The 56013-nt window shown below is 67.6% G+C and carries 54 protein-coding genes and 1 pseudogene (2 of these 55 running past the window's edge); 19 read left to right on the top strand and 36 right to left on the bottom strand.

All coding sequences use genetic code 11. The annotated features are described in order from the left end of the window. Positions 1-205: the final stretch of a formate dehydrogenase accessory sulfurtransferase FdhD gene (gene fdhD, locus ACXI0D_RS17825; RefSeq protein WP_049444984.1), read on the top strand. Its footprint begins 644 nt before the window's first position; the window shows 205 of its 849 coding nt (coding positions 645-849); its start codon lies beyond the left edge, outside the window; it ends in the stop codon at positions 203-205. Positions 206-243: 38 nt separating this feature from the next. Here the strand turns inward: fdhD and ACXI0D_RS17820 are convergent, their stop codons facing one another. Then, complete coding sequence (locus ACXI0D_RS17820; RefSeq protein WP_049444982.1) at positions 244-780, bottom strand: carboxymuconolactone decarboxylase family protein; 537 nt, start codon at positions 778-780, stop codon at positions 244-246. A 106-nt stretch (positions 781-886) separates the two neighbouring features. On the opposite strand from ACXI0D_RS17820, the gene ACXI0D_RS17815 reads away from it, so the two are divergent. After that, positions 887-1768, top strand: coding sequence for an AraC family transcriptional regulator (locus ACXI0D_RS17815; RefSeq protein WP_119006335.1), 882 nt, complete (start codon positions 887-889; stop codon positions 1766-1768). A gap of 141 nt (positions 1769-1909) precedes the next feature. Here ACXI0D_RS17815 and ACXI0D_RS17810 read toward each other — a convergent pair whose 3' ends face one another. From ACXI0D_RS17810 to ACXI0D_RS17775, 8 genes are all read right to left on the bottom strand, one after another. Beyond that, positions 1910-2467, bottom strand: a complete 558-nt coding sequence (locus ACXI0D_RS17810) for a TetR/AcrR family transcriptional regulator (protein WP_119006336.1) — start codon at positions 2465-2467, stop codon at positions 1910-1912. Between the two features lie 4 nt (positions 2468-2471). Continuing rightward, positions 2472-4004 carry an MFS transporter gene (locus tag ACXI0D_RS17805; RefSeq protein ID WP_101765560.1) on the bottom strand — a complete coding sequence of 511 codons (1533 nt, stop codon included), beginning with the start codon at positions 4002-4004 and terminating at the stop codon, positions 2472-2474. Between the two features lie 151 nt (positions 4005-4155). Then, positions 4156-4902, bottom strand: coding sequence for a hypothetical protein (locus tag ACXI0D_RS17800; protein WP_049444973.1), 747 nt, complete (start codon positions 4900-4902; stop codon positions 4156-4158). After that, positions 4902-5543, bottom strand: coding sequence for a DUF3299 domain-containing protein (locus ACXI0D_RS17795; RefSeq protein ID WP_049444971.1), 642 nt, complete (start codon positions 5541-5543; stop codon positions 4902-4904). Before ACXI0D_RS17795 ends, ACXI0D_RS17800 begins: the two co-directional genes overlap by 1 nt. Further along, entirely contained in the window at positions 5533-6084 is a 552-nt protein-coding gene (locus ACXI0D_RS17790; protein WP_049444969.1) for a DUF3299 domain-containing protein, read from the bottom strand. The genes ACXI0D_RS17795 and ACXI0D_RS17790 overlap by 11 nt, the downstream gene beginning before the upstream one ends. A 2-nt stretch (positions 6085-6086) precedes the next feature. Then, positions 6087-7340: an ABC transporter permease gene (locus tag ACXI0D_RS17785; protein ID WP_119006338.1), complete on the bottom strand. Its 1254-nt coding sequence runs from the start codon at positions 7338-7340 to the stop codon at positions 6087-6089. Further along, positions 7333-8028: an ATP-binding cassette domain-containing protein gene (locus ACXI0D_RS17780; protein WP_479642878.1), complete on the bottom strand. Its 696-nt coding sequence runs from the start codon at positions 8026-8028 to the stop codon at positions 7333-7335. The genes ACXI0D_RS17785 and ACXI0D_RS17780 overlap by 8 nt, the downstream gene beginning before the upstream one ends. Then, entirely contained in the window at positions 8025-8558 is a 534-nt protein-coding gene (locus ACXI0D_RS17775) for a ZrgA family zinc uptake protein (RefSeq protein ID WP_479642877.1), read from the bottom strand. Before ACXI0D_RS17775 ends, ACXI0D_RS17780 begins: the two co-directional genes overlap by 4 nt. 32 nt (positions 8559-8590) lie before the next feature. Between ACXI0D_RS17775 and ACXI0D_RS17770 the strand changes: the two genes are divergently transcribed. Further along, positions 8591-9067 (top strand): MerC domain-containing protein, encoded by a 477-nt coding sequence (locus ACXI0D_RS17770; RefSeq protein WP_014037359.1) that lies wholly within the window; start codon positions 8591-8593, stop codon positions 9065-9067. Positions 9068-9336: 269 nt separating this feature from the next. On the opposite strand, the gene ACXI0D_RS17765 is transcribed toward ACXI0D_RS17770, so the two are convergent. After that, positions 9337-10239: a LysR substrate-binding domain-containing protein gene (locus ACXI0D_RS17765; protein ID WP_479642876.1), complete on the bottom strand. Its 903-nt coding sequence runs from the start codon at positions 10237-10239 to the stop codon at positions 9337-9339. Between the two features lie 118 nt (positions 10240-10357). Between ACXI0D_RS17765 and dkgB the strand changes: the two genes are divergently transcribed. The 5 genes from dkgB (at position 10358) to ACXI0D_RS17740 (ending at position 14668) form a co-directional block, all read left to right on the top strand. Continuing rightward, positions 10358-11161: a 2,5-didehydrogluconate reductase DkgB gene (gene dkgB, locus ACXI0D_RS17760; RefSeq protein ID WP_049444956.1), complete on the top strand. Its 804-nt coding sequence runs from the start codon at positions 10358-10360 to the stop codon at positions 11159-11161. Between the two features lie 126 nt (positions 11162-11287). After that, positions 11288-11665, top strand: a complete 378-nt coding sequence (gene copC / locus ACXI0D_RS17755) for a copper homeostasis periplasmic binding protein CopC (RefSeq protein ID WP_049444953.1) — start codon at positions 11288-11290, stop codon at positions 11663-11665. Positions 11666-11675: 10 nt separating this feature from the next. Then, positions 11676-12560, top strand: a complete 885-nt coding sequence (gene copD / locus ACXI0D_RS17750; RefSeq protein ID WP_049444952.1) for a copper homeostasis membrane protein CopD — start codon at positions 11676-11678, stop codon at positions 12558-12560. 45 nt (positions 12561-12605) lie between these two features. After that, positions 12606-13304 (top strand): heavy metal response regulator transcription factor, encoded by a 699-nt coding sequence (locus ACXI0D_RS17745; protein WP_049444950.1) that lies wholly within the window; start codon positions 12606-12608, stop codon positions 13302-13304. After that, complete coding sequence (locus ACXI0D_RS17740; RefSeq protein WP_479642875.1) at positions 13301-14668, top strand: heavy metal sensor histidine kinase; 1368 nt, start codon at positions 13301-13303, stop codon at positions 14666-14668. The genes ACXI0D_RS17745 and ACXI0D_RS17740 overlap by 4 nt, the downstream gene beginning before the upstream one ends. Before the next feature lie 19 nt (positions 14669-14687). Here the strand turns inward: ACXI0D_RS17740 and ACXI0D_RS17735 are convergent, their stop codons facing one another. Then, positions 14688-15629: a LysR family transcriptional regulator gene (locus tag ACXI0D_RS17735; RefSeq protein WP_101765563.1), complete on the bottom strand. Its 942-nt coding sequence runs from the start codon at positions 15627-15629 to the stop codon at positions 14688-14690. Between the two features lie 105 nt (positions 15630-15734). Between ACXI0D_RS17735 and ACXI0D_RS17730 the strand changes: the two genes are divergently transcribed. Then, entirely contained in the window at positions 15735-16478 is a 744-nt protein-coding gene (locus ACXI0D_RS17730; RefSeq protein ID WP_101765564.1) for an SDR family oxidoreductase, read from the top strand. A 114-nt stretch (positions 16479-16592) separates the two neighbouring features. Here the strand turns inward: ACXI0D_RS17730 and ACXI0D_RS17725 are convergent, their stop codons facing one another. Genes ACXI0D_RS17725 through ACXI0D_RS17715 form a run of 3 tightly spaced genes read right to left on the bottom strand, consistent with a single transcriptional unit; the run spans position 16593 to position 22083 of the window. Next, complete coding sequence (locus ACXI0D_RS17725) at positions 16593-19670, bottom strand: efflux RND transporter permease subunit (protein ID WP_049447305.1); 3078 nt, start codon at positions 19668-19670, stop codon at positions 16593-16595. Beyond that, entirely contained in the window at positions 19667-20839 is a 1173-nt protein-coding gene (locus ACXI0D_RS17720; protein ID WP_049447307.1) for an efflux RND transporter periplasmic adaptor subunit, read from the bottom strand. Before ACXI0D_RS17720 ends, ACXI0D_RS17725 begins: the two co-directional genes overlap by 4 nt. Beyond that, positions 20836-22083, bottom strand: coding sequence for a TolC family protein (locus ACXI0D_RS17715; protein ID WP_049447309.1), 1248 nt, complete (start codon positions 22081-22083; stop codon positions 20836-20838). Before ACXI0D_RS17715 ends, ACXI0D_RS17720 begins: the two co-directional genes overlap by 4 nt. A 62-nt stretch (positions 22084-22145) precedes the next feature. On the opposite strand from ACXI0D_RS17715, the gene ACXI0D_RS17710 reads away from it, so the two are divergent. Together ACXI0D_RS17710 and ACXI0D_RS17705 are read left to right on the top strand one after the other, a co-directional pair. Further along, positions 22146-22820 (top strand): response regulator, encoded by a 675-nt coding sequence (locus ACXI0D_RS17710; RefSeq protein ID WP_049447311.1) that lies wholly within the window; start codon positions 22146-22148, stop codon positions 22818-22820. Next, positions 22813-24195 (top strand): sensor histidine kinase, encoded by a 1383-nt coding sequence (locus ACXI0D_RS17705; RefSeq protein ID WP_049447313.1) that lies wholly within the window; start codon positions 22813-22815, stop codon positions 24193-24195. The genes ACXI0D_RS17710 and ACXI0D_RS17705 overlap by 8 nt, the downstream gene beginning before the upstream one ends. A gap of 163 nt (positions 24196-24358) precedes the next feature. On the opposite strand, the pseudogene ACXI0D_RS17700 reads toward ACXI0D_RS17705, so the two are convergent. Together ACXI0D_RS17700 and ACXI0D_RS17695 are read right to left on the bottom strand one after the other, a co-directional pair. Then, a pseudogene (locus tag ACXI0D_RS17700) lies at positions 24359-26711 on the bottom strand (GH92 family glycosyl hydrolase). 154 nt (positions 26712-26865) lie between these two features. Then, positions 26866-27048, bottom strand: a complete 183-nt coding sequence (locus tag ACXI0D_RS17695) for a hypothetical protein (protein ID WP_101765567.1) — start codon at positions 27046-27048, stop codon at positions 26866-26868. A 12-nt stretch (positions 27049-27060) separates the two neighbouring features. Between ACXI0D_RS17695 and ACXI0D_RS17690 the strand changes: the two genes are divergently transcribed. Then, positions 27061-29382: an autotransporter family protein gene (locus tag ACXI0D_RS17690; protein ID WP_479642874.1), complete on the top strand. Its 2322-nt coding sequence runs from the start codon at positions 27061-27063 to the stop codon at positions 29380-29382. A gap of 415 nt (positions 29383-29797) precedes the next feature. Continuing rightward, positions 29798-30040 carry a hypothetical protein gene (locus ACXI0D_RS17685; RefSeq protein WP_049447317.1) on the top strand — a complete coding sequence of 81 codons (243 nt, stop codon included), beginning with the start codon at positions 29798-29800 and terminating at the stop codon, positions 30038-30040. Positions 30041-30097: 57 nt separating this feature from the next. Here ACXI0D_RS17685 and ACXI0D_RS17680 read toward each other — a convergent pair whose 3' ends face one another. Both ACXI0D_RS17680 and ACXI0D_RS17675 read right to left on the bottom strand, forming a co-directional pair. Next, on the bottom strand, positions 30098-30421 hold the full coding sequence (locus ACXI0D_RS17680) for a thioredoxin family protein (RefSeq protein ID WP_049447319.1): 324 nt from the start codon (positions 30419-30421) through the stop codon (positions 30098-30100). Between the two features lie 5 nt (positions 30422-30426). Then, the gene (locus ACXI0D_RS17675) at positions 30427-30843 is read right to left on the bottom strand and encodes a host attachment family protein (protein ID WP_014037377.1); all 417 of its coding nucleotides are present in this window, start codon (positions 30841-30843) and stop codon (positions 30427-30429) included. A gap of 571 nt (positions 30844-31414) precedes the next feature. Between ACXI0D_RS17675 and proP the strand changes: the two genes are divergently transcribed. After that, on the top strand, positions 31415-32902 hold the full coding sequence (gene proP, locus ACXI0D_RS17670) for a glycine betaine/L-proline transporter ProP (protein ID WP_049447321.1): 1488 nt from the start codon (positions 31415-31417) through the stop codon (positions 32900-32902). 84 nt (positions 32903-32986) lie between these two features. Here the strand turns inward: proP and ACXI0D_RS17665 are convergent, their stop codons facing one another. From ACXI0D_RS17665 to ACXI0D_RS17615, 11 genes are all read right to left on the bottom strand, one after another. After that, positions 32987-33604 carry a hypothetical protein gene (locus ACXI0D_RS17665; RefSeq protein ID WP_049447324.1) on the bottom strand — a complete coding sequence of 206 codons (618 nt, stop codon included), beginning with the start codon at positions 33602-33604 and terminating at the stop codon, positions 32987-32989. A 109-nt stretch (positions 33605-33713) separates the two neighbouring features. Next, the gene (locus tag ACXI0D_RS17660) at positions 33714-34340 is read right to left on the bottom strand and encodes an ATPase (protein WP_049447326.1); all 627 of its coding nucleotides are present in this window, start codon (positions 34338-34340) and stop codon (positions 33714-33716) included. A gap of 3 nt (positions 34341-34343) precedes the next feature. Continuing rightward, complete coding sequence (locus tag ACXI0D_RS17655; RefSeq protein WP_049447329.1) at positions 34344-34685, bottom strand: type II toxin-antitoxin system prevent-host-death family antitoxin; 342 nt, start codon at positions 34683-34685, stop codon at positions 34344-34346. A 70-nt stretch (positions 34686-34755) separates the two neighbouring features. After that, entirely contained in the window at positions 34756-36339 is a 1584-nt protein-coding gene (locus tag ACXI0D_RS17650; protein WP_049447344.1) for a sensor histidine kinase, read from the bottom strand. Between the two features lie 9 nt (positions 36340-36348). Continuing rightward, positions 36349-36753 carry a response regulator gene (locus tag ACXI0D_RS17645; RefSeq protein ID WP_049447331.1) on the bottom strand — a complete coding sequence of 135 codons (405 nt, stop codon included), beginning with the start codon at positions 36751-36753 and terminating at the stop codon, positions 36349-36351. 136 nt (positions 36754-36889) lie between these two features. After that, entirely contained in the window at positions 36890-38344 is a 1455-nt protein-coding gene (locus ACXI0D_RS17640) for a porin family protein (RefSeq protein ID WP_479642873.1), read from the bottom strand. A 90-nt stretch (positions 38345-38434) separates the two neighbouring features. Beyond that, the gene (locus ACXI0D_RS17635) at positions 38435-39199 is read right to left on the bottom strand and encodes a Slam-dependent surface lipoprotein (protein WP_014037385.1); all 765 of its coding nucleotides are present in this window, start codon (positions 39197-39199) and stop codon (positions 38435-38437) included. A 54-nt stretch (positions 39200-39253) separates the two neighbouring features. Continuing rightward, positions 39254-42376, bottom strand: a complete 3123-nt coding sequence (locus ACXI0D_RS17630; RefSeq protein WP_479642872.1) for a TonB-dependent receptor — start codon at positions 42374-42376, stop codon at positions 39254-39256. Positions 42377-42558: 182 nt separating this feature from the next. Further along, on the bottom strand, positions 42559-43515 hold the full coding sequence (locus ACXI0D_RS17625; protein ID WP_479642871.1) for a FecR family protein: 957 nt from the start codon (positions 43513-43515) through the stop codon (positions 42559-42561). A gap of 82 nt (positions 43516-43597) precedes the next feature. After that, positions 43598-44101, bottom strand: coding sequence for an RNA polymerase sigma factor (locus ACXI0D_RS17620; RefSeq protein WP_479642870.1), 504 nt, complete (start codon positions 44099-44101; stop codon positions 43598-43600). A gap of 185 nt (positions 44102-44286) precedes the next feature. Beyond that, positions 44287-45213: a LysR family transcriptional regulator gene (locus ACXI0D_RS17615; protein WP_479642869.1), complete on the bottom strand. Its 927-nt coding sequence runs from the start codon at positions 45211-45213 to the stop codon at positions 44287-44289. Positions 45214-45364: 151 nt separating this feature from the next. On the opposite strand from ACXI0D_RS17615, the gene ACXI0D_RS17610 reads away from it, so the two are divergent. The 4 genes from ACXI0D_RS17610 to ACXI0D_RS17595 all read left to right on the top strand — a co-directional run bounded on the left by ACXI0D_RS17610 (position 45365) and on the right by ACXI0D_RS17595 (position 48195). Next, a complete protein-coding gene (locus tag ACXI0D_RS17610; protein ID WP_049444720.1) occupies positions 45365-46231 on the top strand; it encodes a pirin family protein in 867 nt (288 codons plus the stop codon). A 71-nt stretch (positions 46232-46302) separates the two neighbouring features. Further along, positions 46303-46983, top strand: coding sequence for a hydrolase (locus ACXI0D_RS17605; RefSeq protein ID WP_049444722.1), 681 nt, complete (start codon positions 46303-46305; stop codon positions 46981-46983). 54 nt (positions 46984-47037) lie between these two features. Then, the gene (locus ACXI0D_RS17600; protein ID WP_119006357.1) at positions 47038-47679 is read left to right on the top strand and encodes a hydrolase; all 642 of its coding nucleotides are present in this window, start codon (positions 47038-47040) and stop codon (positions 47677-47679) included. Positions 47680-47796: 117 nt separating this feature from the next. Next, positions 47797-48195, top strand: a complete 399-nt coding sequence (locus tag ACXI0D_RS17595; RefSeq protein WP_479642868.1) for an OsmC family protein — start codon at positions 47797-47799, stop codon at positions 48193-48195. 94 nt (positions 48196-48289) lie between these two features. Here ACXI0D_RS17595 and ACXI0D_RS17590 read toward each other — a convergent pair whose 3' ends face one another. From ACXI0D_RS17590 to ACXI0D_RS17565, 6 genes are all read right to left on the bottom strand, one after another. After that, positions 48290-48619 carry a hypothetical protein gene (locus tag ACXI0D_RS17590; protein ID WP_005409871.1) on the bottom strand — a complete coding sequence of 110 codons (330 nt, stop codon included), beginning with the start codon at positions 48617-48619 and terminating at the stop codon, positions 48290-48292. Between the two features lie 98 nt (positions 48620-48717). Beyond that, the gene (locus ACXI0D_RS17585) at positions 48718-50463 is read right to left on the bottom strand and encodes a putative porin (protein WP_049444729.1); all 1746 of its coding nucleotides are present in this window, start codon (positions 50461-50463) and stop codon (positions 48718-48720) included. Between the two features lie 42 nt (positions 50464-50505). Further along, on the bottom strand, positions 50506-51171 hold the full coding sequence (tolA, locus tag ACXI0D_RS17580; protein ID WP_458220059.1) for a cell envelope integrity protein TolA: 666 nt from the start codon (positions 51169-51171) through the stop codon (positions 50506-50508). 39 nt (positions 51172-51210) lie between these two features. Then, on the bottom strand, positions 51211-51624 hold the full coding sequence (locus tag ACXI0D_RS17575) for an ExbD/TolR family protein (protein ID WP_005409874.1): 414 nt from the start codon (positions 51622-51624) through the stop codon (positions 51211-51213). Positions 51625-51634: 10 nt separating this feature from the next. Beyond that, entirely contained in the window at positions 51635-53419 is a 1785-nt protein-coding gene (locus ACXI0D_RS17570) for a DUF2341 domain-containing protein (protein WP_101765574.1), read from the bottom strand. A gap of 38 nt (positions 53420-53457) precedes the next feature. Beyond that, positions 53458-55074 carry a ShlB/FhaC/HecB family hemolysin secretion/activation protein gene (locus ACXI0D_RS17565; protein WP_479642867.1) on the bottom strand — a complete coding sequence of 539 codons (1617 nt, stop codon included), beginning with the start codon at positions 55072-55074 and terminating at the stop codon, positions 53458-53460. 201 nt (positions 55075-55275) lie between these two features. On the opposite strand from ACXI0D_RS17565, the gene ACXI0D_RS17560 reads away from it, so the two are divergent. Beyond that, positions 55276-55611, top strand: a complete 336-nt coding sequence (locus ACXI0D_RS17560; protein WP_049444737.1) for a hypothetical protein — start codon at positions 55276-55278, stop codon at positions 55609-55611. 100 nt (positions 55612-55711) lie between these two features. Here the strand turns inward: ACXI0D_RS17560 and ACXI0D_RS17555 are convergent, their stop codons facing one another. Further along, on the bottom strand, positions 55712-56013 hold the 3' portion of the coding sequence (locus ACXI0D_RS17555) for a hypothetical protein (protein WP_458220060.1). Its footprint extends 175 nt past the window's final position; the window shows 302 of its 477 coding nt (coding positions 176-477); its start codon lies beyond the right edge, outside the window; its stop codon occupies positions 55712-55714.

Raw genomic sequence — 56013 nt, 5'->3', positions numbered from 1 at the left:
CTCCAGCCGCGCCAGCTACGAAATGGTCAGCAAGGCGGTGCGCGCCGGCGCCAGCGTGCTGGCTGCGGTGTCGGCGCCGACCGCGCTGGCGATCGACCTGGCCCGCAGCGCCGGCCTGTGCCTGGTCGGGTTCGCGCGGGAGAGCGGGTTCAATGTGTATACCCATCCCGAACGGCTTCGGCCGGACGACAGCCACGACAGCTGAGAACGGCCGGGAGCAAGGCGCCCCCGGCCTGATACACCTCAGCGCAGGGCCACCTTCGGGAAGTCCACCGGAACGTCGAACGCGACGTTGACGTAGTTGGTGAACAGGTTGAGCGCCACATGCGCGAGGATCTCCACGATCTGCTCATCATCGAAGCCCGCCGCACGCAGCGCCTGCACGTCGCCGTCGGCGATCTGCGCACGCTCCTCGACCACCTTCAGCGCAAAGTCGAGCGCCGCCGACGTGGCCGGATCGCTGGACTGGCCGATCTGCGCGGCGGCCATCTGCTCGCTGCTGGCGCCGGCCTTGCGGCCCAATGCCGTGTGCGCGGCGAGGCAGTACTCGCAGGCATTGCGGTTGGCGATGGCCACGGCGATCTGCTCGCCCAGCAGCGGCGACAGGCGACCGCCGCCCAGCGCGCCGAACGAACCCCACATGCTCTGCAGGGCGGCCGGCGAGTTGGCCACGGCGCGGAACATGGCCGGGGTGGCGCCGAACGCGGCGTGGACCTGGCCCAGCAGGGCCTGGCGGTCGGCGGTGGTGTTGGCGGCATCGATCAGGGGGACACGGGACATGGTGGATCTCCTTGGGAAAGCGCCCGGGATTGGACGACCCGCTCATCCTAGGTAGACTCGCCGGACGCATCAGGCTCAATACGCCTCATATGTTGTCCAACCATCCATGAGCATGCCCGCCGACACCTCTCCACCCGACCGCCTCTCCTCCCTGCTGGAACGTTTCCGGGTGCAGGCCGCGCTGTTCCACAGCGGTCCGCTGTGCGGGCGCCATGTCTTCGAGCCGCAGCCCGGTCGTGCGTTCCTGCACATCCTGCGCCGGGGTGAGATGGAGGTCCGCCATCCCGATGGCGATATCGCGCTGCCGCGGTTGAAGATCGACGCACCCAGCCTGCTGCTGTACCCACAACCGCTGCACCATGTGTTCTTCAATGCGCCGCTGGATGGCCCGGATTTCACCTGCGCAACGCTGGACTTCGACGGCGGCGCGCGCAATCCGATCGTGCAGTCGCTGCCGCCGGTGATGGTGGTGCCGCTGGCCGCGATCACCGAACTGGACGACACCCTGCACCTGCTGTTCACCGAGGCCGACCGCCAGCGCTGCGGGTCACGGCTGCTGACCAACCGCCTGTTCGAGGTGGCGCTGATCCAGATCCTGCGCTGGGTGGTGGACCATCCGGATGCGGCAGGCGTCAGCCATGGGCTGATGCGCGGGCTGTCCGACGCGCGGCTGGCACGCACGCTGGTGGCGATGCACCAGGCGCCGCAGGACGAATGGACGCTGCCACGGATGGCCGCGACCGCCGGCATGTCACGCAGCGCGTTCGCGGCCGTGTTCAAGGACGTGATGCAGGCAACGCCGGCCAGCTATCTGCTCGACTGGCGGCTCAGCCTGGCCTGCGCGCAACTGCGGGCGGGCGTGGCGGTCAAGCAGGTGGCGATCGAGGTCGGGTTTGCCGATACCGCGTCGTTGTCGAAGGCATTCCGGAAGCGATTGGGGGCTTCGCCACGGGCGTGGTTGGCAGCGACCGCAGCACAGGTCGGGTAGAGTCGACCGCTGGTCGACTATCGCGCGGAGCGCGGGATTCTGTGGCGTGACCGGAAGGCAGTCGAGCAAGGCTCGACGCTACAAGACAGCCGACCAGCGGTCGGCGCTACCAAGAGCGATGTCCGCGCGTCGGTCGACGGCTCAGCTGGACGTTCCATCGGGCTTCGCCAGCAGCCCGGCGATGCGTTCGGCCACCTGGGCGCGCACGCTTTCATCCAGCTGGCCTTCGTACATCGCCTCGTAGATCCAGAGGCCATCGGCGGCCAGGCGTGCCACGAAATTGTCGAGCGCGGCCGGGTCATTCTGCCCGGCCGACGGCGGCAACGGCGCCCAACGCCGTACCGCCGGGCCCCAAGGACGCTCATCAGCGTCAGGGTCGGCCGATTCGAGCATGAACATCAGTTCGGCACGGGTAGCGCTCTGTGCCGAGACGCGCACGAAGGTCTGGTAGCGCTCCAGCGCCGATGCTTCTTCCGCACCCTTGCCCAGCAGCGATTCCATCGACGTCTCCCAGGCCTGCACCAGGTGCTCGTCGATGCCGCGCAGCAGTGCCTCGCGCGACGGGAAGTGGTACAGCAGGCCGCCACGGGTCAGCTGGGCCTCGGCCGCCACCGACTCGAAGGTCACCGCACGCACACCGTCACGATTGATCACGTTGACGGCGGCGTCGAGGATGCGGTCGCGCTTGCTGGTTCTCATCGCCTTATTTTACGCGATCGGCCGCGCCCTCGCGGCTGCCGACGCGGCCACGCAGCAGGCGCGCGATGATCGTCGCGCCGAGCACCAGCATCACCGTGATCACCAGCAGCACGATCTGGTAGCCGCGGTCATACGCGGCCGCAGCCAGTGCGAACCACTCGCCCTGCCCGCTTTCGCGCGCCACGTGCAGCGCCTGGGTGAAGCCTTCGCGGGCAAGCTCGGGCATGTCGGCCGAGGCCGGCAGGAAGGCGCCATACATCGCCGCGCTCAGGCTGCCCAGCATCGCCACCGCCAGCAGGCCACCGAATTCATACGACACCTCTTCGACCGACGAGGCCATGCCCGCACGGTGCGCCGGTACGTTGTTGAGGATGGCAGTGGACGCCACCGAGATGGCCGAGCCCATGCCGAACCCGGTGATCGCCATGCCAGCCACCACCCAACCCAGGCCATGCGGGAAACCGAACGCCACCACGCCGACACCCAGCGCACCTGCGGCCAGGCCGCCGCAGATCAGCGGGCGCAGGCCGACACGGTGCAGGATGCTACCGCCCAGCAGCGCACTCGGCAGGCTGCCCAGCGCCGCCACCGACACCAGCAGACCCGCCTGCAGCGGGGTGAAGCCCGCCACCAGCTGGAAGCGCTGGGTGGTGACCAGCTGCAGGCCAGCCATGGCAAACAGGGTGAACACCGCCGACAGCGTGCCGGCCAGGAACGCCGGATTGCGGAAGATCGCGAAGTCCAGCAGCGGGTACGGCAGCTGCTGCTGGCGGCGCGCGAACGCCGCACCCGCAATAACCGCCAACAGCAGCGCGCCCGCACCCAGGGCATACGACGGCGGCGTAGCGATCAGCGACTTGATCGCCAGCACCAGGCCGGACAGTGCGGCCAGCGCCAGCAGCGAGGACACCATGTCCCAGGGGCGCGACGTGTCGCGCTGGCCTTCCGGCGCCAATAGCAGCGTAGCGACGAAGGCCACCACCACCACCGGTACGTTGATCAGGAACACCGAACCCCACCAGAAGTGCTGCAGCAGCCAGCCACCGATGATCGGGCCGAGACCCGCACCGACGATCGCCACCGAACCCCAGATCGCGATGGCGATGTTGCGCTCGCGCTCTTCGTGGAAGCTCAGGCCGATCAGGGCCAGCGTGGCCGGCATCATCGCCGCCGCACCAACTGCCAGTAACGCACGGGCAGCGATCAGCTGCGCGGCGCTGTCGGCGAATGCCGCTGCCAGCGAGGCGAGGCCGAACACCACCAGGCCGATCAGGAAAATGCGGCGGTGGCCGATGCGGTCGCCCAGCGTGCCGGCACCGAGCAGCAGGCCGGCCATCACCAGCGGGTAGGCGTTGATGATCCACAACGCCTGCCCGGCACTGGCCGAGAGTTCCTCGGTCAGGGTGGGCAGTGCGGTGTAGAGCACGGAGTTGTCGAGCGTGACCAGCAACAGACCAGCGGCGACGGTGAACAACAGCGCCCAGCGACGGGCACGCGACAGGGCCGGAGCACCGGCCAGGGGCTGGGACAAAGCCATGGGAGAACCTGATGGGGTGGAGTACGGCCATAACTATACAGGATGTCCTGTATAGTTATGACCTTCAGGATCCACCGGTTCAGCGTTTGTAGAGCCGGACCTGCTTGGCTGAACCGCCAGCCAGGCATGGCCTGGCTCTACTGGTAAACGCTTATCGGCAGTCGTCCGGCAGCGCGGCAATCGCCGACACCACCGCGCCCTGCATGCCCTGCCCCACGGCCATGTCCAGTTCCCCGCCCGTTCCCCCATGCTGGCGCCGCAGTTCGTCCTCGCACAGCCCACGCACCCGTGCGCGGGCATTGGCGCGCAGGCTGCTGCACCGCCAATCGCTGCCGCCCAGCGGCAACACCGAATACACCACGCTGTTGCAGGCATTCCCTGCGCGTTGCTGCAGCGACAGTCCGCCGAAATCCCGCGGCTCGCTGCTGCGCTGCGGGTCGAAATAGCTGTCCGGGAAAGTGCGCGCGTACTGCTCGATGTCCACGGCCATGCTGCGCCCACCGGCCAACGGCATCTGCAGCGGCTGGCCACACGGCGTCGCGTCCGCCCGATGCTGGATGTACTGGTAGATCGGCCGGTCCAGTGATGGATCCTGCTGGGTCACCGCACTGACCGCCGCCAGCACCGGCAGCGATGCACGATTGGCCATGCGCGCCAGCAGTCCCGCCTGCGCCGGCTGGCAGCGGTCGCGCAGGGTCGCCGCAAGCAGGAACAGCACGTCGTTGCGAAAGGCATGGTCATCGGCCATGCGCTGTTCGATGCGCTGGCGGGCACCGGACGAAGGCGGCGGAAATGCGATGGCGGGTGGCGCGATGGGTGCAGCCTGCCGCTGCCACCACACCAGCAGCGCAACCGCCACCAGCAAGGCTGCTGCAACGATGGTCCAGCGCGCACGCATCAGTTGTGGATCGCCGTCAGCGTTGCCGCTGCGGCATCGTAGGACGCGCTGGCAATGTCCGCATCGAAGCGCTTCACTTGCAGGCGACCGGCCAACCGGTACGGATCCCACAGGTCACCCAGTGCGATCGGCGTGGCCAGGGTCACGTGGATGATCTGGTTCGGTGGCGGCGGCGGCACGTGGATGCACGCACCGTAGAACGGCACGAACAGCAGTTCATCGACCAGGCCTGCATCGTTGGTGCCAAGCGGTACCACGTAGCCATCCAGATCCACCGCGCGACCGTCGACGGCGTCGACGACGCGCGAGGAGCCGAACTGCTTGGCGCGGTCCGGGCTGGAATGGTCGATCTCCTGACCCGGCGGCGTGCCGGAGCCGGTGTCGTCGATCAGCCCGCCCACCCCCTCCATGCCATTGCGTGACAGGCCGATCTGCGGTGGCGGGCGCTGATAGGTCACCTCATCGGGCCGCAGCGCGTCCCAACGGTCGATGGGTGCTTCAGCCGCGACGGGCCCAGCCGCGACGGGCTGTGCCGGCGCGGGGGCCGGTGCAGCAGTGACGGTCGTCGCGTTCCCGCCTGCCTGCGTGCACCCCAGCAAGCCCAGGCAGCACGCCACTCCCATCAGGACATTACGGTTCATACGGCCTCAGCTCCGCATCGCGCATGGTGTAGGCCGAGCCGGCCAGCTCGTCATCCAGCCGTTCGGCGCGCAGGGTGCCGGCCAGGAAGAACGGCGAGTACATGTCCGGCATCGCGATCGGGCGCGGCAGCACCACGTGCACGATCTGGTTCGGCGGCGGTGGCGGCACGTGGATGCAGGCGCCGTAGTACGGCACGAACAGGAATTCGGTCAGGCGCCCGTCCTGCGCGTTGGCCAGTGGTACCACGTAGCCGGGCAGGCGCACCGGACGTTGTAGCACCGTATCCACGGTGCGGAACGTGCCGAACTGCGGCATACGCCGGTTGCCGTTGTGCTCCACCTCCGGGCCCCCGCCCCGCTCCAGCGCGGCCAGCTCATCCTTCGGCATCATCTGCAGCCAATCCAGCTCCTGCTCCGTGGCGTCTGCGGGGCGCTCGCGTTCAACCAGCGGCGATGGCGGCAAGGCCTGCACACCGGTATCCACCGGCCGCTCGCAGGCGGCCAGTGCCAGCACCATCGGCAGCGACAGCAACCAGCGCATGCTCAGCCTCCCGGTGACAGGCCATCGGCCAGCGTGCGCCGGTAGGCCAGCAACGCCGGCACCAGCCCGGCCGCCGTGCTGATCGCCAGCACGCCCGCCACCCACGCCAGTTCGCGGCCATCCGGCCACACATGGGTGATCGACAGACCGAAGGTCGCCAGCGCCCAGCCACGCCCGGCAATGCTGGCGGCCACCAGCAGCGCCAACGCCAGCACGCAGGCCACGGCACTGGTCGCCACCGCTTCCACCACCAGCAGGCCGGCGATGTAACCCGGCCGTGCGCCGGTCGCACGCAGGATCGCCATCTCGCGCCGCCGCTCCTGCAGCGTCGATACCAGCAACGCCACCAGCGAGACCATGCCCAGCAGCACCACCATCGCGCTGATCAGCTGCAGGGCGCGCTCGGCCGTGCCCAGCGACTGCCACAGCTGCTGCAGCGTCACGCCGGGCAGGATGGCCAGCATCGCCTCCTCGGGATACTCATTGATCCTGCGCTGCACCGAGAAGGTGGCGATGCGCGAGTTCAGGCCGAGCATGAACGCGGTGATGCTGGTCGGGGTCAGGTCGAGGTGGCGCGCCTGCTCGGCACTCACGCTCTGGCTGCGCAGCTGCACGCCCGAGCGCCAGTCGACGTGGATGGCCTCGATGGCCGGCAGCGAGACCAGCAGTGACGAATCGACCGGCGTGCCGGTGCGCTGCAGGATGCCGGAGACCCGGAACGGCTTGTCGGCATGCGTGGCGAGCGTGACCGCACCGGTGCCATGGGCGAGCACGATCTCATCGCCGAGACCGACCTTCTGCGCGCGTGCCACCTCGGCACCGATCACCGCGTCGTACAGGTCGTCGAATGCCCGCCCCTGCGCAAACGCCAGCGCATGCCCTGCGCCGTAGCGGTAGTGCTCGAAGTAGCCGCCGCTGGTGCCGACCACGCGGTAGCCGCGCCAGGAATCCCCCAGCGACAGCGGCACCGCCCACTTCACCTGCGGCATCGCGGACAGCGCCTGGTAGGACTGCCAGGACACGTTGTTGGTCGGGTCACCGATATGGAACACCGAGTACAGCAGCAGGTTCACCGGCCCCGAACGCGCGCCCACGATCAGGTCGGTGCCCGACACGGTGCTGGCGAACCCCTCGTGCGCCTGCGTGCGCACGCGTTCGACACCCAGCAACAACACCACGCTGAGGGTGATGACCAGTACGGTCAGGCCCACGCTCAACGCGCGGCTGCGCAGGCTGGCCCAGGCGAGTTCAAGCATGGCCGGCACCTGCCTGGTTGATCTCGGACAGGGCAATCGTGCGATCGAACAGCGGTTGCAGGCTGTCGTCATGGCTGACCACCAGCACCGTGGTGCCGGCCGCCTGGCATTGCGCGGACATCAGCTGCAGGAAGGCGGTCGCCGCTTCGCGGTCGAGCGCTGAGGTGGGCTCATCGGCCAGCAGCAACGCCGGCCGACCGATCAGGGCGCGTGCTGCCGCCACGCGTTGTTGCTGGCCAACACTGAGCGTACCCGCGCGCCGCTGCATCAGCGCCGGATCCAGCTGCAGGGCGCGCAGCAGGCGCACGATCTCGGCATCCACCGAACCACTGATGCGTTCGCTACGCAGGCGCGAGAAGCGCAGGCCCAGCGCAATGTTGTCGCGCACGCTGACGAACGGCAGCAGGTTGAACTGCTGGAAGATCACGCCCAGATGATCGGCACGGAACCGATCCCGTGCGGCCCCGCGCATTGCCTGCAGCCCGTGGCCGGCGACCTCGACGCTGCCCCTGCCGGGCAGCAGCACCCCCGCCAGCAGCCCCAGCAGTGTGCTCTTGCCACCGCCACTGATCCCGCGCAGCAGCACACTGCTGCCCTGCTCGATCCACAGCCGCGGCACGTCCAGCACCAGCCGCCGGCCATAGCCGAACTGCACATCATCCAGCGCAATCACCGGTCGCATGCTCACGGTGCCAGCACCACGCGCAGGTTGCCCGGGGTCAGCACGCTGCGGCTCTGGCCATGGGGGGTTGCGCTGTTGACGATCACCTCGTGCAGGCCCGGGAACAGCGCAGGCAGGCGCACGACGATGGCCCGCAGCTCGGCCGGCTTGGCGCAGTGGTACTGCAGCGTTGCGCTGAATCCCGCATGCCGATGCTGTCCTGCCGGCGGCGGCGTGGCCGTCGCATCGAAACCTTCCGCCTTGGCATCGCTGCTGGAAAGGCGGCAGTCCGCAGCGGTGGGCAGGGTGACCCAGCGACCGTCCTTCAGCAGCGCAACCGCACGCGCCAATGCCGCCTGCTCGGTCGCATCGGCCGGCGGCCGTTCGAAATCAAGGATGCCGATACCGGGTGCCTGCAGGGCGAATTCCAGCGTCTGCTGGTCGAGCGCAAGATCAACGGTGGCCTGGCCGTGTACGTGCGCACCCAGCTGGCGGACATCATGGGCCTGTGCGGCGCTGGCAGCCAGCAGCAGGAAAAGAGCAGCAGAACACTTCATGGGGGAGGCTCCAATTGTTACTATGTAACATTATGGACCACATCCCCACGACGCCCGCAAGGGCCCTGGCCCAGCCGCCAACTTCGGCACGCTGGCATCCCCGCGTTGATCTGGCCGGTGCCTGGCTGTCCCTGGCCTGCGCCGCCCACTGCATCGCCCTGCCCCTGCTGCTCGCCTTCGTGCCGGCAGCGATGATGGCGCTGCGTTCGTTCCAGCACCCCGGCCATGGCGCGATGACGGTGCTGCTGGTGATGTCGCGCTGGGAATGGCTGTTCGCGCTGCTGGCCTCATCGCTGGCATTGGCCAGTACCACGGCCGGATTGCACCGGCATGGTCACTGGCGATCCCTGCAGTTGGCCTGCGCCGGCGCCATCCTGCTGTTGTCCGCCTCGCTGTACCTGCCGTTGAAGGAATCGCTGCTCTGGCACGGCGTGGCGACGGCCAGCGGTGGCGTGCTGCTGGCATGCGCGCACATCGGCAACCGGCGGGCACTGCACAACCGCCGGTAGTGCCGGCCGCTGGCCGGCAGCTGCGGGATCCCGGCAGCCGGCCAGCGGCCGGCTCTACCCCCTCCATGCATGGGCCACGCATCAGGTGATACACAGCTGGTAGTGCCGGCCGCTGGCCGGCAGCCCCAGAGACCCGGCAGCCGGCCAGCGGTCGGCTCTACCCATCCGTACATGGGCCACGCATCAGGTGATACACAGCCGGTAGTGCTGGCCGCTGGCCGGCAGCCCCAGAGACCCGGCAGCCGGCCAGCGGCCGGCTCTACGCCGCCTTATTCGTCAAACGGACGCTGGCCGAGCGTCTGCGTCACGTGGTCGACGAAGCAGGTAATGCGCGCAGCCAGCGCGGTGTTGCGGTAGTACACCGCGTTGATCGGCTGCCGCACATCCTGCGTCTGCCTGGCGAGCAGTTGCACCAGTCGGCCCTCACGCCGGTCCTGTCGGGTCAGGAAATCGGACAGGCAGGCGATGCCCAGCCCGGCCACCGCCATCTGCCGCAGCGTCTCGCCGCTGGACGAAGCGATTGCCGGCTCGATCACGAACGGCCCACCATCGTCATCGAGCAGCGGCCACTCGTTCAATGAACTGGGCTGGGTGAAGCCGAGCAGGTCATGCGTGCGCAGCTGCTCCACGCGCGTCGGCGTGCCGTGCCGGCGCAGGTACTCGGGGCTGGCCACCACGCGGATGCGGCTGTGGCCGATCGGCCGTGCATGCAGGGTGGAATCGCGCAGCACGCCGATGCGGAACGCCACGTCGGTGCGTTTCTCGATCAGGTCGGTGATGCCCTCATTGGAATTCAGCTCCAGCTCCACCTGCGGGTAGCGCGCGCGGAAGCCTTCCAGCAGCGGCACGATCACGTGCAGCATGAACGGCGTGGCCGCGTCCACGCGCAGGCGCCCGACCGGTTGCAGGCGTCGCGCAGCCATCTGCTCCTCGGCCTCGTCGACCGTGGCCAGGATCGTGCGCGCGTACTCCAGGAACGCTGCACCTTCCTCGGTCAGTTCCAGCCGCCGCGTGGTCCGCCGCAGCAGCGTGGTCTGCAGCTTGTCCTCCAGCCGCGCCAGGGTGCGGCTGGTGGCCGAGATGGTCAGCTCCAGCCCTTCGGCCGCTGCGGTGATCGAGCCACTGTCGACCACCGCAACGAAGGCCTTCAGCTCATCCAGGGTGGTTTTCATTGTTTACCTCGGCGCAAAAGCATTTCCCGTATACACAGCTTAATCAACAAATGTAAAGCGCCCACACTTCGCCCTGTCCCGAGCCCACCGGCTCTCAACGAAGTCCCTGGAGTCCACCATGAGCGTTCCTTCCTTTGGCGTCGGCACTTTCCGCCTGACCGGCCAGACCGTCATCGACTCGGTACGCAACGCCCTCGAGGTCGGCTACCGTGCGATCGACACCGCGCAGATCTACGGCAACGAAGCCGAGGTCGGCCAGGCCATCGCCGAATCCGGCGTGCCGCGCGACCAGCTGTTCCTGACCACCAAGATCTGGGTGGACAATTACGCCGCCGACAAACTGATCCCGAGCCTGCGCGACAGCCTGGCCAAGCTGCGCACCGATCATGTGGACCTGCTGCTGATCCACTGGCCGGCGCCGGGCAATGGCGTTGAACTGCGCGAGTACATGACCGCGCTGGCCGAAGCCAAGCAGCTGGGCCTGACCCGCCAGATCGGTGTGTCCAACTTCAACATTGCGCTGACCCGGCAGGCCATCGAGGTGGTCGGCGCCGGCGAGATCACCACCAACCAGATCGAACTGAGCCCCTACCTGCAGAACCCGGCGCTGACCGCTTTCCTGCAGGACCAGGGCATCGCCGTCACCTCCTACATGACCCTGGCCTACGGCAAGGTGCTGAAGGACCCGGTGCTGGCCGCCATCGCCGACAAGCACCACGCCACCGTGGCCCAGGTCGCGCTGGCGTGGGCGCTGCAGCGCGGTTACTCGGTCATTCCGTCGTCGACCAAGCGCGAGAACCTGGCCAGCAACCTGCTCGCCCAGGACCTGCGCCTGGATGCCGATGACATGGCCGCGATCGCTGCGCTTGAGCGCAACGGCCGCGAAGTCGATCCGCCGGGCCTGGCACCGGCCTGGGACTGAGCGGCGCGTGACCCCGTATCGGCATGCGACGCGCTGGCCAACATGACAGATCGGTAATGTACGGGTCAGGGCAGCGAAAGGCGCCGCCCTCCACCCTGAGGGCCACTTCCCTGCCGGTGCCTGCGCATGACCCGTTCCCTGTTCCGCCCCGCGTCGCTCATCCTTCTGCTGTCCAGCCTCGCGGTTGCACCGCTGGCCCTGGCCCATCCCAGCCTGGTGCGCTCGACGCCGGCCGCCGACGCCAGCGTGGCTCCGGCCAGCCAGATCGAGCTGCAGTTCAGTGAAAAGGTGATGCCGCGCGCCACCCGCATCGAACTGAGCATGGACCATGGCCGCATGAAGATGGCCATGCCCACCACCGCGCAGGACATCTCCGAAGACGGGCACACCCTGCGTGCCCGCTTCGCCAAGCCGCTGCCGGCAGGCAGTTACGCACTGCAGTGGCGCGCGGTCGGCCAGGACAGCCATCCGATCACCGGCAGCTACCGCTTCACCGTGAAGTAGGGCGGCGGTCGTGGCCGAGCTCTCGCCGTACGCGCTGCGGCTGGCGTTGTACCTGGTGCTGATGCTGCTGTTCGGGCGGATCCTGTTCGCCCGGCCTGCGCTGCCCCGTCCCATCCTGTTGGCACTCGTCCTGATCGCGTTGCTGGTGGGGGTCACCGATGCCGTGACCCGGTTGTCCAGCGTGCTCGGTCTGTCGCCGGCCGACATCGACCTCGACATGGCGCGCTGGTTCCTTACCGGTACGCCGGTGGGTGAAGCGGGCCTGCTGCGCCTCCTGGCGCTACTGGCGATGCTGCCGCTGCTGGCATTCGCCGCGCCGCTGCGGGGCCTGCGCCGTGTAGCCCTGCTGGTGCTTTCCGGCACGGCCCTGGCCAGCCTGTCCTGGAATGGGCATGCCGCTGCGGGCGATGGGTTAGCCGGTACCTTGCGACTGGTGGCCGGCGTCGTGCATCTGCTGGCCGCCGGTGCTTGGGTCGGCGCAATCGCCGCCATCCTGCAGCTGGCGCTGCGTCCGCAGGGCCTGCGCCTGCGCGAACGCACCCATGAACTGTGGCAGGCCGCGCACCGCTTCGCCCTGCCCGGCACGATCATCGTCGCCACGCTGGCGATGACCGGCACCTATACCTATGTCGATCTCGGCGGCTCCCTGCAGACCCTGACCGGCACCGCGCATGGACGATGGTTGCTGATCAAGCTGGCGCTGGTGGGTGGCATGCTGGGGCTGGCGGCACTGCATCGCTGGCGGCTGGTGCCGGCGCTGGCCACCTCCATCCGCGGCGGCTGGCAACCGCGGCCGCTGCGCTCGCTGCGCCACAGCCTGGCCTGCGAGTCGGTGCTGGCGCTGCTGGTGCTGGCCTGCGTGGCGGTACTCGGCACATTGGATCCCCTGACATGAGCCTGCGCAGCCGGCCTGCACGCAAGCTGCGATGATGGGCGCATCATGAAACTGCTGATCGTCGAAGACGAACCCAAGACCGGCAATTACCTGCGCCAGGGCCTGATCGAAGCCGGCTACGTGGTCGATCTCGCCTGTAACGGCGTCGATGGACTGCATCTGGCCGGCAGCGGCGAGTACCAGCTGGTCATCCTCGACGTGATGCTGCCCGGCCTGGATGGCTGGAACGTGCTGTCGCGGCTGCGCGAAGCCGGCTGGCAGGTGCCGGTGCTGTTCCTCACCGCGCGCAGCAGCATTGCCGACCGCGTGCAGGGCCTGGAGCTGGGCGCCGACGACTATCTGGGCAAGCCGTTCGCCTTCGCCGAGCTGCTGGCGCGCGTGCGTACCCTGCTGCGTCGGGGCCAGGCGCTGCCGCAGGCCGAGCGCATCGTCATCGCCGATCTGGTGGTGGACACCCTGCGCCGCCGGGTCGAACGCGCTGGGCAGCGCATCACCCTCAGTCCGAAGGAGTACACCCTGCTGGAACTGCTGGCGCGACGCCGCGGCGAGGTGCTGCCGCGCTCGTTGATCGCCTCGCAGGTGTGGGACATGAACTTCGACAGCGACACCAACGTGATCGACGTGGCGATCCGCCGCCTGCGCGCCAAGATCGACGATGGCTTCGACGCCAGGCTGATCGTCACCGTGCGTGGCATGGGCTACGTGCTGGAGGCGCCGGACGACGGCGGAGCCCACAGCGGATGAACCTGCGCCGCTCCATCGCGGTACGGCTGACGCTGCTGTTCGCCACCGTCGCCACGCTGGTGCTGGCCGTGCTGGGCGTGGCGATCTATGTCAGCGCCCGCCACGACCTGGTCGCCCAGGATTTCATCGAACTGGAAAACAAGGTCGCGCTGATCCGTGACCTCGCCGGCAACGGGCCTGTATCCGCGCGCGGGCAGCGCTTGGCAGAGGCGCTGGGCCACCATCCGGATATCGCCTTCCACATTGCTGATGGGAGCGGTGCGGTGCTGTTCTCCACCGCCCCGGCACTGCTGCGCGAGCATGCGCGCAGCCAGCCGGTCGACGCTGCGCCACGGCGGCACGACTGGATCCTGGCCGATGGCCGCTGCATGCATGCCCTGCACCTGCGCCTGACCCTGGCCGATGGCAGCCAGCTGGTGACCCTGCTGGCCATCGACGACGACCGCCATGCCGATTTCCTGCAGCGCTTCCGCCACCTGTTGGCGATCGCGATCATCGGTGCCGCCGTGGCCAGCAGCCTGCTCGGTGGCTATGTGGTGCGGCGAACGTTGCGGCCGCTGCGCACGCTGGCCGATGAAGCCCGGCAGATCACCGCTGGCCGCCTGCAGCGCCGGCTGAGTGCGCGCAGTGCCCCGGCCGAACTGGAACAGCTGGCGCAGACGCTCAACGGCATGCTGGCACGGTTGCAGCAGGACTTCGCGCGGCTGACCGGGTTCTCCGGTGACCTGGCCCATGAACTGCGCACGCCGATCACCAACATGCTGACCCAGGTGCAGGTGGTGCTGGCGCACCCGCGCAGCAACGAGGCCTATCGCGAGACGCTGGTGTCCTGTGCCGAGGAGCTGCAGCAGCTGGCGCAGACCGTGGGTGACCTGCTGTACCTGGCGCAGGCCGAGGCGCCCGGCGCGCTGCCTTCGCGCGAGCCGGTGGCGCTGGACGTAGTGGTGGATTCGCTGTTGGAGTTCTATGACCTGCTGGCCGAAGACCGGCAGTTGGCCCTGCATCGCGAAGGCACCGCACGCGTCGAAGGCAACCGGCTGATGCTGCACCGGGCGATCGCCAACCTGCTGTCGAACGCGTTGAAGCACGCGGCGCTGGGCAGCGACGTGCGGGTGCGTCTGGTCGAGAACGGCGACCTGTGCAGGATCAGCGTGCACAACATCGGCGCGCCGATTGCCGAAGAAGCACTGCCGCGCCTGTTCGATCGCTTCTACCGCGGCGAGCGCGGCCGCCACGAGGGCGCCGGACTGGGCCTGGCAATCACCCGCGCGATCGCACAGGCGCATGGCGGAACGGTAAGCGTGACCTCCGATGAAGCCGGCACCGTGTTCGAGCTGGTGCTGCCTAGCGCATCAGCCCGGTAATGCCGGCCAGCGGCCGGCACTACCCAGCGCGCACGCCCCTGTTCGGTAGTGCCGGCCGCTGGCCGGCAACCCCGGCCGGGTCGAACACCCCGGCCACCCAGTCGATGAACACCCGCAGCCGCGGCGAAGGCGTGCGGTTGCGCGGGTAGACCAGGCTCAACGGGCTCGGTGTCGGCGGCGAGTCCGGCAACAGCTCCACCAGCTGCCCGCTTCCGATGTACGGGTCCATCCGGTAGCGTGGCGCCTGGATGATGCCCAGCCCCGCGAGCGCTGCACCCAGGAAGGCATCCGCACCGGAAACACGCACGCTCACCGGCAGCGGCACATGGCGCACCTGCGCGCCCTGCTGGAACTCCAGCGGAATCAGTTGGCCGGTGGCACTGGAGCGGTAGCCGACCATCCGGTGACCTTGCTCCAGCGATTCGATGGTCCCGGGCATGCCATATGCCTGCACGTAATCTGGCGAAGCCACGGTGACTTCGCGCAGCAGCGTCAACCGCCGCGCCGCCAGATCGCTGTCAGCCAGCGTGCCGACACGCAGCGCCACATCCACGCCTTCGCGCAACAGATCCACGTAGCGATCGCCCTCGCTGACCTCCAGTTCGATCTCCGGGTAGCGCTGCAGGAAGTCCGGCAGGTGCGGAAACAGCAGGTGCCGGCCCAGCGTACCATGCACTTCAATGCGCAGCGGGCCACGCGGCGGCACGTCACGGAACGCGGCCTCGGCATCGTCCATGTCGGCGATCAGGCGCAGGCAACGCCCATAGAACGCCTCGCCTTCCAGGGTGGGCACCACCAGCCGTGTGGTCCGGTGAAGCAGGCGCACGCCCAGCCGATGCTCCAGCGCCTTGATCGCGTCGGTCACCGTGGCCCGTGGCAGGCCCAGGTCCTCGCAGGCACGGGTGAAGCTGCGGCGCTCGACGATACGGACGAAGGCGCGCATGGCCGTGAAACGGTCCATTATTCGGCTACCCGGATGATGTTGGCGGATTATGCATGATTATCCGGGCGGAAAAGATGACGAAGATGGCCCTGCGCCATTCCGGCGTGCCTGCTGGACGCCACCATGACCCTCTCCTCCACCCGCTCCGTTGCCCTGGTCACCGGCGGCTCCCGCGGCATCGGTGCCGCCATTTCGCGCCGACTCGCCGCCGACGGCCATGCGGTGGTGATCAACTATGCCGGTCGCCGCGATGATGCCGAGGCATTGGCCGCCGAGCTCAACGCCGCCGGTGCGCAGGCCCTTGCCCTGCAGGCCGATGTGGCCGACCCGCAGGCGGTGCGCCAGCTGTTCGACGCCATCGAGGCCCGTTTCGGCGGCATCGACGTGGTGGTCAACAGTGCCGGCGTGCTGCAGCTGGCGCCGCTGGCCGACAGCGACGATGCCCTGTTCGAACGGGTGATCGGGATCAACCTGAAGGGCGCCTTCAACGTGCTGCGCGAAAGTGCGCGACGGGTGCGCGACGGCGGCCGCCTGATCAGCCTGTCGACCAGCGTGGTCGGCATCCGGCTGGAGAACTACAGCGTGTATGCCGCCAGCAAGGCTGCAGTGGAAACGATGGGCGCGATCCTCAGCAAGGAACTGCGTGGGCGCAACATCACCGTCAATGCAGTGGCACCGGGCCCGACGGCCACCGACCTGTTCCTGGAGGGCAAGTCACCCGAGCTGATCGAGCGGTTGGCGAAGATGAATCCCCTGGAACGGCTGGGTACGCCGGAGGACATCGCCGGCGCGGTGGCCTTCCTGACCGGTGCCGATGGCCGGTGGATCAATGGCCAGGTGCTGCGCGCCAATGGCGGGATGGTGTAGGTGGTCGCCCACCTTGGTGGGCGCGTCGCCGCGTGCCCACCAAGGTGGGCACCTACCAGGGCCATGCCTGGCGGCCGGGTCGCATCCGCGCATGGCGTGGATCTACCGTGCCGATCATCCGGCGCGCGCCTCGCGGCGGCGGTGCACCCAGTAGTACAGCGTCGGCAACACCAGCAGGGTCAGCAGCATCGCCGACAGCAGGCCGCCGATCACCACCACCGCCAACGGCTTCTGGGTCTCGGCACCGATCGCGTGCGAGGTCGCCATCGGCAGCAGGCCGAACATCGCCAGCAGCGCGGTCATCAGCACCGTACGCAGGCGCTGCAGCGAGCCCTGCACCACCGACTGCAGCAGGTCCATGCCCTGCTCGCGCAGCTGCGCGAAGCGACTGAGCATCACCACGCCGTTCAGCACCGCCTGCCCGAACAATGCAATGAAGCCGATGGCCGCCGACACCGACAGCGGAATGCCGGTCAGCCACAGGGCCAGGATGCCGCCGATCATCGCCAGGGGCACGTTGGCCAGGATCAGTGCGGCGCTGCTGATCTCCTTGAAGGCATCGAACAGCAACACGAAGATGATCAGCACCGACAGCGGAATCACCCAGCCCAGCCGCTTCATCGCACGCTGCTGGTTCTCGAACTCGCCGGACCACTCCAGCCGGTAGCCTTCCGGCAGCTGCACGCTGGCGTCCACCCGCTTGCGCATGTCGGCCACCACGCTGCCCATGTCACGCCCGGCGATGAAGATGCTCACCGCCTTCACCCGCTGTGCGTTCTCGCGCGAAATGTTGATCGCGCCGCTGGCCATGCGGAAGTCGGCCACGTCGGACAGCGTCACGGTGTGGCCATCGCCGATGCCCACCGGCACCGTGCGCAGCCGCTGCAGGTCACGATCGGCATCGTCCAGGCGCAGCGTGATCGGGAACTTGCGGTCGCCCTCCCACAGCTCGCCGACCTGGCGCCCGCCCAGCGCGGTCTCGATCACCTCGTCGATGTCGCGCACGTTCAGGCCATAGCGCGCGGCGCGGTCACGGTCGATCTCGATCTGCAGCTGCGGCAGGGAGCCGTCGCGGTCGATGAAGGCACTCTCCACGCCCTCCACGCCACGCACCTGCCCCAGGATCGCCTGCGCGTGCTGGTTGAGCACGTCCAGATCCGAGCCACTGACCTTGATCACCACCTGACCCTTGATCTGCGAGATGCTCTCCAGGATGTTGTCGCGCACCGGCTGCGAGATCGAGAACTCCGGCCCCGGAATGCGCTGCTCCAGCGTGCGCTGCAGATCACTGACCAGCTGCCGCTTGTCCACACCCTTCGGCCATTCCTTCTCCGGCTTCAACGCCACCAGCGCTTCGATCTGGTTGGCGCCCTTGGCATCGGAGCCGTCCTCCGGCCGCCCCAGCTTGGCCACCACCGTCGACACCTGCGGGAAGGTGCCGACCAACTCACGGATGCGCCGCGACTGCTGCTGCGCTTCGGCCAGGCTGGTGCTCGGGTCGAGCGTGGCGGTCAGCCAGATCGATCCTTCGTCCAGCTCGGGCAGGAACTCCGAGCCCAGGCGGGTACCCAGTGCCAGCGTGCCGACCAGCAGCGCGACCGCGGTCAGCACCACCGCACGCGGGCGCGCCAGTGCGCGCTCCAGGATCGGCCGGTACCAGCCGGTCAGGCGGTCCATCAGCGGGTTGCCGTCGCGCATGCGGTCACGCCGCAGCCACCAGTAGCAGAACAGCGGCACCACGGTCAGCGCCAGGATCAACGCACCGATCAACGCCGAGGTCACCGAGTACGCCATTGGCGCGAACATGCGGCCTTCCTGGCGCTGCAGGGTGAAGATCGGAATGTGCGCGGCGATGATGATCAGCATCGAGAAGAACGTCGGCCGGCCCACTTCCGATGCGGCAGAAAGAATGGTCGAGAACCGCGTCTTCCGATCAGCCGTGGGTGGCAGCTTCGACAATCGCGAGACGATGTGCTCGGTCACGATCACCGCGCCATCGATGATGATGCCGAAGTCCATCGCGCCCAACGACAGCAGGTTGGCCGGCACGCCCCACAGGTGCAGGCCGAGGAAGGTCGACAGCAGCGCCAGCGGCATCATCGCCGCCACGATCAGCGCGGCGCGGGCGTTGTACAGGAACAGCCACAGCACCAGGAACACCAGCACCGCGCCTTCCAGCAGATTGCGGAAGACGGTCTTCAGCGTGGTCGACACCAGCCACGAGCGGTCGTAGAACGGCTCGATGCTGACCCCGGCCGGTAGCTGGTTCGCCTGGATCTCGGCAATGCGGGCATGCAGGGCGTCGAGCACGTCGGACGGATTCTCGCCCTTGCGCATCAGCACCATGCCGAACACCGCATCGTCATTGTCGTCCTGGCCGACCAGGCCCTGCCGTGGCAGGCCGGTATCGGCGATGCTGGCCAGGTCGCGCACCAGGATCGGCGTGCCACCACGCTGCGCCACCACCACGTTGCCGATGTCGGCCGGCGAACGCATCAGGCCCACGCCGCGGATCAGGAACTGCTGCTGGCCACGCTCCACATAGCCGCCGCCGGCGTTGGAACTGCCCTTTTCCAGCGCCTCGGCGAACTCACCGAGGCTGATCCCGCGATCACGCAGCTTGTCCAGGTCCGGCTTGACCTGGAAGGTGCGCGCGAAGCCGCCGAAGCTGATCACATCGGCCACGCCCGGCACGGTGCGCAGGCTGCGCTCCATCGTCCATTCCTGCACGGTGCGCAGCTGGGTCGGTGTCATGTGCGGGCCCTTGAGCACGTAGCGGTAGATCTCGCCCACCGCCGAACTCATCGCCTCCAGCTCCGGGCTCACCCCTTCCGGCAGCTCCACGCCCTGCAGGCGCTCCAGCACCTGCTGGCGCGCGAAATAGTCATCAGCCTTGTCGTCGAAGGTCAGGATGATCATCGACAGGCCGAACTGCGTATGCGAGAACACCCGCACCGAATGCGGAATGCCGGACAGCGCCACTTCCAGCGGCATCGTCACTTCGCGTTCCACCTCTTCGGCCGCGCGGCCCGGATGCAGCGATACCACCGTCACCTGGGTGTCGGAGACGTCCGGGAAGGCCTCCACCGGCAGCACGCGGAACGCGGCGATGCCAGCGCCGATGAACAACAGCAGCGCCAGCATCACCATCAGCGGCTGGCGCAGGCAATAGGCAATCAGGCGATCGATCATGGGGCCGCATGCCCCGTGCCGGTGCTGGCCGCTGCCGGCGCACTGTCAACCAGCTGCTGCAGCAGCAGGCCCCCTTCGACCACCACCCTGCTGCCCACGGGCAGGCCCTCACGCACCCACAGACGGCCGTCACCCAGCTCCTCGGCGTGCACGGAATGGCGCACGAAGCGGCCCTTGCCTTCCTCCACGAACACCACCTGCTTCCCATCGATCAGCAGCACCGCGGCATCAGGCAGCGAGACACCGCCCTCGGCCGGCAACACCACCTGGGCGCGCACGTATTGCCCTGCCTTGAAACCACGCGCACGGTTGTCCAGCTCGGCGCGCGCCTGCACCACGCGGCGCTCGCTGTCGACGAAGTCATCCACGTGCTGCAGGGTCGCCTGCAACGGCTGTCCATCGGCACCGGGCACACTCACCTGCATGCCCGCCTTCAGCCGTCCCGCCAGGCTTTCGGGGATGTCCAGCAGCACCCACAGCCGGTCCGGATCGCCGATCACCGCCAATGGTTGTTCACTGTCGGGGCTGACCGACATGCCCGGGCTCATCCGCCGCTCCACCAGCACGCCATCGATGGGCGCGCGCAGCGGCAGGCGCTGGTCGACGTGCTGGCCATTGCCATAGGCCCTGGCGAAGGCGGTGGCGCGCGCATGATCGGCCTGGCTGCCCGCGAAGTTGGCCTCGGCTTCATCCAGCTCACGGCCGGAAGCCACGCCCGCGGCATGCAGTTCACGGGTACGGTCCAGCTCCTTGCGCGCCTGCTGCAGCTCGGCGCGGCCACGCACGCCCTCCGCCTGCGCCTGGCCGAACTCGGGCGAGGTAATCCAGGCGATCACCTGGCCGGCCTTCACTTTCTGCCCCGGCTGCGCCTCGATGCGCGCCACCTGCCCCGCCAGCGGCGTGCGCAGCGCGCTGGAGCGCGTCTCGTCCCAGACCACCCGGCCCGGCAGCTGCAGGCTGGCGCTGGCGCCGGCGGTCACCGCCTCGCTGCGCAGCACGTCCAGCTGGCGGCTGTCGGCGGGAAACTGGATCTGGCCGGCACTGACCTGGGGCGCGTCCTCGGCATAGGACGCCGGCTCGCGACCGCAGCCGCCCAGCAGGGCCAGCGCCAGCAAGGCCGGCAGCAGGGCGTGTCGTGCCCGCAGGCAATGGGCGACGGTGGACTTCATCGGGACTCTCCTTCAGCAACGGATGTGGCCGCTTCCCAGCGCGCCAGGGCAATGGCATGGTCGGCACGCGCCTCAATCAGCGCGGCCTCGAAATCGCGCCAACTGCGGCGCGCGTCGAGCAGATCGGTCAGGCTGGCGGCGCCACGGCGATAGGCCAGTTCGATGCCCTCCACCGCCTTGCGTGCAGCGTCGGACTGCAGCCCCTCGTAGTCGCTGCGGCGCTGTGCGGCGGACTGCGCGCTGGCCTGCAGCTGGTCCAGCTCGGCGCGTGCTTCGCGTTGCAGCACCTGCAATTCCAGCGCGGCGCTGTCGCGGTCGGCCTCGGCACGCTGGATCGCGCCGCGTGCGCGCGACGGGCCACCCAGTGGAATGGTCAACGACACACCCCAGGTGACACCGCTGATGTCGGTGGGCTCGCGCTCCGCCTCCACGCCCAGCTGGATGTCGCGATGGCGCTCGCTACGCGCCAGTGCCACGCCCGCGTCGGCGGCGGCCAGGCGCGAACGCGCCGCACGCAGGTCGGCGCGCTGCTGCGGATCGAACGCGCGCACATCGGCCACGCTGCTGGCATCCGGCCAGGGGTCATCGGCGCTGAGGTCGCGGCTGTCATCGCTGCCGAGCAGCAGGCCCAGCGCATGCCGCGCGTCGCGCAGATCCAGGGCCGCTTCGCGCGCCGCGTCGGCCACCGCCAGATCGTCCACCGCCAGCCGCGCGCGATCCACCGGCGCCATCGCCCCGGTGGCCACCTGCTTGTCGGCCGCCGCCATCTGTTCGACCGAACTCTGGCGGTTGGCGTCGGCAATCTGCGCCCGCTCCTGCGCACCCTTCAGGCCGAAATAGGCTTCATGCAGTGCCACCTGCTGGCGGCGCCGGGTGTCGAGCATGTCCAGCCCGGCCACTTCCAGCAGCGCGTCCGCCTGGCGGATGCGCAATGCGCGCTTGCCGCCGCGCTCCCAGGTCCAGCCCAGGCCCAGCGTGCTGTCCACCCGCTTGTCCTGCCAGCGCCCCGGGCCGATGCCGTGCTTGGGGCTGATCTTGCTGGTGCCGATCGACAGCTCGGTGGCCGGGCGCAGTGCCGCTGTCTGCGCATCGCCCTGCACCCCGCGCAGCTCCAGTGCCGCCGCGCGCAGGTCCGGGTTGTGCGCTTCCATTGCACGCTGCGCATCCGCCAGGGACAGCGCCGAAGCCGCAGGCGCGCACGAAAGGGCGGCCAGCAGGGCCGCAAGACGAGGGGAGAAATTCATGCACGTCACGGTAAGGTGACGCACTTGCGCCAAACTTGCCCCAACCTTGCACGAAGCTTGCAATGCGAATCCTGCTGATCGAAGACGACGCCGCCCTGGCCGATGGACTGATCCGTGCCCTGCAGGGCGCCGGCCATCTGTGCGACCACCTCTCGCGTGGGCTGCACGCGCCGGCTGCACTGGCCAGCGCGTCGTATGACGTGATGGTGCTCGACCTTTCATTGCCCGACGTCGATGGCCTGGACCTGCTCTCGCGCCTGCGCAACGAAGGCGTCACCCTGCCGGTGCTGATCCTGACCGCACGCGATGGTGTGGAGGACCGCATTCTTGGCCTGGACCGCGGTGGCGATGATTACCTGGCCAAGCCGTTCGCACTGGGTGAGCTGGAAGCCCGCCTGCGTGCACTGTCGCGCCGCCGCAGCGATGCACCTGCGCAGAAGCGATTGGGCCGCCTGTGCTTCGACAGCATCCGCAATGAAGCGCAGGTGGACGGCCAGCGCATCGAACTGACCGCCCGCGAGCTGTCGCTGGTCGAGGCACTGATGCAGCACCCCGGCCGCACCGTCACCAAGCAGCGCCTGTTCGACGCGCTGTACAGCTGGGATCACGAGGCCAACCTGTCGGTGATCGAAGTGCATGTCAGCCGCCTGCGCCGCAAGCTGGAACAGGCGCGCGCCGGCGTCGGCATCCGCATGCTGCGTGGGCTGGGCTATCGGCTGGAGGCCGGCGGTGACTGAGCGCGTGCACAGCCTGCGTGGCCTGCTGCTGCGCCGCCTGTGGCTGCCGCTGCTGGTACTGCTGCTGTGCAGCGCAGTGGGTTCCTTCGCGCTGGCGCGCTTCTACGCCGGCCAGGTCTACGACCGCTGGCTGCTGGACTCGGCGATGTCGTTGTCCGAGCTGGTGAAGGTGCAGGACGGGCGTGCCTCGATCGAGATCACCCCGGCGGTGTCGCGCATGTTCACCTGGGACACCGCCGACGAAGTGCACGGCGAGGTGGTGGATGCCGATGGCGGGCGACTGTATGGCGACCTGCCTGAAGCGCTGCCACGCCCCGCGGCCGGCCCTGCAGGTGATGACGATGCCGTCTACTACGATGCGCGCCTTCGTGGGCAAGCCGTGCGCATGGTGGAAGTGGTGGTCAGTGCCGGGCCGGGCCACGATATCCGGCTGCGCGTGGCCGAAACGCTGCGCAAGCGCCATCGCCTGGAACGCAAGCTGCTGCTGACCAGCATCCCGTTCCAGGCCGCGATCCTGGCGCTGGCCGCATGGTTGGCCTGGTCCGGTACCGGTGCCGCCGCACGGCATGCCAACCAGGTGGCGCGGCGCTTGGCCAGCCCGCGCCCGGACCCGCTGGCGCCACTGGAGCCCGCGCAGGAAGCCCCACGCGAACTGTGGCCGGCGGTGGAGGCCTACAACGCGCTGCTGCAACGGCTGGACGCGATGCAGGCCGCGCAACGGCGCTTTGTCAGCAACGCCGCACACCAGTTGCGCACGCCGCTGGCGGCGATGCAGGTGGAGCTGGAGAGTTCGCTGCGCCAGCATGATCCGCAGGCCCAGCAGCTGGCGCTGTCCGGCACGCTGGCCGGGCTGGCGCGGCTGCAGCACCTGGTCAACCAGCTGCTGATGCTCAGCCGTTCCGAGGATCCGCATGGCAGCGCACTGCCGCTGCAGCCGCTGGACCTGGCCGCGCTGGCGCGCGGCGTGGTGGAGCGCTACGCCGATCGTGCGTTGGCGGCGGGCGTGGACCTGGGTTACGAGGGACCCGACGACGGCGTGCAGGTACTGGGTGATCCGCAGCTGCTGCGCGAGGCGCTGGGCAATCTGCTGGACAACGCGCTGCGCTACGGTGCCGTGCCCGGTGTGATCACCCTGGGGCTACAGCAGGATGCCGAGGGCGTGCAGGTGTGGGTGGACGATGACGGCACCGGCATTGCCGAGCCCGAGCGCGAGCGCGTCACGGAACGCTTCTACCGGGCCAGCAGCGAGGGCGACGGCTGCGGGCTGGGGCTGGCGATCGTGGCCGAGATCGCGCAGCGGCATGGTGCGGCGCTGGTGATTGATGGCGCGCCGATTGGTGGCGCGCGGGTCGGGTTGCGGTTTCGTTCCCACTGACGTCCGGCGTGCCAACCAAGGTTGGCACCTACCAAGGGCCCACGGCCGGCGGATTCCGGTAGATGCCAACCTTGGTTGGCACCGTTGATGTTCCGCGTGCCAACCAAGGTTGGCACCTACCAAGTGCGGGGCAATGACGGCGGCAATGCGGGGCTGCCCATCATCACCGGCTCATCGAATACGGCGCCTGCGCGCCCTGCCCGGGCCACGCCTTGTTGGGCTCAGCCTGCATGCTGAAGCGCAGTTCGCCGCCGGCCAGGATCTCGTCGTGGCGCAGGAAGGTGCGCTGCAGCGGCTTGCCGTTGAGGCTCACGCTGCCGACGTAGGTGTGCCTGTCATCCAGCCCGTCGGCCACGATGGTGAACGTCTTGCCGTTCGGCAGTCGCATCGCGGTCTTCGGAAGGAACGGACAACCCAGGATGTACTCGCCCGAACCCGGTGCCACCGGGTAGAAGCCCAGCGCGGTGAACACGTACCACGCCGACATCTGGCCGACGTCATCGTTGCCGGCCAGGCCATCGGGGCGGTCGGCATACTGGGTATCCATGATCTGCTTCAGGCGCGCCTGCGTGCGCCACGGCTGGCCGGCGTACGAATACAGGTAGGCCACGTGGTGGCTGGGCTCGTTGCCATGCGCATACCAGCCGATCAGGCCGGTGATGTCTTCCATGTGCTCGAAGATGGACGGATCGACCTTGGCGTTGAACACCTCGTCCAGGCGCGCGAGCAGCTTGTCACTGCCACCGTGCGCTGCCGCCAGGCCGGCCACATCCTGCGGCACGTACCATGAGTACTGCCAGGCGTTGCCCTCGGTGTAGTCGGTGCCGTAACCACTGGCACTGGGATCGAACGGCGTGCGGAAACTGCCATCACGCTTGCGCGCACGCATGAAGCCGGTGTCCTTGTCGAACGCGTTGCGCCAGTTGCCGGCGCGCTTGTCGAAGGTGGCCGCGATATCGGTCTTGCCCATGGCCTGCGCCATGCGTGCGATGGTCCAGTCATCGAAGGCGTATTCCAGCGTCTTGCTGGCCGCTTCGCCTTCCTCGTCGATCGGTACGTAGCCCAGCTCACGGTACTGCGCGATGCCGTCGTAGGGACCGTAGTTGGCGGTCTCGACCATCGCCTTCAGCGCCTTGTTGGCGTCGAAGCCGCGGATGCCCTTCACGTAGGCGTCGGCGATTACCGGCACCGCGTGGTAGCCGATCATGCACCAGTCTTCCAGGCCGTGGAACGACCACACCGGCAGCATGCCGTAGGGGCTGTGCTCATGGTGGGCCAGCATCGAATTGACGAAGTCGCTGTTGCGCTTCTCCGGCTGCACAAGCGTCAGCAGCGGATGCAGCGCACGGTAGGTGTCCCACAGCGAGAACGTCGAATAGTTCGTGAAACCATCGGCTTTGTGCACGGCGTTGTCCGAACCGCGGTACTGGCCATCGGCATCCATGAACAGCGTCGGCCCCAGCATCGTGTGGTACAGCGCGGTATAGGCGCTGCGCCGGGCGTGTTCCGGCGCATCGATATCGAGCACCGACAGCGCCTGCGTCCATTCCTGCTTTGCCTGCGCACGCACGCGGTCGAAATCGAAGTCCGCCACTTCCGCGTCGAGGTTGGCGATGGCACCGGCTTCACTGACCGGCGAGATCGCCACCTTGACCACCAGTGGTGCGTCCAGCTTGCCGAACGCGAACGTACCGACCAGCTGACGGCCCTCGATCTGCGCACGCTGCGCGGGATCCTTCTCACCCGGCGGGGGGAAGCCCTTGTAGACGATGTCCTGCTCGGTGTTGTGCAGCTCGTGCCCGGAAAGCGGCCGCGAGAAACGCATCGCGAAATACAGCTGGCGGCCCGGCGCCCAGCCGCGCGTCTCGCGGAAGCCGGTCACCGTACCGTCGGCGCGCACCCCGCACCCGCGACCACAGCACCTTGCCCGGGTAGTCGTACATGCTGGTGCGCATGTCCAGCAGCACCTTGGCGTCGGTGCCCTTGGGGAAGGCATAGCGGTGCACGCCCACGCGCGCACTGGTGGTCAGTTCGGCGCGCACCTTGTAGTCATCCAGGGTGACCGCGTAGTAGCCCGGCTCGGCCTTCTCATCAGCGTGGCGGAAGCGCGATGCATAGCCGCTGCGCGGCTTCTCCGGATCACCGCGCTCCAGGCCGGGGTTGCCGGTGAACGGCATCAGCAGGATGTCGCCCAGGTCCGAATGACCGGTGCCGGAAAAATGCGTATGCGAGAAGCCGACGATGCTGCTGTCGTCGTAACGGTAGCCGGCTGCCCAGCCATAGGCCTTCTCGCGCGGCTGGATGCGTGTGTCCGGGCTGAGCTGGACCATGCCGAACGGTACCGTGGCGCCCGGGTAGGTATGGCCCTCTCCACCGGTGCCGATGAAGGGATCGACCGCGGCATAGGCGCGTTCGGCAGCGGTGTTCGGTGTGGCAGCCAGGGCGGCACCGGAGGCAAGCATGGCGGTAGCGGCGAAGGCGATCAGGAGACGACGGTCCAGCGTGGGCATCGGCATTTGGATCGATTCAGATGGTGACCGGATGCTAGCACCGGGACTCAGGCGCCGCATGTTGCGGCGCAGCTGAATGAATCCAAAGGCGACAGGAGTTGTCTGATTTCCAATGCAACTATTTGCATGGTTCGGCGCCATGGCGCTCACCAGACTGTCGTCAAGCCCAAAAGCGGCGCGAAAAGGCGTCCCGCGACAACCCCGGCTGCGACGTGACCGCCATCGCACTTCGCGCCACCTGGGCCGGAAATGGCATCGCAATCACCTTCTCTTCACACGATAGCGGCGTTTCATTCACGCCGACGAAGTGAATGCGGTCCCTTTCCTGAAGTTCGATGTCCACAGGAGTCCCGTCATGAAGATCGCAGTTCGTCGTTCCCTTCCGCTGGCCATCGCCGCCGGCGTCGCCCTCGCCTCCACCGCCCAGGCCGGAACTCTCGGTCCTGGCCAGTCGGCCATCGTCAATGCTGGCGACCCTATTGAGAGCTGGTCTGCACAGGGCGCCACGCTGACCTTCAGCACCGGCAGCGCCGCCACATCCGTAGGCATCAGCGACGGATCCACGCTCACCATGACGGGGGCAACAGCCACCGCCACCAATCCGTTTGCTGCCGTCCAGATCGCCTCCTCCAGCGCGACGATCACCGGCACCCGGATACAGAACAATCGCGCTGCGGGATTGGCGGTAACCAATGGCAGCTCTGGTGGTGCTGCCGGCAACGCATCGGTTACTGACTCGAGCATCAGCGGCCAGGGAATCGGAAGCTATGTTCAGGGTGGCATGCTGACGCTGAGCAACACAACGATTGATGGAACCGGCATCGGAGCCGGGCTTCTTCCACCCGAAATCTCGTCCGGTCTGGCAGTCTTCTCCAATTCAAACGTCAGCATCACCAATGGCTCCGCAATTGCCGGAGATGAGAACGGCATCTTTGTGAAGGACATCGGGGGAACGCCCACCAGTACGATCACTGACAACGTTCTCACCGTCGACAAGTCGCGCGTCATCGGCCGCAACGGCTCAGGCATTGTGGTCAGCGGCGCAGGGATCATTGCCCCAACCACCGTCAACGTTCTCAACGGCAGCACCGTCAGCGGCGGCAATGGCGTGATTGCAGAAGCCGTTTACGGGGGCACCCTGAATCTGAACGTGGACGCATCGCAACTGCAGGGCACGCTTCGTGCCGATGCAACGTCGCAGTTGCACGCCAATTTCTCCAACGGCGCCGTACTGAACGGCGCGATGACCAACGTCACCAGCGCCACGCTGGATTCCGCCACCTGGAACATGACCGGAAACTCCACGGTCGGCGCCCTCAACCTCGGCAACGGCACCGTCTCCCTCGGCGACGGTTCGGCCTTCCACACCCTCAACGTGGCCGGCAACTTCACTGGCAATGGCGGCACCCTCGCCTTCAACACCGTGCTGGCCGGCGATGATGCAGCCACCGACAAGCTGATCATCGGTGGCGACACCAGCGGTACCGCCAACGTGCGCGTCAACAACGTGGGCGGTGCCGGTGCGCAGACCAACCAGGGCATCCAGCTGATCCAGGTCGGCGGCGCGTCCAATGGCCAGTTCAACCTGGCCGGCCGTGCCGTCGGTGGCCAGTATGAGTACTTCCTGCACAAGGGCACCGGTGCCGACGGCAACTGGTACCTGCGTTCGCAGCTGCCGACCGTGCCGGACCCATGCGTGGTCGATCCCAGCCTGCCGCAATGCCAACCGGTCGATCCCGTGGATCCGGGCGAGCCGGTGCTGCGCCCGAGCCCCGGCGCCTACCTGGCCAACCTGCAGGCCGCGCAGAGCATGTTCCGCCTGGGCTACCACGACCGCAACGCCGGCCAGAACTCCGGCCGTGCCTGGGCCCGCGTGGACGGCTCGCGCAATGGCTTCGATGCGGTCAGCAAGCAGCTGGATATCCGAGGCAACAGCCAGGCGCTGACCGTCGGTGCCGATCTGTGGCGTCACGAATCGGGCAGCAGTGCGGGTGTGATGTTGTCGACCGGCAACGCCACCAGCACCTCCACCAATGAACTGACGGGCTACTACGCCCGCGGCAAGGTGAAGGGCGAGGCGCTGGGCCTCTATGGCACTTGGCGCGGCGGCAACGGTGCCGACCCGTATGCGGGCTTCTACGTGGACGGCTCGCTGCAGCGTGCGCAGTTCCGTAACCGCGTAGAGGGTATCGGCCTGGCTGCCGAGCGCTACGACAGCCGCGCTTGGCAGGGTGCGGTGGAAACCGGCTACGCATTCCGTGTGGGTGGCGCCAGCAACGGCGGCATCTATCTGGAACCGCAGCTGCAGGTGGGCTACAGCCGCTGGGACAGCAACCGCCACACCGAGGCCAACGGCACGGTGGTGGGTGCCGAGAATGCCAACGGCCTGTTCGGCCGTGCGGGCCTGCGCCTGTCCGGCGTGACCCGCTGGGGCAACGGGTCCACCGAGGTGCAGCCGTACCTGGCCGCCAACTGGCTGCATACCCGTGCCGAATCGCGGATCCGCATGGATGACGAGATCGCCGATGCACGCGTGCCGCGCAGCCGTGGCGAGTTCAGCGGCGGTGCGTCGGTGAAGTTCGCCAACGGCATCGGCGCCTGGGGCGGGCTGTCGCTGCAGCGCGCCAGCGGCTATCACCAGACCACCGCACAGGTGGGTGTCAGTTACAGCTGGTAATCGGTCGCCTTCAGCCCGTGATCGCTTCGATTGCGGGTTGATATCAAGGCGGGAGGTGTGGCCGTCGGACTGGGGTCCCCGGCCACGGCGTGAAGGGCGCGACAGGGATTGTCGCGCCCAACACATATTTGCCGGGGTCTACAGCAGTGAGTGACATGACCTTTCGATTCTGCCCGTTTGGCAGAAAGCATCAATGAGCGTTCCACGTCGTGATGCGTACAGGATGGCGCCGCAGCGGACATGCCGCTGCCGGGATTGGAACCCCCGGATGAAACTGAAGATCTGCCTGCCATGACTATGGCGGGCGCTGCGTGTGGCCGTCTGGCCATCGGAGTTCTTCTTCAGTCTCTCCGGGTTCCAACCTCGCATCGCCCGCCACCCTTGCGGTGGCCCTCGCTTCCCAAGGAGTTCCCGCATGACCCAACGTCCGCTCAGCCCGGCCATGGAGTCGCTGTTCCAGCGCATCGAACATGCCCTCAACAGTGCCGAAGGCATGGCCATCCTCATCGGCGAACAGTACGGCCCCGAGCCGAAGCCTCCCGCGCCGATGGGATACAACCCGAGGCAGATCGCCAATGCGATGGTCATGCTGAGCCAGCATGGGCGATGCCTGCTGCGGGCGCTGCGCGAGGAGGCGGAGAAAGTGACCTACCACTAGGTACGATGTCGCCAAGCCCCGCTCGGATCTACAGGCCACGCGCGACCGTCCCCACCATCAGCCTGGCAAGGCGCCCTGCAACGTGGCGAGGTCGGCGCTGTCGACCGGCCTCACCACCCGCGCCACTTCCTGCCCGTCATGCAGCAACACCACGGTTGGCCACAGCTTCACCCGGAAGGCACGTCCCAGTGGCTTGCCCTTGCCGTCCTCGATCTTCCAGTGCACCAGATCGTTGGCATCCACGAATGCCTGCAGCGCAGGTTGCGCCGCTTGGCAATGTCCACACCAGGGCGCTCCGAACTCCAGCAGTTGCCAGCCCGCCTGTGCTTCCACATCCGCGCGGGCCGGCTCCGCCGACAGGTGATCACGCATGAAAGGCATGCGCGCTACGCCGCCAACGCCTTCTGGATATCCGCCAACGGTGCGTTGGTCAGGTCCTTGGCAATATCACCGAGCAGGCGCGCCTGGACTTCCTTGTGCAGCAGCGGCCGGATGCGCCCCAGCGTGGTCGGGTCGGCCACCAGCACCAGGTGCGCATAGCGGTTGTTCAGTGCATCTTCGTTGAGCTGCTCGGCCACCTGCTTGGCGAACGTCGCTTCGTTGAGCTGGGAGATGGACATGTCCTTGGGCACCGCACCGGCCGGCCCCTGCCCGGATACACCCTGTTCGCTGATGTCCTGCAGGCGCAGTTCGCCTTCCTGCTTCAGGGCCAGCTGATGTTCGCTGCCGACGTTGGTGAACACGCGGGCCGAACCACCGTCGGCGACGATGATCAGCGTACCTTCGGGAATGCGACGGGTCATGCAATGCTCCTTCTCGATTGCGTTCACCCCCACCGTAGACAGCGTTGCGTGAGCGGCGCGACCAGAGTTCGTTCAACGCATGTCATTGCGTTGCGTGCGCGCATGAACAGGCGCGATGGAACACAGCGTGCAGTTCCGTCTGCTTCGCTGCATGCTCACGCCGATGCCGTTATGATGAACGGATGATCGACACGACCCACTACGTGACGGGCGCACCTGTTACGTGGGAAGCACTGCCGACCGGCGCTTCGCTTGCCACGAATGCTCCCGCCCTGCATTTCCATCGCCTCGCGCTGGATCCCGGCGGATGACGCCCGCAGGCCCGCTGCCTGCATTCCCTACGCTGCTGTGACCCTCGGCCGCTGACTGCGCGGCCGCTGTGATCCCGTTGCCGCGTTTCCGCCCTTGCGGCGGTGCTTCGCCGTGCGCGTGGCGTTGCGCCTGCACACCTTCCCCGGCCCCCACGCCGCCTTCCGATGCCCCTGCGCCACCTGCGCCTGCATCGCCGTTTCCGATTTCCGGGACACACCGCACCGCCCATTCCCCTATTCCATACCTACAAGGGAGCCCCATGCAGGACACGCCCGATTCCCATGCCCATTTCGGCTGGTTCAAACGCCGCCGCCACCTGAAGGTCGATGAGATCACCGTCGTCGACAAGCCCATGCTCAAGCGCGCCGTCGGCGCCGCCGCACTCGGCAATGCCATGGAGTGGTTCGACTTCGGTGTCTACGGCTATCTGGCCGTCACCATCGGCCAGGTGTTCTTCCCGTCCAGCAATCCCACCGCACAGGTGATCGCGGCCTTCGCGACCTTCACCGTGGCGTTCCTGGTGCGCCCCCTGGGCGGCCTGGTGTTCGGCCCGCTGGGTGATCGCTACGGCCGCCAGAAAGTGCTGGCGTTCACCATGATCCTGATGGCGCTGGGCACCTTCTCGATCGGCCTGATTCCCGCCTACGAACGCATCGGCATCTGGGCGCCGGTGCTGTTGCTGCTGGCGCGCGTGGTGCAGGGCTTCTCCACCGGTGGCGAGTACGGCGGCGCGGCCACCTTCATCGCCGAGTACTCCACCGACCGCAACCGCGGCCTGATGGGCAGCTGGCTGGAGTTCGGCACGCTGGGCGGCTATATCGCCGGCGCCGGTACCGTCACCGCACTGCACATGCTGTTGAGCAGCGAGCAGATGCTGGACTGGGGCTGGCGCATTCCGTTCCTGGTGGCCGGCCCGCTGGGTCTGCTCGGCCTGTACATGCGCATGAAGCTGGAGGAAACCCCGGCGTTCCGCGCCTTCGCCGAGGAAGCCGAGAAGCGCGAGCACGACCGGCCCGGGCTGGGCGCGCTGTTCCAGGTGCATGGCCGCCAGCTGCTGGTGTGCATGGGCCTGGTGCTGGTGTTCAACGTGACCGACTACATGCTGCTGACCTACATGCCCAGCTACCTCAGCGTCACAATGAACTATGCCGAGAGCAAGGGCCTGCTGCTGATCATCATCGTGATGCTGGTGATGATGCCGTTGAACATCGTGGGTGGATTGTTCAGTGACAGGCTGGGCCGCCGCCCGATGATCATCGGTGCCTGCATCGCGCTGCTGGTGCTGGCGGTGCCGTGCCTGCTGCTGATCGGCAGCGGCAACGACTGGCTGATCTTCCTCGGCCTGATGCTGCTGGGGCTGGCGCTGGTGTGCTTCACCAGCTCGATGCCGTCCACGCTGCCGGCGCTGTTCTACACCCCGGTGCGCTACAGCGCGCTGTCGATCGCCTTCAATGTGTCGGTGTCGCTGTTCGGCGGCACCACGCCGCTGGTGACCGCGTGGCTGGTGGAGCGTACCGGCGACCCGCTGGTGCCGGCGTATTACCTGATGGGCGCAGCGGTGATCGGCCTGGTGACCATGCTGTTCGTGAAGGAGACCGCCGGCCTGCCGCTGCGCGGTTCACCGCCGGCCGTCGGCAGCGACAAGGAAGCGGCCGCGCTGTTGAAGAGCGATGTACCGGTGACGGTGGACCCGACCCTGCCGCCGCTGCCGGACGTTGCGGAGCCCGAGCAGGTGAAGCCGGCCTGAGGCTGGGCACAGAACGCGATCCACGCATGACGTGGATCTGCTGGCCAGGTGGCGCCGGGTAGATACGCCCGGCGCTGCCTGGCGCTACTTCCTGATGCGGGCCAGCGTCCCCGGCGTCCAACGCAGCGTCCAGGTGTAGTTTCCGTCCGGCGGACAGACGTGGCGGAAATCATGGGGAATTTCGCAGACCGTTGCGCCCGCGGTAACGGTGAAAGCAACGATGATCCGGTTGCCATCGATTCGGATCGACTGCACCGCGCCCGGAATCTGGATGCCGGCATCATCGCCATAACCTGATTCCCGGATGGCCGCGAAATCCTCGGCATCCACCCGCGACAGGCTCTTCGGGTTCTCCTGGCCGCGTGGATCGTTCGCCGTCAGCGCCGTCATCACCGCCACCACATTGCTTTGCGCGAAGCTGCCACCGGTGTAGGTCGACGTGTAGAAGTACACAACTTCGGAGCGACCATCACCATCGAGATCGGCAACACCCGTCCACACCGGGCGGAAGTCCGATTCGATATCGTCACCGGGAATACGCCGCAGACTGGCTTCGGCGGCCCGGTAGGCCTGTACAAGGCTGGGTGGCGCCACCACCCGCTTGGACGCGGCCGGCGCAGCCACCGCCGTCAAACTGGACAGCGCCAGCGCAGCAAGCGGCAGGCAGATCGAAGTGAAGCGGAACATCGCAGGTCCGTGCATGTCGTCCTCCTTGAGCGTGCGGCCAGTCTAACCGCAGCTCCGGTGGCGCCCAGTCGTGCACGGCGCAGTGTCGCGCGATGTGCGGAAGGCATCCACGCATGGCGTGGATCTACTGGGGTGTGTTCAATTCCATCGCGCGCATCACGATGGGCTTGGCCCAGCCCGGCGTGTGCAGCAGGTCGGCTACCGCAATCGGGTACTGCAGTTCGCCTGCAGCCATGGCCAATACCGGCAGCGGCACCACGCCGCCCTGCGCGTCGGCCGGCGCGCTGTTGTCGTAGACATGCAGCTCGGCCAGGTGCGGCAGCAGCTCCAGCAGGTTCGCGCGCGCGGAATCGAAACGCGCGTGGATCTTCTCCACCGGGATATCGTGGCCACCGGCCGCCACGCGTGCGGCAACACGGGCGACGTGCAGCTCGACATCGGCCAGCCCACAGAACCAGATCGCCACCTGATGCCGTTCGCAGGCCTCACGCAGCAGGCGCGGGATGGTGTTGCCACCGAGTGTGGTCTCGAAGGCGAAGTCGGTGCCATCGGCCATGGCCTGGCGCAGGCGACGGGTGCCTTCCTGCCACGCCTCGGCGTTGGCCTCCGGCAGCGGCCAGCCGGCGTCGACCAGGCGGCGGGTGAACGAGTCCGGGTTGAACCAGCTCAGCCCTTCGGCGTCCAGCCAGGTGCCCAGCAGCGAACTCTTGCCGGCGCCATTGACACCGGCCAACGCCAGGATGCGTCCCATCGATCAGAGCGGACGGCCGAGGGTGACCTTGCGGCCGCGCCGGATCGGCTGGCCCAGCACCTTGCCCAGCCCTTCCCCACGCTGCAGCCCGGCCAGGGTCTGGTCGAACTCGCTGCGCAGGCGCTGCAGTTCCTCGTTGCGCTCACCGGCATCACTGCCGGCGGCCTTGGCCAGCAGTTCCTGGTAGGTGCGGATGTCCACGATCACCGCTTCCGGGTGATTGTGGTTGGTGATGACCAGTGCCTGCTTCTCGCGCACGGTGCGCATCAGGCTCGGCCAGCCCCGGGTCTTCACCGACGAGGCCGGGGCCTTTTCGAGGCCAGGCAGATCCAGCGGCAGGGTCATGGCACGGCTCCAGGCAGGGTGGATGAGCACCACTATACCCAAATTGGCCAAATTGGGGATAAATCCCCTTTCACCCCAGGGGGCCGGTGTCCGGGGCGTCGGTCTGCAGCAGGCTGTCGCGCTCGCGCAGCGGGAAGCGGATCCAGGCGTCCAGCCCCTGCGGGGCAAAGCGCAGCTCGCCACTGCCGGCCAGCTCATAGGGCACCCGCTGCTCGATCAGGACCCGGCCCAGGCCACGCTGGCGCGGCATCTCCCAGCCCTCCACCTCGGCATGGCGCTCGCACCAGTGCAGGCCCAGCCACGGCTGCCCGTCCTGCACCTGCAGGTGCCAGCAGACGTCGATCCGACCATCCTCGTGGGTGAGCGCGCCATGCCGGAGCGCGTTGGTGGCCAGCTCATGGATGGCCAACGACAGCACTTCGGCCGCCTTCGGTGGCAACAGCACATCCTCACCCTGCAGGTGATAGGCGGTCGCCGCCGGCGTCTGTGCCGCAATCTCCTCGTCGAGCATGCCGCGCAGGCAGACTCCTACATTGGCGCCGCGGGTCAGCAGGCTCTGCGTGCGCGCCAGTGACATCAACCGCGCACACAGGCGCTCGGCATACTCGTCCACGCTGCCGACCGATACGCGGGTGCGCCAGGCAATGGCATGGATGGTGGACATGATGTTGCGGACCCGATGCTGCAGCTCGGCCAGCAGCACCGACTGGCGCTCGGTGGCGCGCTTGAGGTCGTCGATGTCCACGGCGATCGCGAACACGCCACTCACCTCGCCCTCGGCATCGCGCAGCGGTGCGGCCGCGACCCGTGTCCATCGTGCTCGACCGTCATCATGGGTGAACTGGAACTCGAGGCCGGGAACCACCGTCTCGCCCCGCAACGCCCGGGCGATGGCGAAGTCCTCAGGGCCGATGGTCGAACCGTCCGCATGCCAGCCGCGCCAGCGATGCTGGTTCTCTGCATCGGTCGAGGGGACCTTGCCACTGGGCAGGTAGGCGCGCATCTGGTCGTTGGACAGTTGCAGCTTGCCGTCTGCGTCGACAATGCAGACACCCACCGGCAGCACCTTGAAGGCCAGCGCCAACCGGCGGTCGCTCTCACGGCGCTTCTGCTCTTCGCGCTCGCGAGCCGCCTGTGCGACATGCGCGGATGTCGTTTCGAACATGGTCACCAGCACGCCGTTGATGCATCCTTCCTCTCCACGGATGGGGCTGTAGGTGATGGTGAACCAGACATCCTCCAACCGCCCCCGCCGCGCCAGCGGATAGAGCTTGTCCTCATAGGTGATGGTCTCGCCCTGCCACACACGCCGGTAGATCGGGCCGTTGATGTGCCAGACCTCGGGCCAGCACTCGCGGGTCGGCTGGCCCAGCCCGCCAGGATGCTTGTCGGCCAGGATCTCGGCATAACCATCGTTGTAGAGCTGCACCAGCTGCTCGCCCCACAGCACGATCATCGGGAAGCCATGCGCCAGCATGAGGTCAACGGTGGCGCGCAGATGTGGCTGCCATCGTTCGATCGCACCCAATGACGTGGATGACCAGTCGTGGCGGGCAATACGGGCGGCCATGCCGTCATGCCGCGTGTGCGCCTGCCGCGAGAGCGGCCTGCCCGGGCGCTCGGCAGCATGGAGCCCTTCGATGCGGCGCGACATGCCGCGCAATCAGGCGATGCCCGCAGGGGCCTGCGGCGTCGCCACCAGCCCCGCCAGCTGCTGGACCAGGGCCTCGATGTGATAGGGCTTGGTGCAGCGGGGGGCGCTGGCGAAGCGGCTGGGCAGATTGTCGTCGTAGCCGGAGGTCAGCATGAACGGGGTGCCCGCCTCGGCCAGGCGATCGGCCAGCGGGTACACCTGTTCGCCACCCAGGTTGATGTCCAGCAGGGCCACATCAATGGGGTTGTCATCCAGCAGCCGCCCCAGCGCCTGCAGGTCTCCGGCCGGCCCCACCACCTGCGCGCCCTTCAGCTCCAGGTAGTCCACCAGGAACATCGCGATGGCGAATTCGTCCTCCGCCACCAGCACCCTCAGCCCTTTCAGGCCCTCTGGTTTATTGCCCGCTTCCAGCACGACCGGCGCTCCTCGATACACGCGGCCCACCTCTGCCGCAACGCCTGCAGGATGCGCGAAGCGGGCTACAAGGGCGCGTGATGATCGATGAAGATCGCCGCCACGGCGCATTCACTCCGGCATTGCAGCGGCGCGTTCAGAACGCACGTTCCCATTTCAGGCTGAGCAGGCTGCGGTCGTGGCTGTACAGCCAGCCGACGTTGCTGTCGACGCGGGCGTAGCGCAGGCTCAGGCTGGGCACCAGCCCGGCCACGGCCAGGCGTTCGCTGCGTACGATGGCGATCAGGTTCTGTTCGTCGTCCTGCCTGCGCGCCTCGAGCAGCGGACTCCAGGCGTCGTAGTCGCGATGGCGCAGCGACACGAATACGGTGGCCGTAGTGCCACTCCACTGCCGTGCCGCGCCCACCCGCAGGCCGCGCTGGCGGTAGCCGTTGGCCGGGTCGGCTGCGCTGCTGCCGGTGACATCCAGCCCGGCGAAGACCGTCCAGCGCGGATTGAGCGCGCGGAACCAGGTGGCATACAGCGATGCCAGCTCGCCGTCGTAGTTGCTGGCCAGGCCCTGCTGTCGATACCGCTGGCGCTTCCAGTCGGCCTCCAGCTTGAGCAGGCTGCGTGCATCCAGGGCGTACTGCCATTCCCCGTGCACGCCACTACCGCCCTGTAGCGCATGGTTTCCCAGGCCCTGGTAGTCATAGCTGGGGGCCAGCATCACGGTCTGCCGTGCGCTGCGCCAGCTGTAACCCGCCTGCACGTTGGCATTGAGCTCGTTGTAGGCACTGTGCCCGCGCCATGCCTGACCGAAGGCGAGACCGCGAACGTACAGACCATGATGCCCGCCGAGCACCCAGCGCCGTTCCAGGCTGGCGTCGTAGTCGAGGCCCGCCGCGCGCTGGGCGTCGGGCAGTTTCCGTTCGATGATGCAGGCGTCGCCCACGCCGAACAGGCAGGTGCGGCTGGCCGAGCTGCGGTTGATGTTGTCACTCCATGCCGGGCCGGCCGACAGCGCGCCTTTCCAGCGCTGGCGCGCCTGCAGGGCAGCCAGGTAGCCGTCCACGCGTGCGCGGACGCCGGCCGTGGCCGGATCATCGGCATTGATGCCCGCAGCGATGGCGGTGAACAACGCGACCGCATCGCGATCGCGCTGGTCCTCGGCATAGACACGCGCCAGCTCAAGGCGAGCCGGCAGGAAATCCGGCTGCGCCGCCAGCAGCGCTTCGTACTCCGTCGCCGCGCGACGATGGTCGCCGGCCACCCGTGCCAGCGCCCCCTGTGCATAGTGGCGCAGCAGGGGGTCATGCCCCGGCAGTTCGATGTACTCCGCGAGGAACGCAGCGGCGGCCTGCCATTGCTGATGCTGCAGTGACAGGTACAGCGCCTGGCCAAGATCGTCGACGGTGCGCTCCACGCGCAGGGTCTGGCCGTCGATGGTGATGGTCGGCCGCTCCGATTCGGCCTGCTGCAGGCGCTGCTGGTCCTGCTGCTGGTGGCGCAGTTCCGTGCCCTGTTCAAGTACGCGTCGAAGATCGTCCTGCTGGGCGCGCACATCAGCGGCAGCCAACAGCAGTACGACAAGGAAGATGGAATGGCGCATGGTCGATCCGTGGTGGTGCGTGCAGCGGGCCGAAGCAGGGACTGGCGGATCGCGGCTTGTCCCTGCCCTGCCCCGTCAGGGGCGTGGCGATCAGTTCTTGCTGCCGCCGAAGGCGGTGTCGTACTGGCTGTTGCCGGCGAACGTGGCGATACCGGCCAGGGTGGCGGCGTTGGCGCCGAAGAACTGGCCCTGGGTGGCACCGGCAACGTTGCCGTTGGCGGTGGCGGTACCGGCGAACGAGGCGTTGGCGCTGTTGATGTTGGCGTTGACGTTGATCGCCAGGCCGCCACCGGTCAGGCCGCCGAGCAGCTTGCCGCTGCCGAAGTCCGCACGGAAGGTGCCGGACAGCAGGTTGCTGCCGTTGAACTTGTTCAGGCCCGCGACGCTGTAGGTGGCTACGCCAGCCGGCAGCGTGGTACCGGCACGGTCACCGACGAAGTAGACCTGGCGGTTGTTGAAGCCACCGGCGGCGCCATCCTTGGACCACTCGCCGAACCACACGTCACCACTGCCAACCTTGACGAAGTTGAAGTGGCCCATGCCGGCATGGCTGCCCGGTGCGCCGGTGATCGGCATGGCCAGCGTGCGCACGGCGGTGCCATTGACAGTGGTGGTGCCCGAGTACAGGCTCAGGCCCTGGAAATCGACCGGCTTGGCGTTGGAGACGGTGCCGACGCCGATACCGGCCTTGCCTGCCTGGTGCGGGCCACCGTTGACCTGCGATTCGCCGACGGCGACGTACAGCTCGGCGTCGGTCACCGGGCTGGCCGCACCGACGATGTCAGCGGCATGCGCGGCGCCGGCCAGTGCAAAGGTGGCAGCAACGGCGAGAACCGAACGGGAGATCATCTTCATGGTATTGCTCCTTGGGTTGTGGGAACTACGGGTACAACGCTTGAAAGCGGGAGGTCAGAAGCGCGCGGTGATGCCGAGCTTGAGTGTGCGGCCCGGCGCCGGCAGCGTGGAGCGCGTGGCCGGGTCGACGTAGTAGCGGTTGCCGAGGTTGCTGCCCACCAGCTCGACGCTGGCGTGCTCGTTGAAGCGCCAGCGCGCGTATGCATCGACGGTGGTGATGTTGCCCCAGGTGAACGGCACGTTCTGCCACAGCAGGCTGCTGCCACCGGCCAGCAACCGGTCGCGGTAGGCCTGTAGATCGGGGTTTTCGTGGCGCTGGTAGTGCACGATGCGGCTGCCCAGTTCCAACCGTTCATCGAACAGGCGCGTACCGAGCGACAGGTTCACCGACAACTTCGGAATCGCCTGGGTCAGCAGGTAGCCACTGACGAAACCGTCCTGCACGCAGTTCGGCACCAGGCCACGGTTGGCATCCAGCAGCACGGCCGTGCTTTCGTCGCATACCTCGTTTTCCAGCGTGCGCGAAATACCCAGGTCGGTGAAGAAGCGCCGGTTGTCGAAGCGTGCCTGCAGCTCGATGCCGCGGATGGTCTGCTTGTCGATGTTGTCGAACAGGAAGTAGGCGTCGCGCTCGATCACGTTGCGGGTCTTGTGCACGTAGTAGGCCAGCTTGACGTCGGCATCGGCGGTGTTTCCGAACAGGCCCGACAGGTTGTGTACGTAGCCCAGCTCGTAGTTGTAGGCATGCTCAGGCTTGAGCGTGTACAGCGGATTGAGGCTGCTGGAGAAAGCGATGGTGCTTTCGAACATGCTGGGGAAGCGCACTGCTTCGCTGTAGCGCAGGTAGACGCGCGCGGCCTTGAACAGGTTCACCGTGGCCGAGAAAGTGGGCAACCACGCGTGATCGCGGCGGCGGTCGTTGCGCCCGTCCACCGGCCGCGACTGCATGGTGTTGCCGATAGTGCAGACCAGGTCGCTGCCGGGGTAGATCGGCAGCACGCCAGGTATGCCCGCCACCTCGCCGTTGAGACAGGGGTTGGTCGCACGGGCATAGTTGCCATTGGCATCGGGCATCCACGGAAGCCGGTGTTCCACCGCCTGCGGCGTCTCGTAGTACGCCAGCAGACCATGCAGTGCATCGTCAATCACCGAACCCATGCCGATGCTCTCCCAGAACTCGCGTTCGGCCTCCAGTGCATCGATCTCCGCCTGCAGGCTGGCCGGCCGCTCGGGCAGCTCATTGGTCCGGTAGGTGGCCTCCTTGCTGCCCACGCCCTTGGTCAGCAGCTCCGGGTGGGCCTGCAGGAAGTCGTCGAACGCCCAGTAACGGCTGTAGCGCACGCCGGCGTTGAGGGTCAGGAAATCGACCGGACGCCATTCGAGGTTGAGATAGCCTTCGCCCTCCTGGCGCCGGCCAGCACGCGGAAACATGCGCCATCCATCGGTCGTGCCGAAGTACGGGTCGCGCGAACCCAGCTTCTCGTACTGCCAGTTGCCGCCCACGGTCAGGTCCAGCGTGGAATGCAGCGCGAAGCGGTTGCTCAGGGTCAGCCCGGTACGGTCATTGCGCGCATTGGCCAGTGCGGTGTTGCGCAGGATCGGGCTGACCCCGGGATTCCACGCCGGATTACCCGGTGCGAAATTGGGAAACCCACCGGCGGTGTAGGTATCGCTGTCCGTCTCGGTGCGCCACAGGTTGGCGTACAGATCAAGCCAACGGCTGCCGGCCGGCTGGAAGCGGTACTCCAGGTTCCACGCATCGGACGCAACCCGACTGAGAGGCCACTGGATGCGCCCATAGTCCGGCGCCGACAGGATTCGCGACGGCATGATCTCGCCATAGTGCGACAGCGTGCGCCGCCAGGTGGCCTTCAACTGCTGGTCGTCGTTGATCTGCCAGCTGCCCTTGACCAGCCACGATTCCTGTTCGCTGGACGTATTGGGCACTTCATCGCCCGGCTTGAAGTAGCGCGCCAGCGTGGTGATGTAGTCGATGCCCTGGTACTCGAACTGCTCGCGCCGGTCCTGGTCGTAGTAGCCGCTGCCCTTGCTGCCGGAGAAGTAGTTGCCGCGCTTGCGCCAGGCATAGGCGGCCATCAGGTCGACGTTGTCGCCACGCACGCCCAGCGCCAGGCGCCAGGCCTGGTCTTCGCCATCGAAGGGGTTGTTGCCACTGCGCGACTTCACCGGCACCACCAGGGTGCGGTCGTCGTAGGGCGAGTTCGGCGAGCCCTGCGGGAACCCCGGCACCGTGCGGTAATCTTCGCCGGTGTGCAGGCGAGGCAGGCGCGGCGCCACCGCATTGCTGCTGCCTTCAATCTTCAGCTCCCCGCCGAAGCGCTCACCCGCTTCCACGATGTCATCGACGTCGATGGTCTTGATCACCAGCGCGCCACCGATCCCGCTGTGCACATCGCGCACCAGCCCTGGCCCCTTGATGACCTGGATGCCACCAATCAGGTTGGGATCGATGTAGTTGCGGTTGCTGACGCCGTTGTAGCCGCGCCAGACCGTGAGCGCCTGCTCGCCACCGTCGATGCTGACCGGCACCCGCCCCGGCCCCTGGATGCCGCGGATGTTGATGTCCAGCGCGCCGCTGTTGCGCGCATCGCCACTGAACACGCCGACCAGATCCTTGACCACGTCGGCCGGGTTGGAGCCGCGGTAGCGCTCCACCCGGTCGCGCCCCGAATACGCCGTGGTCAGGTCCAGCGCGAACACATCATCGTAGCCGCGCCGATCGCGGGCCTCGCCCCCTTCCGACTGCAGGCGACCGGCCACGTCCAGTGTTTCGGTCACCCGCACCCCTTCCCCTTCACCCGACTCCGCTGCGGCACGCAGGCTCCAGGTGCCGTCCATGCCGCGCTGCGCACGCACGCCGCTGCCGCGCAGCAGCTGCTGCAGGGCCTGCATCTGGCTGTACTCGCCACTCACCGCGCTGGAGCGACGGCCTTCCACCAGATCACTGCGGAACACCACCTGCACATCGGCCTGGCGGCCAAAGGCACGCACAGCATCAGCGAGGGGCTGTTCCGGAATGGTGTACTGGCGCAGTGGCGCGACGATCGCCGTTTGCGCCTGCACGGCCGGCACACAGGCCAGCGGCAGCAATGCGGTGGAGATGGCCAGGGCCAGGACAGTGGCGCGGCGATGACAGGCGGATGCCGTGGACGGCATGGACAGGAACTCCTCAAGCGGGGCGGGACCATCGGCACATCCGGTGCCGGTGGTGTGTCTGGCTTGAGGAAAAACGGTGTTTCGCTCTGGCTATACCTCTATAGACAACGGGGCACGGCGAGTGCCCACGGTTTTTTCATGTTTTTTTCATGCGGCGCTTTCTGCCATCAACCGGCTGCACCTCACCACAGCACCATCGCGCCGCCAGGCAGGCGCTGCACGCGCAGTCCCGCCTGCGCGGCCACCGCGTCGATGGCGTTCTCCGGTTGCTGCAGATGGAACAGGCCACTGACCCGTACGCGTGCACCCTGCCCGCCCAGTACCCAGACCGGCGCACGACGGTAGCGCGCCAGATCGGCGATGGCCTGCGCGGCCGGCTGATCATCGATCACCACCTCGCCACGCCGCCATGGCGCCATGCTCTCCGGATCTTCCAGTTGCACCGGCTGCAGCCAGCGCCCGTCACGGAACACGCGTGCCTGTCCGGCATGCAGGCGCTGCACGCTGCCATCGCCCGGGCGCACATCCACTACACCCTCGCTGACCTGGGTGGTGACCGTGGTATCCAGCATCGACACGCTGAAGGCGGTGCCGATGTCACGGACCACGCCGCCCGCCGCCTCGACCTGGAACGGGCGAGCCTCGTGCGCGACCTGGAACCAGGCCTGGCCGCGCAGCAGGCGCAGGTGGCGCTGCTGGCCATCGAACTCGATCGCCAGTGCTGTGCCGGCGTCGAGTACGGCGGTGCTGCCGTCGTCCAGCTGCACCACGCGCGGCGCATCGCTGCTGCGCAGGTCACTACGAGCAAGCAGCAGCGCGTGCGGCGCAGCGGCAACCATCAGCACCACCGCGGCAGCACTGGCCAGCAGCCACGGCAGGCGGCGGCGCGGCGTGATCGGACGCAGCCCTTGGCGATCAGCCGTCAACCCGGGCAGCGCCGCCAGCACGTCGGGCCCGGCGGCATCCAGCCCCTGCCAGAACGCCTGCTGCTGGCGCCAGGCCAGCGCGTGGCGCGGATCGGCCTGCAGCCAGCGCTGCAGGGTTCGTTGCTGGCGTTCCGGCAGCGGGCCTGCACTGCACCGGATCACCCAGCGCAACGCCTGCCTGGCCTGACGCGGCGAGGGTTCGGACGTGGTCATGGTTGTGGCCTGCCGCACCGCGAACGGGTGCGCTTTCCTGTTGTGACAACGGCGGGCGCGATCTGCCCACGGCAAACGCCGGTCATCGGCGCGCTCCCTGTTGATGCTGCTGGATCAACAGCGCGGCGCGCAGCACATGCTTGCCGACCAGGCTCTTGGAGATTCCCAGGCGCGCGGCAATCTCGCGTTCGCTCAGGCCCAGGTAGCGGTTGAGCACGAAGCACTCGCGGACCTGCCCCGGCAGCGCGAGGATGGTCTGGGTGATCTCGCGCAGTTGTGCCTGGTCCAGCGCCCGGGCCTCTCCGTCGTGGCCCGCCTCGGCCATGTCGGTGGCGTACTCGGCCATCGCGCGCCGCTCGCGGGCGTCGGCCTGGCTGCGGTTGAGCGCATGGTGATAGGCCATCCGGTACAGATAGCCGCGCGGCTCCAGGATCGGTGGATCACCGGGCACGCTGCTGGCCTTCAGGTACAGGTTCTGCAGGGTGTCCTCGGTACTGGCCGGGTCGAGGTAGCGCGCGATGAAGCGAGACAACGCACGGCGCTCGCGGATCAGCAGCTCGACCAGCGCCAGGGCATTGGGAGACATAGGTGCCAAGGCCGGACCGGGGAATGATGGGCGTGATGGCGACGGTCCGGACGTGGATTGTGGGCTGCACGGCAGCAGGCGGCAAGCGAAGGCCGGTCGCGCGGCACCAGGATCATCCACGCAGGGCGTGGATCTACCAGGCGGTGGCGGATCCGGTAGATCCACGCCATGCGTGGATGCGGAGCCTACGGTTCGTCCAGCGCCTCGAAACGCTCGGCGAGGTAGTCGATCAGCGCACGCACGGCGGGCAACAGGCCGCGCCGCGATGGGAACACCGCGTGCACGATGCCGTGCTTGGGCACCCACCCCGGCAGCACCGGCACCAGTGCCCCCCTGTCCAGCTCGTCGGTGATCATCATCCGCGGCAACATCAACAGCCCGACCCCGGCCACCGCCGCTGCGCGCAGCGCGATCATGTCATCGCTGACCAGCCGCGGGCGGTGATGCACGCTGGCCTGCACGTTGTCCGGCCCGGTGTACTCCCAGGCATGCTGCTGGCTGGGCGAGGCCAGGTCGACGGTCGGCATCATTGCCAGGTCGGCCGGCACCTGCGGCGTACCCAGCCGCTGCAGCAGCGCCGGGCTGGCACTGGTGCACCATACCCGGCGCGCCAGCACGCGCACCACCAGGTCGCTGTCCTCCAGTGGCGGCGGCCGTACCCGGATCGCCACGTCCACGCCCTCGCCCACCACGTCCACGCGGCGGTTGGTGGCGTCCAGCTGCACCGTCACCTGCGGGTGCAGGGCCAGGAAGTCGGCCAGCATCGGGCCGATGCGCGCGTGCAGGATCGCGATCGGGCACGCCAGGCGGATCGTGCCGCGGGGCTCGGCGCGTGACATCGCGATGGCTTCTTCGGCTGCTTCAGCCTCGACCAGCATTGCCTTGCAATGGCGGTAGTAGTCCTGGCCGACCTCGGTGACCGAGAAGCGCCGGGTCGAACGCTGGATCAGCCGCACGCCCAGGCGTTCCTCCAGCAGCGCGATGCGCCGGCTCAGTTTCGACTTCGGCATCGCCAGCGCCCGGCCGGCCTGCGAGAAGCCACCGTGCTCGACCACCATGGCGAAATAGAACAGGTCGTTGAGGTCGCAACGGCGGATATCAGCGATGAACACGGGGCGATCTCCTGTGGCGCACGGCGCGCACCCATTGTTCACCAGATAGGACTATGACGGCAAATATTGACGTCTACCGACCCTATTGTCGCGGCGATATCGTCTCCCGCAACGAAGAACAGCGGCCGGCAGCCCCGGCCAGGAGATCGCCATGAAGCGTGTCACCGGCACCTACAGCGCCCCCCGCCCGCACTGGGTGGGCGACGGATTCCCCGCCCGCTCGATGTTTTCCTACAACACCCACGGCCAGCACCTGAGCCCGTTCCTGCTGCTGGACTACGCCGGCCCCTACACCTTCGCGCCCAGCGATACGCCGCGTGGCGTCGGCCAGCATCCGCACCGCGGTTTCGAGACGGTCACCATCGTCTATGAGGGCGAGGTCGCCCACCGCGATTCGACCGGGGCCGGCGGCACCATCGGCCCGGGTGACGTGCAGTGGATGACCGCGGCCTCCGGGATCCTCCACGAGGAGTTCCATACGCCGGAATTCAGCAGGCGCGGTGGCACGCTGGACATGGTGCAGCTGTGGGTCAATCTGCCGGCCCGGGACAAGATGGGTGCACCGGGCTACCAGACCCTGCTCGATGCAGACATTCCCTCGGTGGATCTGGCCGACGGCGCCGGACGCGTGCGGGTCATCGCCGGCCGCTTCGACGGCCACGCCGGCCCGGCGCGTACCCACACGCCGATGGATGTCTGGGACATCCGCCTGCAGCAGGGCCACCACGCCGAACTGCCGGTGGCCGATGGCCGCACGCTGGCGCTGGTAGTACTGAAGGGCACGGTCCGGATCAACGGCGGCCAGCCGGTCGGCGAGGCGCAGCTGGTCACCTTCGACCGCAGCGGCGAGGACGTGTTCGTCGACGCCGACAGCGACGCCACCGTGCTGCTGCTCAGCGGTGAGCCGATCGACGAGCCGGTGGTGGGCTATGGCCCCTTCGTGATGAACAGCCAGGCCGAGATCGCGCAGGCGGTCAACGACTTCAACAGCGGCCGCTTCGGCCGGATCGCGTACTGAACACCTCAATGCGGCGGGCTTCGACCCGCCGCAGCCACCGGGCCATCGCCCACTTCCCCAGGAGACTGACCATGAGTACCCCCGCCAACTTCAACGGTACCCGCCCGGTGATCGATCCGGACAACGCCGCGATGCTGCTGATCGACCACCAGAGCGGCCTGTTCCAGACCATCGGTGACCTGCCGTTCACCAGCGTGCGCGCCCACGCCACCGCGCTTGCCAGGATGGCCACGCTGGCAAAGATGCCAGTGATCACCACCGCCTCTGTCCCGCAGGGCCCGAACGGGCCGCTGATCCCGGAGATCCACGACGCAGCCCCGCATGCCCAGTACGTGGCGCGCAAGGGTGAGATCAACGCCTGGGACAACCCGGAATTCGTTGCTGCGGTGAAGGCCACCGGCCGCAGGCAGCTGATCATTGCCGGCACCATCACCAGCGTGTGCATGGCCTTCCCGTCGATCGCCGCCGTCGCCGATGGCTACCAGGTGTTCGCGGTGATCGATGCCTCGGGCACCTATTCGAAGATGGCCGAAGAGATCACCCTGGCCCGCGTGGTGCAGGCCGGCGTGGTACCGATGGACACCGCTGCGGTGGCCTCGGAGATCCAGCGCACCTGGAACCGCGACGATGCCCAGCAGTGGGCCGAGGTCTACACGAAGATCTTCCCGAACTACCAGTTGCTGATCGAAAGCTACCTGAAGGCGCAGGACGTGCAGAAGAACCAGGAGCAGCTGGATTCGCAGCGCAGCTGAGCTGCCCCCGGGTGCCAGCCCGCTGTCGGCACTCCTTTCAACCGGAGACCCATCATGTCCAGTGAACCGATCCGAGACCCGGCCAGCGATCATCTGCTGACGCCGCAGAATTCCACCTTCATCATCATCGACTACCAGCCGGTGCAGGTGAACTCCATCGCCTCGATGGACCGCCAGCTGCTGGTCAACAACATCGTCGGCACCGCCAGGGCCGCTGTGGCTTACGGTCTGCCGATCGTGCATTCGACGGTGAACGTCAAGACCGGCCTGAACAAGCCGCCGATTCCACAGCTGCGCAAGGTGCTGGGCGACTACCCCACCTACGACCGCACCACCATCAACTCCTGGGAGGACGTCGAGTTCCGCAGGGCGGTGGAAGCCACCGGCCGCCGCAAGCTGATCATGACCGCGCTGTGGACCGAGGCGTGCCTGACCTTCCCGGCCCTGGATGCGTTGAAGGAAGGCTATGAGGTGTATGTGGTGGTCGACGCCGTGGGCGGTACCTCGCTGGCGGCGCATGACGCGGCACTGCGCCGCATCGAACAGGCCGGTGGCCAGCTGATCAGCGTGCCGCAGCTGTTCTGCGAGCTGCAGCGCGACTGGGCGCGTTCGGAAACGGTCCCCGCGTTCATGAACCTCTTCATTGAAACCGGGGGTACGGCGGGCATCCAGTTCTCGTACGATCGTACCGAGTGAATTCGTGGCGGCGCAGGCAGGTAGCCCGCGCCGTCTTTTGAAGCAGTCGAGCATGGCTCGACTCTACAGTTGGGTTGGTCGAGCATGGCTCGACTCTACAGATTGCAGGAGACCCTGATGGCCTACGCACGCATTGTTTCAACCGGCGACAACTACCTGCACCACATCAGCAATGGCGGCTTTGATGTGGATGCGGACGAGCCGGCATCGTTGGGCGGCCGGGGCAAGGGCTTCGCCCCGTTCGATCTGTACCTGGCCTCGCTGGCGGCCTGCACCGCCATCACCCTGCGCATGTATGCACAGCGCAAGGGCTGGGAACTGGGCGAGTTCCATGCCGAGCTGCGCTCGGAACGTGATGAGGATGGACGCTTCCACGTGCACCGCGTGCTGCATGCCAGCGCCGAGCTGAGCGATGCGCAGTGGCAGCGGTTGCTGGAGGTGGTGGAAAAGACCCCGGTGACGCTGGTGATGCGCGAAGGTGCACGCATCACCAGTGAGCGCGGGGTAGCAGCGTAACCCCATCCACGCGTGGCGTGGATCTACTGTAGAGCCACGCCCATGTTCAGCTCCTGGGCTGGAAGCCGGGCATGAGCCCGGCTCTACCGAAGGCTCAGCGCCGTGAATGCAGCACGGTGCGCTGGCGCATCGCGTTGAATTCCTGCTCCACCTGCTGGATGTCCTCGGCCTGGAACCCGGCCGCATCCAGCAGCTGGTCGGCGGCAGCCGCCGCCAGCGGATCATCGTCACGCTGGCGCCAGCAGCGCGCCGGCAGGAAATAGCCCACTTCGCTGCGCCCGCGCATGATCACCACCGGCCGGCCCGCATACAGCAGGAACTCGGCCAGGTGCTGGCGCAGGCCCTCCACTGAAACATAGGCCGGTCCAACACCCAGCATCTGGCTGGACGGTTCGGGACTCTCGAACAGCTTGCGACGGCTCATCCACTCCTCCTTTTGAACAACGCGTGGTCTCCTTTCCTTAGACGGGCGCATCGCTGCGCCCCCGCCACGTACTACGTGATCCGCATCACGCCGGCCACTCAGAACCCGGTATTGAACTCCAGCTGGAACACGTCGATCGACAGCGGTGCACCGGACACTTCCTTGGCCGCCATCCACTTGCCACTGATCCAGCTGCGCGCATCCAGCGCATAGGCACCGCCGACGTAGTAGCCGCGGGCGTTGGTGCCGCCGAGGTGGAAGTTCGGGTCGTTGTAGGCATCGGGCAGCGCGTCGGCCTCGATGTGCTTGTAGCCCAGCAGCGCCTGCCACTGGCCCTTCTCCTTCAGCTCGGTGGCACCGAAGGTGGCCTGCACCATCCACGCGGTGTCGCCGCTGCGGAAGGTATCGATGCTGGCGGTGCCACCGGCGCCGTAGTTGTTGACGATGCCGTTGTTGGCACGATTGAACATGGCCTGCTTGTCGTAGGCCAGGTTGCGGATGTAGTCGCCATCCAGGCGCAGGCCGACGCCCTGGGCCAGCTGCGTATCCCAGCGCAGGTTCAGCGTGGCCAGGCGGAACGCCGAGGCCAGGCCGACATACTGCGGGGTGGGCGTGTTGGCCGGGTCCAGCGGATTGCGCGCGATGTCGCGGATCAGCATCAGCGTGTTGCCCTTCTGCATGAACGCCGGGCGCGACCAGTCGGTGTCGCAGCCCACCGCACCCGCATACAGTGCGCACGGCGAGGACAGGCGGCCGCTGATGTTCTTGAAGTCGTAGTAACCCAGCGCCGCGCGCAGCGCGTTGTCGTCGTTGAAGCGCCAGTTCACGCCCACCTGCGCACCGGACAGCCACTTGTTCTCGTTCGGGGTCTTGACCCGGCTCTGGCTGGGCGAACTGTCGGAGGTGTATTCCAGCGGCACCACCGCGAGGTTACCGAACAGGTCGAGGTCGCCACCGTCGAAGTCATAATTGAGGTTGGCGGCCAGGCCATCGAAGTTGAGGTCGTTGGAGAACAGCGTGTCGCTGGTCCAGAACGGATTGCCGAAGCGGCCGCCACGCACCGTCACCCAGTCTGCCGGGCTGTAGGCCAGCCAGGCCTGGTCCAGCCACACGTCCTTCTTGCTCAGGCCGCCACCCAGCTGCTCGGTGGTCGACACCGGGCCATTGCTGCTGCCGCTGGCCAGGCGCACGCCGGCCGTGGTGTGCTGCCCGATCATCGCCTCGATGCCGAGGCGGGCGCGGATGCGCCACAGGTTGCGGCGGTCCTGGCGGGTGTTCAGCAGCGGCGGCAGCTGCAGGTTGGTGTTGGTGTTGGTGTCGAAACCGTTGCCGGAATTGATCGACGACCAGTTGCTCACGATGTCGCTGTTGCGTTCGGAGAAGAAGCGCGACTCGCTGCGCACGCGCATGTCACCGGTAACTTTGATGCGCTTGGTCCACTCGGCCACTTCGTTCGGTGCCGCCCAGCCTTCGGACTTGGCCTGCGCCATCACGTCCTGGCGCACTTCGTCACGGATACCGTCGCGCACGCTCTGCGGCACGTACGGCACGCGCACGTCACCAGCCTCCAGGGCCACGCCACCGCTGGCGGCGGCGCTGCCCGTGGCTGCAGTGCGCTGTGCGGCCGCTGCTTCGGCCTCGGCTTGTACCAGCAGCGCCTGCCCGTCTTCGGGTTTCAGTGCGCCGCTGGCGATCAGGCCCTTGATCAGCTTGACCATGGTGGTTTCGGCGGCCATCGCACCGGCCGGGGCGGCCAGGCTGAGCAGCACGGCGCAGCACAGCAGCGCCCGTCGGGCCGGCCGCGGGCGGCGGGAGTCGGTTCGTGCGCGGACGTGGTCGTTCATCACGGTTCTCATCGAAAGAAGGGAAATCACGGAGGTCGGGAATCAGGCCCCGGGCCGGCGGCCCTGGATCAGGACGCGGGCGGGGAAATCAAGCGACGGCGGCGGTGCCTGGTCGACCTTGCCGATGCGACGCAGGGCATCGAGCACGGCCGCGTCGGCCTCCTCGTTGCCACTGCCGCGTACCAGCTCGACCTTCTCCAGACGGCCATCGCTGGCCAGCCATACGTTCACCTGCAGCTGGAATGCCAGGCGCTTGACCTTGTCGTCGCGCGAGATCGCCTGCTGCATCAGGTAGCCCAGGTAGCGACCGTAGGTGGCGTTGCCAGCACCACCACGGCCGACGCCGGATGAACCGCCGCCACTGCCGGACTGGATGCCGAAGTTGTCTCCGCCGGCCTGCGCATCGGCATTCATCGTCACCGGATCGCTGTTATCCGGTGTCGGCGTCGGCTCTTCGGCCGGCGTCGGCTGATCCAGCGGCTCCGGTTCGGGCAGCGTCTCTTCCGGCGGCGTCTCCGGCTCCGGTGGTTTTTCCGGGGGCGGCGGGGGCGGCGGCGGAGGGGGTGGCAGCGCCAGCATCGGCGGCTGCACCACCGGCCGGCGGGTGCTGGCGGTGTCCTTGAACAGCAGCCACCACAGTGCGACGCCGAGCACCAGCAACGCGACCAGCACCAGCGCGACGGTCACCAGCAACGCGCGACCGCGCATGCCGGGCTCCGGTCGAGGGGGTTGATGGGCCGTCATGCCTCAGCCCTGCGCCTTGCCGGTGACCAGGCCCACCTGGGCCAGCTCCAGGCGCCGCAGCAGGTCCAGCACCTCGACCACGCGGGCATACTGCACCTGCGCGTCACCGCGCACGATCACCGGGAAATCCGGCGTGGTCGCGCGTTCGGTACGCAGCCGGTCTTCCAGCTCGGCCATCGTCACCGGGTAGGCATCCAGGAACACCTGGCCACTGGGGTCGATGGTGATCGCCTTGGTCTTCGGCTTCTCCAGCGCGACACTGTTGCTGGCCTTCGGCAGGTTGACCTCGATGCCGGGAATGGAGGCGTTGCTGGTCAGGATGAAGATCACCAGCACCACCAGCAGCACGTCGACGAAGGGCGTCACGTTGATGCCCTTCTCGCGCTTCTTGATGCCGAACTTCGCCTTCTGGCCCATGGCGCGCCCCTCAGCCCTGGACCGCGGCCGGGCCGCGCCCGTCCTGCTCTTCGGCCAGGCGCGCGGCGAACTCGTCGATGAACACCGCCATGTCCGCACCGATCGCTTCGGCACGCGCACCCAGGTAGTTGTAGCCGAACAGTGCCGGGATCGCGACGCCGAGGCCGGCAGCCGTACACAGCAGCGCCGCGGCCATGCCTGGCGCCACCGAGTTGATGTCCACCGCGCCGGCCATCGCCGCCACCACGAACACCAGCATGATGCCGATCACGGTGCCGAACAGGCCCACATACGGCGCACCTTCGATGGTGGTCGACAGCCAGTTCATGCGTCGCGCCATCGCTTCCTGCTCGCGCACCATCACCGCATCCATCGAGGCGCGGATCGCGGCGATGGTGGCGCCACTCAGGTAGCCACTGTTGCCGTCGCGCTGGTGGCGCTGCTGCATTTCATCGATGGCCACCTGGTAGATGCGCCACAACGACCCATCGTGCATGGCGGTCGGTGCCTTGCCCTGGCGATCCATGTCCGACAGGGTGCGCAGCGGCACGCCGGACAGCTTGCCGAAGCTCTCGGTGAATACCGCATTGGCCTTGCTGGTGCGGCCGAAGTGGCGGCTCTTGGCGATCATGATCGCCCACGACAGCAGCATCATCAGGCCGAGGATGGCGACCACCACCCAGGCATCGAACGGCATCGCCTTGAGGATGAAGGCGAAGTGGCTCTGGCCAGCCGACTGCTCGTCGGCACCGTAGCTGATCAGGCGCGAATCGGCGCCCTGCGCGGTGGCATCCGCCAGCAGCAGCGCCGCCGGGCGTGCCACCCGCGAGACGCGCAGCTCATCCAGCGCACCTTCGAAGTTGGCCAGCGGCTGCGCCGCACCCGGGGCATCGGCGCCGACCACCGGCGCCGTGCTCAGCGCCGGCAGCTCGCCACTCAGCCGGGCCACCACACGGCCGTTGAGGTACAACTGCAACGCGCCCTTCTCCGCCGTCAGCGCGACGTGCGCCCACTGCCCTTCCGGAATCGGCTGCGCAGGCGTACTGCGCTGGCCGTTGAGCTGCACGAACGGAACCCGGTTTTCGATACCCAGCACCAGCTCGGACGTGCCATCACGACGGGCGTAGATCGCCTGCGCGGCAGTGTTGCCGCCCGGCTTGATCCAGGCCGAAACGGTGAGCGGCGCACCCGCTTCCTGCGCCAGCGACGCGCTGGCGGGCAGTGGCAGCGGGCCCGCACCCAGCTGCACGCCACGACCGATCACCGCGCCCTCGGACGGCGGCACGACGGCACCGGCGTTGTTGCCGTAAGCGGTAGTGTCGCGCGCCGGCGCATTGGCCTCGGCAAAGTGGTAGACCAGCGTGTAATCCGGATCGAACACCTGCTGGCCGTTGCCGCTGGCCGGTGCCTTCTCATTGCCGTAGTACATCCAGATCGTCTGCGGCGCGGCGGCGCTGACTGCCGGCACGTCCACCCAGACCAAGGCCAGGCCCAGCTTGGGATCGAACTGTTCGATCTGATGGGCCAGCACGGTGCGGCCATCGCCCGACACGAAACGCAGGTCATTGCCCGCGTCCTGGGTACCGTCGAACCCGAAGTTGCCGGTATGCAGGCGCAGCAGCAGCGGCGTGCGGCCCGGGTCACCGGCCAGGCCCGCGCCCTGGGGGCCGGCGTCGACAGTGATCGGCTTGCGGTACTTCCATTCGGCCTGCCACCAATTGGCATCGGCCGCAGCAGCAGGCAACGCAACCAGCGCGGCCAGCAGCAGCAACACTCGGGAAAGCAAACGGTCCATGCGAAGGGTCTCCGGAGAACGCATGTTCAAGGGAAGGGTCAGTAACTGGTGCTGATGTTGAAATGCAGGCGCGGGTCGTCCTTGCGCGTGACCGGGCCATCGGCATAGGGCCAGGCGTAGTCCAGGCGCAGCTGCAGGTGCTCGCCCAGGCGCAGCTGCGCGCCCAGGCCGACCGAGGCCAGGTTGTACTTGTCACGCTGTTCGGGCAGTGGCTGGCGCAGGCGCAGGTAGGCGGCGTCTGCAAAGCTGTAGACGCGCAGATCAGTGCCGCTCCACAGCGACCACGCCGGGGTGCGCCATTCCAGGCTGGCCAGGCCGCCGTAGTCGCCGATCGCCTCGGCCGACAGATAGCCGCGCACGGTGTACATGCCACCGGCGGCGAACTGCTCGGCCGACACCAGCGGCGCGTCGGTCACCTGCAGCGAGCCACGCGCGTACCACTGCCAGTCGTTGCCGAAGGTATGGGTGTTGGCCACGTCGGCCTTGAAGGCCATGAAGCTCGGGTCGGCCCAATAGCGCTTCTGGCCGAAGGCGGTGGCGTCGCTGCCGTAGCCGAACAGGCGGCGGGTGCCGGCCACCAGCTGGGTATTGATGCTCAGCTGATCCTGTTCGCCCTGGCGCACGCCCACGAAGGCCAGCGTGATCGGCGCGTACTTCAACGGTGTCTTCAGGCTGTCCTTGCCCATCTGGGTGTCTTCCTCGGTGTCCTTGAAATCCACACCAAGGCTGAGCTGGCGCCACCACTGGCTGCTGCCGGCAAGGCGATAGTTGAGCTTGAGGCCGATCGAGTGACCGTTGCCGATCACGTTGGTACCGGTGCCGGTACCCACCTGCCCACCCGCGTTCAGCACGCGGCTGTCGGACTTGTAGCCGGACGCTTCCAGACTCCACGGCGTGCCTTCGAACGGCATCGTGTACGAGGCCGAGAACACCTTGGCCTGCTTCGTGTCTTCCGGCGCCAGGTACACGCCGATGTTGGCGCTGTGCCCACGCTTCCACAGGTTGTCGTAGGCCAGCGATGCACTCAGGCGCAGCTTCTCGGTGTCGGCGCTGTGGTCGTTGTTGAGCGCCGCACTGGCGCGCCACGGCGACTTCTCCTCGACCTGCAGGTCCACATCCATCGTGCCCGGCACCTGGCCTTCGCGCACCAGGGGCATCACCTGGCGACGTCCGCCTTCATTGAGCGCGGTCAGTTCCTTCTGCGCCTGGTCGAAATCAGGCACCCTGCCCTCGGCGAGCGCCGGCACGCGTTCGCGGATGCGTTCGGGCGACTCGTGGCGGGTGCCGACCACGCGCAGCTGGCCGATCGGCGTCTGCTGCACCTTCAGCAGCACCACGCCACCACTGACCTGCTGCTCGGGAAGCTCGACGTAGACCGACTGGTAGCCGGCCTGCTGGTAGAGCGCATGGACCGCATCGCGCGCCTTCTCGACATCGGCCAGGGTCTTGCCCGGGCCGAGGAACGGCTCCACCGCGCGTTCGATCTGGCGCGGATCGAGCACGGTGTTGCCGCGCACGATGTATTCATTGATGTTCACGCTGGGCGCAGGCGCCGCCTCCTGCGCGAACAATGGCAGCGGCATCGCGGCCAGGGCCAGCACCAGCGGATGCAGGCGCAGCGGAAGGCGGACGGCTCGGCACGGAACAGGAGTCATCGAAGGCATCGCGTCGTATCGAAGGGAGTGGCCAGGGAGCGGCGCGTGGGTCTACCAACAGGACGTGCACGTCGCGTCAAAACCGCCAACAGTTTTGTGACAGCACTGTCATCTTTTGACAGCGCCGGAACATTCGCGGGCGGAGACTGCCCTCGCCACACGTCTTCATTGCAGAGCGTCGGTTGTCGCAGGAGATTCGAGATGAGTGAGCCGTTGAAGGCGGGCGTTCGCCCTGCCCTCGCCCTTGCCTTGTTGCTGGCGTTGCCATCGGCCTGGGCCGACGAGGCGAAGAAGCAGGACGATGCCGCGCCGTGCATCGAAGTACAGGTCAACGGCGAGCGCATCCCCGCCTGGGAGTGCCTGCAACGCAAACTGGCCCCGGTGCCGAAATCGGCGAAGTCACCGGCGCTGCCTGAAGCCGAACGCCTGATGCGGCAGCCCGGCAACCAGCTGATGCAGTACAACCTGGAGGGCACGCGACAGCGCATGGGTGATGCCTTCGGGCAGTCGGTGGTGCCGCAGCGACCGGCGCGCTGAACCGGCGCAGCTGTAGAGCCTGGCCCGCGCTCAGCAGGTTTCTGTAGAGTCGAGCCATGCTCGACTGTTCTTCCAGACGCAGCCGGGCGTGGGCTCGGCGCTACGGAGCGCCACCCTGCGGAACGGCCGGCACGATGCCATCGCTCGGTACCGGCGGCAGCGCGGGCACCGGCAGGCTGCGCGATTGCCCCGCCTGGTTCAGTTCCACCGCGTTGGCGCTGATGCTGGCCAGCACCGTACAGGGCCCCAACCGCTGGCCCGGCGCGTAGGCTTCGGCAGGACGACCATCCACCGAAAGCAGCGCCAGCGGCGCGTGGTCGCCGGCCATCACGCCCAGCACGACCACCTCGGTCTGCACCGCACCAGGCGACAGCAGCCGCACCAGCGGCAGGCTGGCCACCG

The organism is Stenotrophomonas sp. C9D9 (assembly GCF_056491205.1).
The sequence above is the reverse complement of the archived record's forward strand: the minus strand, read 5'-3'. Positions and strand labels throughout refer to the sequence as shown.

Bases quoted from the DNA above. Each gene is read 5' to 3' on its own strand.
- ACXI0D_RS17610 (WP_049444720.1), top strand. From the start codon at position 45,365: ATGAAGCGTGTCACCGGCACCTACAGCGCCCCCCGCCCGCACTGGGTG.
- ACXI0D_RS17625 (WP_479642871.1), bottom strand. From the start codon at position 43,515: ATGACCACGTCCGAACCCTCGCCGCGTCAGGCCAGGCAGGCGTTGCGC.
- ACXI0D_RS17765 (WP_479642876.1), bottom strand. From the start codon at position 10,239: ATGAAAACCACCCTGGATGAGCTGAAGGCCTTCGTTGCGGTGGTCGAC.
- ACXI0D_RS17595 (WP_479642868.1), top strand. From the start codon at position 47,797: ATGGCCTACGCACGCATTGTTTCAACCGGCGACAACTACCTGCACCAC.
- ACXI0D_RS17685 (WP_049447317.1), top strand. From the start codon at position 29,798: ATGACCCAACGTCCGCTCAGCCCGGCCATGGAGTCGCTGTTCCAGCGC.
- ACXI0D_RS17785 (WP_119006338.1), bottom strand. From the start codon at position 7,340: ATGCTTGAACTCGCCTGGGCCAGCCTGCGCAGCCGCGCGTTGAGCGTG.
- ACXI0D_RS17655 (WP_049447329.1), bottom strand. From the start codon at position 34,685: ATGACCCTGCCGCTGGATCTGCCTGGCCTCGAAAAGGCCCCGGCCTCG.
- ACXI0D_RS17665 (WP_049447324.1), bottom strand. From the start codon at position 33,604: ATGCACGGACCTGCGATGTTCCGCTTCACTTCGATCTGCCTGCCGCTT.
- ACXI0D_RS17660 (WP_049447326.1), bottom strand. From the start codon at position 34,340: ATGGGACGCATCCTGGCGTTGGCCGGTGTCAATGGCGCCGGCAAGAGT.
- ACXI0D_RS17740 (WP_479642875.1), top strand. From the start codon at position 13,301: ATGAACCTGCGCCGCTCCATCGCGGTACGGCTGACGCTGCTGTTCGCC.
- ACXI0D_RS17680 (WP_049447319.1), bottom strand. From the start codon at position 30,421: ATGCCTTTCATGCGTGATCACCTGTCGGCGGAGCCGGCCCGCGCGGAT.
- ACXI0D_RS17790 (WP_049444969.1), bottom strand. From the start codon at position 6,084: ATGCGCTGGTTGCTGTCGCTGCCGATGGTGCTGGCACTGGCCGCCTGC.
- ACXI0D_RS17585 (WP_049444729.1), bottom strand. From the start codon at position 50,463: ATGAACGACCACGTCCGCGCACGAACCGACTCCCGCCGCCCGCGGCCG.
- ACXI0D_RS17635 (WP_014037385.1), bottom strand. From the start codon at position 39,199: ATGAAGATGATCTCCCGTTCGGTTCTCGCCGTTGCTGCCACCTTTGCA.
- ACXI0D_RS17710 (WP_049447311.1), top strand. From the start codon at position 22,146: ATGCGAATCCTGCTGATCGAAGACGACGCCGCCCTGGCCGATGGACTG.
- ACXI0D_RS17805 (WP_101765560.1), bottom strand. From the start codon at position 4,004: ATGGCTTTGTCCCAGCCCCTGGCCGGTGCTCCGGCCCTGTCGCGTGCC.
- ACXI0D_RS17795 (WP_049444971.1), bottom strand. From the start codon at position 5,543: ATGAACCGTAATGTCCTGATGGGAGTGGCGTGCTGCCTGGGCTTGCTG.
- ACXI0D_RS17575 (WP_005409874.1), bottom strand. From the start codon at position 51,624: ATGGGCCAGAAGGCGAAGTTCGGCATCAAGAAGCGCGAGAAGGGCATC.
- ACXI0D_RS17800 (WP_049444973.1), bottom strand. From the start codon at position 4,902: ATGCGTGCGCGCTGGACCATCGTTGCAGCAGCCTTGCTGGTGGCGGTT.
- ACXI0D_RS17565 (WP_479642867.1), bottom strand. From the start codon at position 55,074: ATGACTCCTGTTCCGTGCCGAGCCGTCCGCCTTCCGCTGCGCCTGCAT.
- ACXI0D_RS17630 (WP_479642872.1), bottom strand. From the start codon at position 42,376: ATGCCGTCCACGGCATCCGCCTGTCATCGCCGCGCCACTGTCCTGGCC.
- ACXI0D_RS17675 (WP_014037377.1), bottom strand. From the start codon at position 30,843: ATGACCCGTCGCATTCCCGAAGGTACGCTGATCATCGTCGCCGACGGT.
- ACXI0D_RS17775 (WP_479642877.1), bottom strand. From the start codon at position 8,558: ATGAAGTGTTCTGCTGCTCTTTTCCTGCTGCTGGCTGCCAGCGCCGCA.
- proP (WP_049447321.1), top strand. From the start codon at position 31,415: ATGCAGGACACGCCCGATTCCCATGCCCATTTCGGCTGGTTCAAACGC.
- ACXI0D_RS17725 (WP_049447305.1), bottom strand. From the start codon at position 19,670: ATGATCGATCGCCTGATTGCCTATTGCCTGCGCCAGCCGCTGATGGTG.
- ACXI0D_RS17770 (WP_014037359.1), top strand. From the start codon at position 8,591: ATGGACCACATCCCCACGACGCCCGCAAGGGCCCTGGCCCAGCCGCCA.
- ACXI0D_RS17730 (WP_101765564.1), top strand. From the start codon at position 15,735: ATGACCCTCTCCTCCACCCGCTCCGTTGCCCTGGTCACCGGCGGCTCC.
- ACXI0D_RS17820 (WP_049444982.1), bottom strand. From the start codon at position 780: ATGTCCCGTGTCCCCCTGATCGATGCCGCCAACACCACCGCCGACCGC.
- ACXI0D_RS17570 (WP_101765574.1), bottom strand. From the start codon at position 53,419: ATGGACCGTTTGCTTTCCCGAGTGTTGCTGCTGCTGGCCGCGCTGGTT.
- ACXI0D_RS17745 (WP_049444950.1), top strand. From the start codon at position 12,606: ATGAAACTGCTGATCGTCGAAGACGAACCCAAGACCGGCAATTACCTG.
- tolA (WP_458220059.1), bottom strand. From the start codon at position 51,171: ATGCGCGGTCGCGCGTTGCTGGTGACCGTCGCGCTGGTGCTGGTCGCG.
- dkgB (WP_049444956.1), top strand. From the start codon at position 10,358: ATGAGCGTTCCTTCCTTTGGCGTCGGCACTTTCCGCCTGACCGGCCAG.
- ACXI0D_RS17605 (WP_049444722.1), top strand. From the start codon at position 46,303: ATGAGTACCCCCGCCAACTTCAACGGTACCCGCCCGGTGATCGATCCG.
- ACXI0D_RS17560 (WP_049444737.1), top strand. From the start codon at position 55,276: ATGAGTGAGCCGTTGAAGGCGGGCGTTCGCCCTGCCCTCGCCCTTGCC.
- ACXI0D_RS17720 (WP_049447307.1), bottom strand. From the start codon at position 20,839: ATGAAGTCCACCGTCGCCCATTGCCTGCGGGCACGACACGCCCTGCTG.
- ACXI0D_RS17810 (WP_119006336.1), bottom strand. From the start codon at position 2,467: ATGAGAACCAGCAAGCGCGACCGCATCCTCGACGCCGCCGTCAACGTG.
- ACXI0D_RS17640 (WP_479642873.1), bottom strand. From the start codon at position 38,344: ATGCGCCATTCCATCTTCCTTGTCGTACTGCTGTTGGCTGCCGCTGAT.
- ACXI0D_RS17690 (WP_479642874.1), top strand. From the start codon at position 27,061: ATGAAGATCGCAGTTCGTCGTTCCCTTCCGCTGGCCATCGCCGCCGGC.
- ACXI0D_RS17600 (WP_119006357.1), top strand. From the start codon at position 47,038: ATGTCCAGTGAACCGATCCGAGACCCGGCCAGCGATCATCTGCTGACG.
- ACXI0D_RS17815 (WP_119006335.1), top strand. From the start codon at position 887: ATGAGCATGCCCGCCGACACCTCTCCACCCGACCGCCTCTCCTCCCTG.
- ACXI0D_RS17590 (WP_005409871.1), bottom strand. From the start codon at position 48,619: ATGAGCCGTCGCAAGCTGTTCGAGAGTCCCGAACCGTCCAGCCAGATG.
- ACXI0D_RS17650 (WP_049447344.1), bottom strand. From the start codon at position 36,339: ATGTCGCGCCGCATCGAAGGGCTCCATGCTGCCGAGCGCCCGGGCAGG.
- ACXI0D_RS17620 (WP_479642870.1), bottom strand. From the start codon at position 44,101: ATGTCTCCCAATGCCCTGGCGCTGGTCGAGCTGCTGATCCGCGAGCGC.
- copC (WP_049444953.1), top strand. From the start codon at position 11,288: ATGACCCGTTCCCTGTTCCGCCCCGCGTCGCTCATCCTTCTGCTGTCC.
- ACXI0D_RS17715 (WP_049447309.1), bottom strand. From the start codon at position 22,083: ATGAATTTCTCCCCTCGTCTTGCGGCCCTGCTGGCCGCCCTTTCGTGC.
- ACXI0D_RS17735 (WP_101765563.1), bottom strand. From the start codon at position 15,629: ATGGACCGTTTCACGGCCATGCGCGCCTTCGTCCGTATCGTCGAGCGC.